This is a genomic window from Mucilaginibacter antarcticus (assembly GCF_042686155.1).
Classification (GTDB): domain Bacteria; phylum Bacteroidota; class Bacteroidia; order Sphingobacteriales; family Sphingobacteriaceae; genus Mucilaginibacter; species Mucilaginibacter antarcticus.
Map to the genome: position 1 here is coordinate 56,474 of NZ_JBHUON010000006.1, position 57,258 is coordinate 113,731.

At 41.7% G+C, this 57,258-nt stretch carries 57 protein-coding genes (2 of these 57 only partly in view); 25 read left to right on the forward strand and 32 right to left on the reverse strand.

Annotated elements, in window-relative coordinates:
- A protein-coding gene (locus ACFSYC_RS06945) for a low affinity iron permease family protein (protein WP_377124935.1) crosses the window boundary here: on the forward strand, nt 1-446 show its 3' portion. The gene continues 64 nt to the left of window position 1, outside the view; the window shows 446 of its 510 coding nt (coding positions 65-510); its start codon lies beyond the left edge, outside the window; the stop codon is at nt 444-446.
- Complete coding sequence (locus ACFSYC_RS06950) at nt 406-837, forward strand: GNAT family N-acetyltransferase (RefSeq protein WP_377124937.1); 432 nt, start codon at nt 406-408, stop codon at nt 835-837. The genes ACFSYC_RS06945 and ACFSYC_RS06950 overlap by 41 nt, the downstream gene beginning before the upstream one ends.
- 157 nt (nt 838-994) lie before the next feature.
- On the opposite strand, the gene ACFSYC_RS06955 is transcribed toward ACFSYC_RS06950, so the two are convergent.
- From ACFSYC_RS06955 to ACFSYC_RS06985, 7 genes are all read right to left on the reverse strand, one after another.
- Entirely contained in the window at nt 995-1,858 is an 864-nt protein-coding gene (locus tag ACFSYC_RS06955) for a hydroxymethylglutaryl-CoA lyase (protein WP_377124939.1), read from the reverse strand.
- 10 nt (nt 1,859-1,868) lie between these two features.
- On the reverse strand, nt 1,869-3,176 hold the full coding sequence (locus tag ACFSYC_RS06960; protein ID WP_377124941.1) for an NAD(P)/FAD-dependent oxidoreductase: 1,308 nt from the start codon (nt 3,174-3,176) through the stop codon (nt 1,869-1,871).
- Between the two features lie 159 nt (nt 3,177-3,335).
- Nucleotides 3,336-6,290, reverse strand: coding sequence for a protein translocase subunit SecDF (gene secDF / locus ACFSYC_RS06965; protein WP_377124943.1), 2,955 nt, complete (start codon nt 6,288-6,290; stop codon nt 3,336-3,338).
- Between the two features lie 113 nt (nt 6,291-6,403).
- Nucleotides 6,404-6,886 carry a dihydrofolate reductase gene (locus tag ACFSYC_RS06970; RefSeq protein WP_377124945.1) on the reverse strand — a complete coding sequence of 161 codons (483 nt, stop codon included), beginning with the start codon at nt 6,884-6,886 and terminating at the stop codon, nt 6,404-6,406.
- Nucleotides 6,883-7,266, reverse strand: coding sequence for a type II toxin-antitoxin system death-on-curing family toxin (locus tag ACFSYC_RS06975; RefSeq protein ID WP_377124947.1), 384 nt, complete (start codon nt 7,264-7,266; stop codon nt 6,883-6,885). Before ACFSYC_RS06975 ends, ACFSYC_RS06970 begins: the two co-directional genes overlap by 4 nt.
- A complete protein-coding gene (locus ACFSYC_RS06980) occupies nt 7,263-7,451 on the reverse strand; it encodes a hypothetical protein (RefSeq protein WP_377124949.1) in 189 nt (62 codons plus the stop codon). The genes ACFSYC_RS06975 and ACFSYC_RS06980 overlap by 4 nt, the downstream gene beginning before the upstream one ends.
- 30 nt (nt 7,452-7,481) lie before the next feature.
- On the reverse strand, nt 7,482-8,303 hold the full coding sequence (locus ACFSYC_RS06985) for a thymidylate synthase (protein WP_377124951.1): 822 nt from the start codon (nt 8,301-8,303) through the stop codon (nt 7,482-7,484).
- Between the two features lie 138 nt (nt 8,304-8,441).
- Here ACFSYC_RS06985 and ispE point away from each other — a divergent pair, with 138 nt between their 5' ends.
- Nucleotides 8,442-9,245 carry a 4-(cytidine 5'-diphospho)-2-C-methyl-D-erythritol kinase gene (gene ispE, locus ACFSYC_RS06990; protein WP_377124953.1) on the forward strand — a complete coding sequence of 268 codons (804 nt, stop codon included), beginning with the start codon at nt 8,442-8,444 and terminating at the stop codon, nt 9,243-9,245.
- Between the two features lie 12 nt (nt 9,246-9,257).
- Here the strand turns inward: ispE and ACFSYC_RS06995 are convergent, their stop codons facing one another.
- The 6 genes from ACFSYC_RS06995 to ACFSYC_RS07020 all read right to left on the reverse strand — a co-directional run bounded on the left by ACFSYC_RS06995 (nt 9,258) and on the right by ACFSYC_RS07020 (nt 16,537).
- Nucleotides 9,258-9,542 (reverse strand): hypothetical protein, encoded by a 285-nt coding sequence (locus ACFSYC_RS06995; RefSeq protein ID WP_377124955.1) that lies wholly within the window; start codon nt 9,540-9,542, stop codon nt 9,258-9,260.
- Nucleotides 9,543-10,390: 848 nt separating this feature from the next.
- Nucleotides 10,391-11,296, reverse strand: a complete 906-nt coding sequence (locus ACFSYC_RS07000; protein ID WP_377124957.1) for a DMT family transporter — start codon at nt 11,294-11,296, stop codon at nt 10,391-10,393.
- Nucleotides 11,297-11,298: 2 nt separating this feature from the next.
- Nucleotides 11,299-12,399 carry an LptF/LptG family permease gene (locus tag ACFSYC_RS07005; protein ID WP_377124959.1) on the reverse strand — a complete coding sequence of 367 codons (1,101 nt, stop codon included), beginning with the start codon at nt 12,397-12,399 and terminating at the stop codon, nt 11,299-11,301.
- A gap of 8 nt (nt 12,400-12,407) precedes the next feature.
- The gene (gene tgt / locus ACFSYC_RS07010) at nt 12,408-13,538 is read right to left on the reverse strand and encodes a tRNA guanosine(34) transglycosylase Tgt (RefSeq protein WP_377124961.1); all 1,131 of its coding nucleotides are present in this window, start codon (nt 13,536-13,538) and stop codon (nt 12,408-12,410) included.
- Nucleotides 13,539-14,740: 1,202 nt separating this feature from the next.
- Nucleotides 14,741-14,986 (reverse strand): hypothetical protein, encoded by a 246-nt coding sequence (locus ACFSYC_RS07015; RefSeq protein ID WP_377124963.1) that lies wholly within the window; start codon nt 14,984-14,986, stop codon nt 14,741-14,743.
- 387 nt (nt 14,987-15,373) lie between these two features.
- Complete coding sequence (locus ACFSYC_RS07020; protein WP_377124965.1) at nt 15,374-16,537, reverse strand: TlpA family protein disulfide reductase; 1,164 nt, start codon at nt 16,535-16,537, stop codon at nt 15,374-15,376.
- A gap of 191 nt (nt 16,538-16,728) precedes the next feature.
- Between ACFSYC_RS07020 and ACFSYC_RS07025 the strand changes: the two genes are divergently transcribed.
- From ACFSYC_RS07025 to rsmG, 3 genes are read left to right on the forward strand one after another with little or no spacing between them, the layout of a single operon-like run.
- Nucleotides 16,729-17,847 (forward strand): glycosyltransferase, encoded by a 1,119-nt coding sequence (locus tag ACFSYC_RS07025; protein ID WP_377124967.1) that lies wholly within the window; start codon nt 16,729-16,731, stop codon nt 17,845-17,847.
- On the forward strand, nt 17,838-18,443 hold the full coding sequence (locus tag ACFSYC_RS07030; protein ID WP_377124969.1) for an RNA polymerase sigma factor: 606 nt from the start codon (nt 17,838-17,840) through the stop codon (nt 18,441-18,443). The genes ACFSYC_RS07025 and ACFSYC_RS07030 overlap by 10 nt, the downstream gene beginning before the upstream one ends.
- The gene (rsmG, locus tag ACFSYC_RS07035) at nt 18,433-19,059 is read left to right on the forward strand and encodes a 16S rRNA (guanine(527)-N(7))-methyltransferase RsmG (RefSeq protein WP_377124971.1); all 627 of its coding nucleotides are present in this window, start codon (nt 18,433-18,435) and stop codon (nt 19,057-19,059) included. Before ACFSYC_RS07030 ends, rsmG begins: the two co-directional genes overlap by 11 nt.
- 74 nt (nt 19,060-19,133) lie before the next feature.
- Here rsmG and ACFSYC_RS07040 read toward each other — a convergent pair whose 3' ends face one another.
- The 6 genes from ACFSYC_RS07040 to ACFSYC_RS07065 form a co-directional block, all read right to left on the reverse strand.
- Nucleotides 19,134-19,466, reverse strand: a complete 333-nt coding sequence (locus ACFSYC_RS07040; RefSeq protein WP_377124973.1) for a hypothetical protein — start codon at nt 19,464-19,466, stop codon at nt 19,134-19,136.
- Between the two features lie 480 nt (nt 19,467-19,946).
- The gene (locus ACFSYC_RS07045) at nt 19,947-20,615 is read right to left on the reverse strand and encodes a hypothetical protein (RefSeq protein ID WP_377124975.1); all 669 of its coding nucleotides are present in this window, start codon (nt 20,613-20,615) and stop codon (nt 19,947-19,949) included.
- Nucleotides 20,616-20,661: 46 nt separating this feature from the next.
- Nucleotides 20,662-21,435: a hypothetical protein gene (locus tag ACFSYC_RS07050; RefSeq protein ID WP_377124977.1), complete on the reverse strand. Its 774-nt coding sequence runs from the start codon at nt 21,433-21,435 to the stop codon at nt 20,662-20,664.
- 115 nt (nt 21,436-21,550) lie between these two features.
- Nucleotides 21,551-23,719: a M56 family metallopeptidase gene (locus tag ACFSYC_RS07055; RefSeq protein ID WP_377124979.1), complete on the reverse strand. Its 2,169-nt coding sequence runs from the start codon at nt 23,717-23,719 to the stop codon at nt 21,551-21,553.
- Nucleotides 23,720-23,770: 51 nt separating this feature from the next.
- Nucleotides 23,771-25,561: a M56 family metallopeptidase gene (locus ACFSYC_RS07060; RefSeq protein WP_377124981.1), complete on the reverse strand. Its 1,791-nt coding sequence runs from the start codon at nt 25,559-25,561 to the stop codon at nt 23,771-23,773.
- Complete coding sequence (locus ACFSYC_RS07065; RefSeq protein ID WP_377125183.1) at nt 25,558-25,896, reverse strand: BlaI/MecI/CopY family transcriptional regulator; 339 nt, start codon at nt 25,894-25,896, stop codon at nt 25,558-25,560. The genes ACFSYC_RS07060 and ACFSYC_RS07065 overlap by 4 nt, the downstream gene beginning before the upstream one ends.
- Nucleotides 25,897-26,118: 222 nt before the next feature.
- Between ACFSYC_RS07065 and dprA the strand changes: the two genes are divergently transcribed.
- Nucleotides 26,119-27,216, forward strand: a complete 1,098-nt coding sequence (dprA, locus tag ACFSYC_RS07070) for a DNA-processing protein DprA (protein ID WP_377124983.1) — start codon at nt 26,119-26,121, stop codon at nt 27,214-27,216.
- An 89-nt stretch (nt 27,217-27,305) separates the two neighbouring features.
- On the opposite strand, the gene ACFSYC_RS07075 is transcribed toward dprA, so the two are convergent.
- The 3 genes from ACFSYC_RS07075 to ACFSYC_RS07085 form a co-directional block, all read right to left on the reverse strand.
- The gene (locus ACFSYC_RS07075; protein WP_377124985.1) at nt 27,306-27,452 is read right to left on the reverse strand and encodes a lmo0937 family membrane protein; all 147 of its coding nucleotides are present in this window, start codon (nt 27,450-27,452) and stop codon (nt 27,306-27,308) included.
- Between the two features lie 125 nt (nt 27,453-27,577).
- Nucleotides 27,578-27,799 (reverse strand): DUF2795 domain-containing protein, encoded by a 222-nt coding sequence (locus tag ACFSYC_RS07080; RefSeq protein WP_002996718.1) that lies wholly within the window; start codon nt 27,797-27,799, stop codon nt 27,578-27,580.
- Nucleotides 27,800-27,882: 83 nt separating this feature from the next.
- Nucleotides 27,883-28,440, reverse strand: coding sequence for a cob(I)yrinic acid a,c-diamide adenosyltransferase (locus ACFSYC_RS07085; protein WP_377124987.1), 558 nt, complete (start codon nt 28,438-28,440; stop codon nt 27,883-27,885).
- Between the two features lie 114 nt (nt 28,441-28,554).
- Here ACFSYC_RS07085 and ACFSYC_RS07090 point away from each other — a divergent pair, with 114 nt between their 5' ends.
- Both ACFSYC_RS07090 and ACFSYC_RS07095 read left to right on the forward strand, forming a co-directional pair.
- Complete coding sequence (locus ACFSYC_RS07090; protein ID WP_377124989.1) at nt 28,555-29,538, forward strand: chitinase; 984 nt, start codon at nt 28,555-28,557, stop codon at nt 29,536-29,538.
- Between the two features lie 203 nt (nt 29,539-29,741).
- Nucleotides 29,742-30,362, forward strand: a complete 621-nt coding sequence (locus ACFSYC_RS07095) for a hypothetical protein (RefSeq protein ID WP_377124991.1) — start codon at nt 29,742-29,744, stop codon at nt 30,360-30,362.
- Nucleotides 30,363-30,493: 131 nt separating this feature from the next.
- Here ACFSYC_RS07095 and ACFSYC_RS07100 read toward each other — a convergent pair whose 3' ends face one another.
- Complete coding sequence (locus tag ACFSYC_RS07100) at nt 30,494-30,877, reverse strand: response regulator (RefSeq protein WP_377124993.1); 384 nt, start codon at nt 30,875-30,877, stop codon at nt 30,494-30,496.
- Nucleotides 30,878-31,254: 377 nt separating this feature from the next.
- Between ACFSYC_RS07100 and ACFSYC_RS07105 the strand changes: the two genes are divergently transcribed.
- Together ACFSYC_RS07105 and ACFSYC_RS07110 are read left to right on the forward strand one after the other, a co-directional pair.
- Nucleotides 31,255-31,617 (forward strand): BlaI/MecI/CopY family transcriptional regulator, encoded by a 363-nt coding sequence (locus ACFSYC_RS07105; RefSeq protein ID WP_377124995.1) that lies wholly within the window; start codon nt 31,255-31,257, stop codon nt 31,615-31,617.
- Entirely contained in the window at nt 31,614-33,647 is a 2,034-nt protein-coding gene (locus tag ACFSYC_RS07110; RefSeq protein WP_377124997.1) for a M56 family metallopeptidase, read from the forward strand. Before ACFSYC_RS07105 ends, ACFSYC_RS07110 begins: the two co-directional genes overlap by 4 nt.
- A gap of 495 nt (nt 33,648-34,142) precedes the next feature.
- Here ACFSYC_RS07110 and ACFSYC_RS07115 read toward each other — a convergent pair whose 3' ends face one another.
- Nucleotides 34,143-34,508 carry a winged helix-turn-helix transcriptional regulator gene (locus tag ACFSYC_RS07115; RefSeq protein WP_377124999.1) on the reverse strand — a complete coding sequence of 122 codons (366 nt, stop codon included), beginning with the start codon at nt 34,506-34,508 and terminating at the stop codon, nt 34,143-34,145.
- Between the two features lie 67 nt (nt 34,509-34,575).
- Here ACFSYC_RS07115 and ACFSYC_RS07120 point away from each other — a divergent pair, with 67 nt between their 5' ends.
- The gene (locus tag ACFSYC_RS07120) at nt 34,576-35,454 is read left to right on the forward strand and encodes an NmrA/HSCARG family protein (protein WP_377125001.1); all 879 of its coding nucleotides are present in this window, start codon (nt 34,576-34,578) and stop codon (nt 35,452-35,454) included.
- A 635-nt stretch (nt 35,455-36,089) separates the two neighbouring features.
- Here the strand turns inward: ACFSYC_RS07120 and ACFSYC_RS07125 are convergent.
- The 3 genes from ACFSYC_RS07125 to ACFSYC_RS07135 are packed head-to-tail and all read right to left on the reverse strand — an operon-like array spanning nt 36,090 to nt 37,918.
- Nucleotides 36,090-36,839 (reverse strand): ABC transporter ATP-binding protein, encoded by a 750-nt coding sequence (locus ACFSYC_RS07125; protein WP_377125003.1) that lies wholly within the window; start codon nt 36,837-36,839, stop codon nt 36,090-36,092.
- Nucleotides 36,840-36,899: 60 nt separating this feature from the next.
- Nucleotides 36,900-37,187 carry an Asp-tRNA(Asn)/Glu-tRNA(Gln) amidotransferase subunit GatC gene (gene gatC, locus ACFSYC_RS07130; RefSeq protein ID WP_377125005.1) on the reverse strand — a complete coding sequence of 96 codons (288 nt, stop codon included), beginning with the start codon at nt 37,185-37,187 and terminating at the stop codon, nt 36,900-36,902.
- Between the two features lie 2 nt (nt 37,188-37,189).
- The gene (locus ACFSYC_RS07135) at nt 37,190-37,918 is read right to left on the reverse strand and encodes a lysophospholipid acyltransferase family protein (RefSeq protein WP_377125007.1); all 729 of its coding nucleotides are present in this window, start codon (nt 37,916-37,918) and stop codon (nt 37,190-37,192) included.
- A gap of 38 nt (nt 37,919-37,956) precedes the next feature.
- Here ACFSYC_RS07135 and trpS point away from each other — a divergent pair, with 38 nt between their 5' ends.
- The 3 genes from trpS (at nt 37,957) to kdsB (ending at nt 40,442) form a co-directional block, all read left to right on the forward strand.
- Nucleotides 37,957-38,952 carry a tryptophan--tRNA ligase gene (gene trpS, locus ACFSYC_RS07140; RefSeq protein ID WP_377125009.1) on the forward strand — a complete coding sequence of 332 codons (996 nt, stop codon included), beginning with the start codon at nt 37,957-37,959 and terminating at the stop codon, nt 38,950-38,952.
- 135 nt (nt 38,953-39,087) lie between these two features.
- Nucleotides 39,088-39,702: a deoxynucleoside kinase gene (locus ACFSYC_RS07145; protein WP_377125011.1), complete on the forward strand. Its 615-nt coding sequence runs from the start codon at nt 39,088-39,090 to the stop codon at nt 39,700-39,702.
- Nucleotides 39,702-40,442, forward strand: a complete 741-nt coding sequence (kdsB, locus tag ACFSYC_RS07150; RefSeq protein WP_377125013.1) for a 3-deoxy-manno-octulosonate cytidylyltransferase — start codon at nt 39,702-39,704, stop codon at nt 40,440-40,442. The genes ACFSYC_RS07145 and kdsB overlap by 1 nt, the downstream gene beginning before the upstream one ends.
- 175 nt (nt 40,443-40,617) lie before the next feature.
- Here kdsB and ACFSYC_RS07155 read toward each other — a convergent pair whose 3' ends face one another.
- Nucleotides 40,618-41,190 carry a hypothetical protein gene (locus ACFSYC_RS07155; protein ID WP_377125015.1) on the reverse strand — a complete coding sequence of 191 codons (573 nt, stop codon included), beginning with the start codon at nt 41,188-41,190 and terminating at the stop codon, nt 40,618-40,620.
- A 200-nt stretch (nt 41,191-41,390) separates the two neighbouring features.
- On the opposite strand from ACFSYC_RS07155, the gene ACFSYC_RS07160 reads away from it, so the two are divergent.
- The 5 genes from ACFSYC_RS07160 to ACFSYC_RS07180 all read left to right on the forward strand — a co-directional run bounded on the left by ACFSYC_RS07160 (nt 41,391) and on the right by ACFSYC_RS07180 (nt 48,521).
- On the forward strand, nt 41,391-43,001 hold the full coding sequence (locus tag ACFSYC_RS07160; RefSeq protein ID WP_377125017.1) for a CTP synthase: 1,611 nt from the start codon (nt 41,391-41,393) through the stop codon (nt 42,999-43,001).
- Nucleotides 43,002-43,023: 22 nt separating this feature from the next.
- Complete coding sequence (gene yidC / locus ACFSYC_RS07165; RefSeq protein WP_377125019.1) at nt 43,024-44,865, forward strand: membrane protein insertase YidC; 1,842 nt, start codon at nt 43,024-43,026, stop codon at nt 44,863-44,865.
- A gap of 69 nt (nt 44,866-44,934) precedes the next feature.
- On the forward strand, nt 44,935-46,464 hold the full coding sequence (locus tag ACFSYC_RS07170; protein ID WP_377125021.1) for a SulP family inorganic anion transporter: 1,530 nt from the start codon (nt 44,935-44,937) through the stop codon (nt 46,462-46,464).
- A gap of 53 nt (nt 46,465-46,517) precedes the next feature.
- Complete coding sequence (locus ACFSYC_RS07175; protein ID WP_377125023.1) at nt 46,518-47,882, forward strand: exonuclease domain-containing protein; 1,365 nt, start codon at nt 46,518-46,520, stop codon at nt 47,880-47,882.
- A 99-nt stretch (nt 47,883-47,981) separates the two neighbouring features.
- A complete protein-coding gene (locus ACFSYC_RS07180; RefSeq protein ID WP_377125025.1) occupies nt 47,982-48,521 on the forward strand; it encodes a pyridoxamine 5'-phosphate oxidase family protein in 540 nt (179 codons plus the stop codon).
- Between the two features lie 31 nt (nt 48,522-48,552).
- Here ACFSYC_RS07180 and ACFSYC_RS07185 read toward each other — a convergent pair whose 3' ends face one another.
- Nucleotides 48,553-49,128 carry a hypothetical protein gene (locus ACFSYC_RS07185; protein ID WP_377125027.1) on the reverse strand — a complete coding sequence of 192 codons (576 nt, stop codon included), beginning with the start codon at nt 49,126-49,128 and terminating at the stop codon, nt 48,553-48,555.
- A gap of 11 nt (nt 49,129-49,139) precedes the next feature.
- Complete coding sequence (gene pyrF, locus ACFSYC_RS07190) at nt 49,140-49,970, reverse strand: orotidine-5'-phosphate decarboxylase (protein WP_377125186.1); 831 nt, start codon at nt 49,968-49,970, stop codon at nt 49,140-49,142.
- Nucleotides 49,971-50,275: 305 nt separating this feature from the next.
- Here pyrF and rho point away from each other — a divergent pair, with 305 nt between their 5' ends.
- From rho to purS, 3 genes are all read left to right on the forward strand, one after another.
- The gene (rho, locus tag ACFSYC_RS07195) at nt 50,276-51,898 is read left to right on the forward strand and encodes a transcription termination factor Rho (protein WP_377125029.1); all 1,623 of its coding nucleotides are present in this window, start codon (nt 50,276-50,278) and stop codon (nt 51,896-51,898) included.
- A gap of 148 nt (nt 51,899-52,046) precedes the next feature.
- Complete coding sequence (gene pssA, locus ACFSYC_RS07200; protein WP_377125031.1) at nt 52,047-52,787, forward strand: CDP-diacylglycerol--serine O-phosphatidyltransferase; 741 nt, start codon at nt 52,047-52,049, stop codon at nt 52,785-52,787.
- A gap of 32 nt (nt 52,788-52,819) precedes the next feature.
- The gene (gene purS, locus ACFSYC_RS07205; protein WP_377125033.1) at nt 52,820-53,074 is read left to right on the forward strand and encodes a phosphoribosylformylglycinamidine synthase subunit PurS; all 255 of its coding nucleotides are present in this window, start codon (nt 52,820-52,822) and stop codon (nt 53,072-53,074) included.
- Here the strand turns inward: purS and ACFSYC_RS07210 are convergent.
- Entirely contained in the window at nt 53,071-53,448 is a 378-nt protein-coding gene (locus ACFSYC_RS07210) for an Hpt domain-containing protein (RefSeq protein WP_377125035.1), read from the reverse strand. The two genes, purS and ACFSYC_RS07210, sit on opposite strands and share 4 nt — an antisense overlap.
- Nucleotides 53,449-53,473: 25 nt before the next feature.
- Nucleotides 53,474-53,953 (reverse strand): 2-amino-4-hydroxy-6-hydroxymethyldihydropteridine diphosphokinase, encoded by a 480-nt coding sequence (gene folK, locus ACFSYC_RS07215; RefSeq protein WP_377125037.1) that lies wholly within the window; start codon nt 53,951-53,953, stop codon nt 53,474-53,476.
- An 87-nt stretch (nt 53,954-54,040) separates the two neighbouring features.
- On the opposite strand from folK, the gene sppA reads away from it, so the two are divergent.
- Complete coding sequence (sppA, locus tag ACFSYC_RS07220; RefSeq protein ID WP_377125039.1) at nt 54,041-55,813, forward strand: signal peptide peptidase SppA; 1,773 nt, start codon at nt 54,041-54,043, stop codon at nt 55,811-55,813.
- Between the two features lie 113 nt (nt 55,814-55,926).
- Nucleotides 55,927-57,258, forward strand: partial view of a helix-hairpin-helix domain-containing protein gene (locus ACFSYC_RS07225; protein WP_377125041.1) — the 5' portion only. The gene runs 342 nt beyond the window's last position; 1,332 of the gene's 1,674 nt are visible here — the first part of the coding sequence; its start codon is at nt 55,927-55,929; its stop codon lies beyond the right edge, outside the window.

Below are 57,258 nucleotides of genomic sequence, written 5' to 3' on the forward strand. Positions count from 1 at the left end.
GCAGTTCCACCGCATTTATCACTGCTATAAGCGTCATCATTATTTGGGGAGTAACCGGTCCCATATTCGATTATTCAGACACCTGGCAGCTCATCATCAACACAGGAACTACAATTATTACCTTTTTAATGGTGTTCCTGATCCAGAAATCGCAAAATAAAGATTCAAAGGCAATTCATTTAAAACTAAACGAACTACTGGCATCGCATCAGGGCGCAAGCAATCGTATGGTTGATATTGAGGATCTTACTGAAACTGAACTTGACCAGCTGCATAAGTTTTACGTGCAATTGTCTGATCTGGCAGAGGAGGAGGACGACCTAACCCGCACACATTCCATTGATGCTGCCGAAGAAAATCATAACTTTAAGCTTTCAAACAACAAAACAAAAAAGCATTACACCGATGCCCGAAACAAAAAAGATAGTGGTAAACCGAATAAGTGATCAGGAAAACCTTGATAAAGTATTTGCCATACGCCGCGAAGTTTTTGTAGGCGAACAAAATTGCCCTCCGGAGTTGGAGTGGGAGCACGAAGAAGAATCTACCCACTTTTTGGCCACGGTTGATGGTCAGCCCGCCGGTGCCGCCCGCTGGCGCAAAACGGATAACGGCTACAAGCTGGAACGTTTTGCTGTATTAAAACAATTTAGAGGGCAGGGTGTGGCGCAGGCAATTGTTGGCGCTGTTTTGGCAGATTTGCCTGCTGATGCTAATTACATTTATCTAAATGCTCAAATACAAGCCATGAGCCTGTATCAAAAGTTTGGGTTCGTTGCCGAGGGGCCACAGTTTGAAGAAGCGGGGATACAGCATTTTAAAATGGTAAAGAGGTAAACTAGTAACCATCATATCATTGCGGAGAACGAAGCAATCTCTACTTAGGACACCCAATATTTTTAGGTACCATTTACAGTTGAAATCCTGTCAAAAATCTTCTTACTGATTAGCGTAGGTAGGTTTTATTTGCGCCTTTCAGTGATGACGAAGAAAATTAAGCAGTAAACACCCGATCAGCAAATGCCAACGCTTCCTTCAATCTATCCAAATTAAGCCCGTGTAAGGCGTTTTGTGGTTTAAGGCAATCTATTAAGTTTTCTGTGGCGATATTGCCTGTAAGGTCATCATTGGCCATCGGGCAGCCACCGTAGCCTTTTAATGCGCTGTCAAAACGGCGACAACCACTTTGGTAGGCGGCTTCTATCTTTACCAAGGCGGTTTCAGGAGTACTGTGCAGGTGTAAGCCAAATTCTGTTTTTGGGAACCGTTTGGTGAGCGGGGGATAGATGGAGCTGATCTGATCCGGCGTGGCTATGCCGATGGTGTCAGACAAGGCAACGATGCCGATGCCTTCATCTACCAGTTTTTCGGTCCACCGCTCAATGATCTCTATACTCCATTCATCGCCGTAAGGATTGCCAAAACCCATAGAAAGATAAACCAACAAATCTTTATTATTTGCGGTACATAAGGCTTTTACTTTTTTAACCGTATCAAACGCATCAGCAATAGTTGTATTTGTATTACGCATTTGGAAGCCCTCTGAGATAGAAAAGGGGTAGCCAAGGTAAGTTATCGCCTCGTGGCGACAAGCCTCCTCTGCGCCCCTTAAATTGGCTACTATGGCCAATAATTTTGATTGCGTGTTGCTCAAGTCAAGTTTACTTAACACTTCGGCAGTATCCCGTAACTGCGGAATGGCTTTGGGGGATACAAAGCTTCCAAAATCTATCGTATCAAAACCTACCTGCAAAAGCAGGTTAATATATTCGGCCTTAATATCCGTTGGCACAAAATGCGAAAGCCCCTGCATGGCATCGCGGGGGCATTCGGTTAGTTTTATTTGTTGATCGGCCATTACATGCAATTTAGTCAGCTTTGGCCACTTGTTCGTCTTTTTTAGGTAATTCTTCCGGTTTAAACCTGCGGATGATAATGCGGGCGCCACCGTTGTTTGCCAGGTAATTGCTTATCCAGTTTATAAACACAATCACCTTATTGCGGAAACCAAGCAACGATATCAGGTGAACAAACATCCAGATCAACCATGCAAAAAAGCCCTGGAACTTGATCTTACCTAAATCGGCAATAGCTTTATTACGGCCTATGGTGGCCAATGATCCTTTATCGTTGTAAACAAACGGTTCGGTTGGTTCGCCGTTTATCAGTTTAATAAGGTTTTGGCCAACCAACTTTCCCTGCTGTATAGCAACCTGCGCAACACCGGGGTGCCCCTTCGGTGTCTCCTCGCTTATCATGGCGGCTACATCGCCTATGGCAAAAACATTTTCAAAGCCTTTAATACGGTTAATGCTATCTACAGATATCCGGTTACCACGCTCAATTACATCTTTACTTAATCCTTCGGGCACTACGCCCATTACGCCGGCGCTCCATATCACATTTTTGGTTTTTATGGTTTTGCCGCCTTCAAACTTTATCTCTTCGCCATCGTAACTCTCTACCTTAACATTCAGCAACACTTCAACACCCATGTCAACCAAAAACCTTTTAGCAGCTGCAGATCCTTCGTCAGAGAATGGCCCCAGTACTTTGGGTAAAAAGTCTACCAGGTAAACTTTCATGTGCTCTTTTTGCAAATCAGGATAATCCCTTGTCAGGATATGGTTACGCAGCTCGGCAAGCGAGCCGGCAAGCTCAACACCGGTAGGCCCGGCACCAACCAATACAAATGACAAGTAGGGTTCGCGTTCTTCCTTTGTTTTTTTTAATGATGCTTGCTCAAAGTTTTGCAGTATCAGGTAACGCAGATTCAATGCTTCGGGTATTGATTTCATCGGCATAGCGTAACGCTCAATTTCTTTATTGCCAAAAAAATTGGTGGTTGAGCCTGTGGCTATTACCAAGTAATCATAGGCTATGTCGCCAATGTCAGACTTCACAATATTCCGCTCTGTGTCAACGCCCGATACTTCGGCAATACGGAACCGGAAATTTTTTTGTCCGGCAAAATTTTTCCGCAAAGAAAACGCAATCGACTCACACTCTAAACTACCCGTAGCAACCTGGTACAACAAAGGTTGAAACGTATGATAGTTATGCTTATCAAGCATTAAAACCTCAACTGGTTTGTCTGCCAACTGCTTGGCAACTTCAAGGCCGGCAAAGCCGCCGCCTATGATAACTACTTGCGGAAATTTTGATTTTTCAGACATGGTGTAAAAATAACACTAAGTATTTATATTCTGCTTTTTTGTTATGCCGAATTGACAGATCAAAGACATAAGAAGCTGCTTTAGCTTGCAGATATAGATTAAACAAAAAAGGCTCCAAATGTTCTTGGGAGCCTTTTAATATTTAATGATTTATTGTTATTATTTCAAATCTTTCTTTCCAAAGTCGATGATTACCGGGGTTGCAACACAAATTGACGAATATGTACCAAAGATGGTACCAATTAGCAACGCGAATGAGAAACCACGTAATACGTCGCCACCGAAGATGAACAAGATCACTAACACGAAGATACAAGTTAACGAAACGATAACGGTACGGCTTAATGTGCTATTGATAGCATTATTGATAACCTCCTCTGGTTTGTCTGAACTAGAGTGGTGTAAGTGTAAGAACTCGCGGATCCGGTCAAACACAACTACCGTATCATTAATTGAGTAGCCTATTACGGTCAACAACGCGGCAATAAACGCCTGGTCTATCTCTAAAAATGGAACAACGTTTTTGAACAATGTATAGAACGACAATACCATCAAAGCATCGTGTGCTGTAGCAACCATTGCCGCAAAACTAAAGTGCCATTTACGGAAACGCACCAAGATGTAAGCTGAGATGACCAAAATTGCAAATACAATTGTCCACACTGCTGATTTTTTTAAACCATCGGCAATAGTAGCCTGCACTTTTTGCGATGCAAGAATATTTGCTTTGGTAGCGTGGGTTACTTCTTTTTTGTTTAATGCTGTTAACAGAACATCCTGAACCTTAGCATCAGCTGTAGTTGATGGGTCTTCGATCAGGTAATTAGTAGTTACGCTGATTTTGTCTTTACCTAAAGTTTTAACCTGGGTACCACGTCCCAAATCGCCTTCAACGGCGCTACGTACGTCCTCAACAGTCGCGTTCGTATTTTCAAAACGCATAGTGTAAGTACGGCCGCCCTCAAAGTCTACACCGTAGTTGAAGCCTTGAGTAAACATTGAAATGATACCGGCAAGAATAAATATGCCCGAGAAAATGTAGAATTTCGAACGGTTTTTAACAAAAGCATAGTTGGCGTTTTTAAAAGTATTAGCGCTCCATGGGTTTGAAAATTTAATGTCCCAGCCATTGTCAATCATCCACTCAAATATTAACCTTGAAATTAATAATGAACAGAACAATGAAGTGATAATACCGATCATCAACGTGGTCGCAAACCCTTGAATAGGGCCGCTGCCGAAGATGAATAGGATTAAACCAGTTAAGAAAGTACTAATGTTAGCATCTAAAATTGACGATAAAGCATGTTTAAAACCATCGGCAACGGCAAGGCGGATAGATTTACCTAAGGCAAGCTCTTCGCGCACACGCTCATAGATCAATACGTTGGCATCAACCGATAAAGCGAATAATAACACGATACCTGCAACGCCAGGCAAGGTTAACACAGCACGCAGGCTGGTTAATATACCCATCAGGAAGAACACGTTTACAATTACTGCAACCACCGCTACAGTACCGGCGCGGTTGTAGTAAGCTATCATAAATACCAATACAACAATGAAACCTAATATACATGACATTAAGCCATCATCAATTGATTGCTGACCTAATGACGGGCCTACAACGTCCTCGCCAACAATACGGGCAGGAGCAGGTAAACGGCCGGCTTTTAATACGTTGGCTAAATCTTTAGTGTCTTCAATTTGGTAGTTACCAGATATTGAAGATACACCGCCGGCAATTTCGTTCTGTACGTTTGGCGCAGAGTAAACATTATCATCCAACACAATGGCGATAGCTTTTTTACCCTGAGCAGCTTCTGCCGTTACCGCGCGCCATTTCTCGGCACCTTGCGAGTTCATTACCATTCTAACCTCTGGGCTGCCTTTTTGGTCAACGTCGCTGCTGGCGTCATTGATCACGTCGCCGGTTAATACCGGTCCGTTTTCGGCACCTGCAAGTTTCAGGGCATATAACTCAAATATTTTGCTTTTGTCCATTGGCTTAACACCCCATGCAAATTTAATGTTGCGTGGTAATGAAGCCTGTACATCAGGGCTGCGTAAGTAGCCGTTAACCTTAGCCGTATCTTTTTGTGCAGACCAGCCTACAATCGGTCCCGGGCGTAATTGCTGTTGGCCGTTTTGGTCCTGGTAAGTTGGCAGTTGTAAAATGTTGAACAAGGGGTGAGCAGCAGTTGATTTTGATTTTGCAGAAAGCGAAGTGTCTTTAGCTGCATTTTTTTCAACCTTGTTTAACAAAGCCAGATCGCCTTTTTTAGCGGCAGTGTCTTGTTTTACGGCCGCGGCAGCAACTTTTGCAGTATCGGCAGTGCCGGTTTTGCTTTTTGCAGCAAGTATGTTGTCAACGTTAGTAAACATTGGATACACGTCTTGCACCTCAAAAGTTTGATAAAACTCAAGCTTTGCAGAACCTGATAGTAGTTTACGCACACGCTCCGGCTCTTTAACGCCTGGTAGCTCAATCAATATACGGTTTGTATTAGCCTCTAACTGGATGTTAGGCTGTGTTACGCCAAATTGATCTATACGGGTGTTTAAAACCGTGAACGACTGCTTAACGGCAACGTTAGCCTGATCTTTCAGGTATTTCTCAACCTCGCTGTTTGTCGCGTTAAATTTCAGGCTAGCCTGATTGTCTTTGGTCGAAAAGATGGCGGCTAATTTGCCATTGGGCGCCAATTTCTCATACTCGTTGACAAACAAAGTAATGTAGTCGCTTTGGCTGGTTTTAGTATCAGCAGTAGCTCTAACCAGGGCTTCGTTAAAAGCAGGGTCAGGGTTATTGTTCGATAATGCCTTTACCAGCTCTGCCAACGAGATTTGCATGGTAACGTTCATGCCACCTTTTAGGTCAAGGCCAAGTGCCAGCTCCCTGTCTAAGCAATACTGATAAGTATGGCCAAAAATAGGATATACCGGTGCCGAGGCAACAGAATCTAAATAAGATTTAAGTTTAGTAGTATCGCCTTTTGCATATGCTGCAGCATCCCGCTCAACTTTGTGTGCTACCCATGTAAACGAAAGCTGGTAGATGCACACTATCGCTAGTACTATGGCGAAAAATTTAATAACCCCTTTACCTTGCATTGTAAATAAAATATGTAATTAGTTAGTTTATAAGCATTTTAAACAAGACGGCAAATCTAACAAAATTTTACAACCTTGAAATTTAAATTCAAACAAAATTTAGATGGCTGTTGTTAAGCGCGTTCCAGTGTGATGAAGGAGTAGGGTAGCGGGTTTTTCTCATCAGGCTCGTGATCCTGGCGCTCGGTTTCTTTCCATATTTCACCTTTAATTTCAGGGAAAAATGTGTCGGCCTCAAAGTCTTGATGTACAATGGTCAGAAATATACGGTTTGTTAAGGGCATAGCTAGTTTGTAGATCTCGGCGCCGCCAACGATAAACACCTCGGTATCGTTTTTGCAAAGCCCGAGCGCAGCATCAAGCGAGTTTACCACCTCGCAGCCCGGTATCTCAATTTGCTGCCGCGTGATGATGATGTTGCGGCGGTTTGGCAAAGGCCTGCCTACAGAATCATAGGTTTTACGACCCATGATGATGGTACCGCCAGTGGTAATCTCTTTGAAATGTCTAAGATCTTTAGGCAGGTGCCAAAGCAATTTATTGTCTTTACCTATGGCGTTGTTGTGGGCTATAGCTACTACGATGGATATGGTCATGGATTAATTTGTACTATATGTTCTTCGATCCAGGCTTTAATTTCGTCGAATCGAATTTCGCCGGTACTTGCAGAGATGGTCATTTTATATTTCTCATCTTCAAATGCCATAACGTCAACATAATAATTCATGAGCGTTAACCTCATCAATACATAAGCAATTCGCTTATTTCCATCAACAAAAGCGTGGTTTATAATCAGGCTTTCAAATATAGCGGCGGCTTTGTCAACAGGCGTTGGGTACAAGTCTTGCTCATCAAATGTAGCATATGGTCGTGCAAGGGCGGCAAGTAATGAGCCTTCATCCCTTATTCCCCTCGACCCACCGAAATTATCTATAACTTGATTATGATAAACTTCCGCAGTATATAAATCTATCATTGAGCGAGTCTTTTAAGAAGCACTTTGTCTTCAGAAAGGATCTTTTTGAAATTGGCGTCTCGTCTTATTTGCTCCGGTGATTTCTGCTGAATTTGTTTTAAATAGTCAAGTACATCTTTCAATACACTTTCAGGGATCTTTTTAAGTTCCTGTTGTATCTGAGTTTTTATTTCCAAAGTCGTCATACACAAAAATACAAAATACTTTCAAAATAATTACACCGCTACCGCCCCCTTAATATGCGGCCATGGGTCGTAATTTTCCAATTCAAAATCCTCAAACTTAAAATTAAAAATGTCCTTCACATCCGGGTTGATCTTCATGGTTGGTAGCGGCCGTGGGTCGCGGCTTAGTTGCAGTTGCGTTTGCTCCAGGTGATTGTTGTACAGGTGGGCATCGCCAAAGGTGTGTACAAAATCACCTACCTCAAGGTCGCACGCTTGGGCCACCATCATGGTTAATAACGCGTACGACGCGATGTTGAAGGGTACACCCAAAAATATATCCGCACTGCGCTGATATAGTTGACAAGACAGTCTGCCTCTTTGTTCTCCCTTTAGGGGGTTAGGGGGCGCTACATAAAATTGAAACATCATGTGGCATGGCGGCAGGGCCATCTGGTTAACATCGGCTACGTTCCAGGCCGACACAATGATGCGGCGCGAATCAGGGTTGTTTTTTATTTGGTGGATAACCTGTTTGATCTGGTCAATGTGCCCACCGTCCGGCGTAGGCCATGACCGCCATTGATAACCGTATACCGGGCCAAGGTTGCCCTGCTCGTCGGCCCACTCGTCCCAAATACGTACGCCGTTATCTTTTAAATATTTGATATTGGTATCGCCCTGCAAAAACCAGATCAGCTCGTGGATGATAGATTTCAAATGCAGCTTTTTGGTAGTTACCAAAGGAAAGCCCTCCTGCAAGTTAAAACGCATCTGGTAACCAAATACACTGATGGTGCCGGTGCCGGTACGGTCATGTTTTTGAGTGCCGGTGTCCATTACGTGGCGCATTAGGTCTAGATACTGTTTCATGTTTTGATGAGTGATAGAGTGAATGGTGGAATGAGTGGATTTTTTGATATATCAATTCAATTCTGACTGCAAATTAAATTAATCTATTTTTGCTATCCTACGGATGTGCATAAAATGACGCCGTTGTTAACTTTTTATATGATCAATTTTCCAAACGCCAAAATCAACATCGGTCTAAATATAACGGAGCGCCGCTCTGACGGGTATCATAACCTCGAAACTATTTTCTACCCGGTGCAAATTAAAGATGCCTTAGAGGTGATAGAAGTGCCGGAACTAAGCTTCGAATCGTCGGGGCTTGACATACCAGGCAGGGTAGAAGATAATCTTTGTGTTAAAGGCTATCATTTGCTTAAAAAGGATTTTGATTTGCCGCCGGTAAAAATCCATCTTCACAAAAATATTCCGATAGGCGCGGGGCTTGGTGGAGGCTCGGCCGACGCCGCCTTTTTCATCAGGCTGATGAACGATAAATTTGAGATGGGGCTCACCATCGATCAGCAACTAGGCTACGCCCGAAAGCTGGGCGCCGATTGCGCTTTCTTCATCGAGAATAAACCGGTGTTTGCTTTTGAAAAAGGTGACGAGTTTGAACCGGTAAAATTAGACCTCTCAGCTTACTCCATCGTACTGGTAATGCCCGACATTCACATCTCAACCTCCGAAGCCTATGGTGGCGTAAAACCAACCCCCGTAAGCCAGTCGTTGTACGACCTGATTTACGAGCCCATAGGAGCATGGAAAAAGTCAATCAAAAACGACTTTGAAAACAACATCTTCAAAAACCATCCCGAGATAAGAGGGGCGAAGGCAGCGCTGTATGATGCCGGTGCGTTATACGCAAGCATGAGCGGTAGCGGTGCGTCCGTGTTCGGAATTTTCAGTAAGGCGCCGGACCTTGGTTATCTTGAGCAGACTAACCAGGTTTTTTATAACATCTGATTATAAACCCTGTTAAGGGTGGCTGATATAGTCGCGATCTTCGTCGCTTAGTGTATTTGGCTTGTCGTTGGTGTAATCGTCGCCCTCATCGTCGGTGGCTATGCTGCGCGCCTTTTTAGGGCGGCCAACCAGGATGCCCAAAATAAATGCAACCGTTCCAAAGGTTCCCAGGGCCGCCAGTTTTGAAATGTAAAACGTGCCAAACAAAATATCAAATTTTACCGGCTCGGTATTTTGCATCAATACTATCGTCAACAAAACGGTGATGACAATAATTAATATGGTGGTAATGCGCATAAGTTTTTGGGCGATTTTTCTTTTTGTCCAATATCCGATTTTTAAAGGGTTAATAAAAATTTGAATTTCAGGCGCCGGGGTGCGGTGTTTAAATCTTGCTTTTTGGATTTTGGACAGGAGGGCCTCTTCGATTGTTCCAAATTCCTTTAGCCTCTTTTTAATCCCTAATTTCTGATCCCACTTTTGGCACGGTTATGGAATTGTATTTGGTACGCAACACCCAAACCTCAGCGTCAAAAATAAGAGACTAAAAACCGCTTATTTTTGAACTTTCTTATACCTCTTCATAATGCCTTGTTTTTCGACACAATTTAACAATTGTGCTTCCAGTACACTAACTACCTCGTTTTAAGCAATAAAATCCACTATTCAAATTTCTGTGTAGGTAACATTCATAACATCGCTCATTATTAAACAGTTATAATCTTAAAAGAGGTCATTTTATTGGTAATACTAATATATTTAGTTTTGGCAGCTTTTAGTTAGCCTTATTTAGATAATTCATAACTTTATATAAACATTGTAACAAGCTGATTATTAGGTTATAAAACTATTCGTACGTTTTTTAGTATTTATTTATTTATTCGAAATAACCCGCTTATTTCGGTCGTTTTTATAGTAGTCGAGAGCTCAGTAGTAAAATCAATTTCAGTACACAAATTGCCTCTGTAAATTTGCTCTAAAATCAATGCAAATAATATTAATGCATGCCAGGATGGTTGATTTATAAAATGGCGTAGGGAGCCTTAAAATGCGCGTGCTGGAGAATTTAAATCCGCCCCTACTATTGGATAAGTGTGGTAATTGCTAAAAAGAATGGATACTTGATAATGTTTCGAATAGAATTACTATCCGTTTTTCCGACGCTGCAGACGCGTCTGAGCAATAGGAAACAGGAAGATGGTAGATAGTATAATAGCGGCCCCTATCCAGAAACCGGCCGTCATTTTATCCATATCACCAAAGAAAATAAAAGACATCAGGATGCCATAAACCGGCTCAAGGTTGGTAATAAGCGCTACGCGGAAAGCAGAAAGCTCGCGCATTACCGACACCCCGGCAACATAAGCCAACGATGTGCAGACGGTGCCGAGCAGCAATAAGTAGCCAATGTCGGCGGGCTTTAACATCATGTCCTGGTTAAATCCACCGGTAACTAACAGGTAAATACTGCTGAAGAAAAACGCGCCGATAAGCTCGTAAAATGATATCACGGCAGGCTCGGTATGCTGAACCTGTTTAGAGTTGATGATAGAAAACAGGCTTGCTAAAAGCGCGCTTAACAGGCCTGTAATGATACCCTTAGTGTATTGGGTTTCAAATTTAAAGATCAAAAATATGCCCAGGATGATCAATAACCCGGCTATAATTTCCAACTTTGAAATGCGTTTTTGCCCCATTAATGGCTCTAAAACCGCAGTAAAAAGCGTCATCGAGGACAAGCAAACCAGCGTTACCGGCACAGTAGAAAGCTTAATAGAGGCGAAGAAAAGTATCCAGTGGCCGCCCACCAGTGCCCCGGTCAGGAATAAATTAAGGAAGTTTTGACGACTAATTTTGTAAGCAGTACGGTTAAATTTGAAATACAAAAACAGCGAAATGAGCGCAATAAATACTCTAAAAAACACTAATTGTACGGCAGAAACGCTGATTAAGGCCCCTAAAATGCTGGTAAATCCCCAGATAAATACGGTAAAATGCAGTATCAGTAGGTTCTTATTGAGCTCGGAGGATTTTTTTTTGCTGTAGGCCATTCTTATTTAGGCGCTTTGTACAGCAAATATATGCCCAATACACCAAATAATGTGTTAGGCAAGCCAGCAGCTATTAATGGGGGTAAGCCGCTTTTTATGGCAAAAACTAAGGCAAATTTGTCTACTACAATGTAAGCGAAACATAGAAATAGGCCTATCCCAAGAGGCAAGCCAATGCCTCCGCGCACCTTTCTGGAAGAGATAGAAACGCCTATTAAGGTAAGCACAAACGCGGCAAATGGATAGCAATAACGACGCCATTTTTCGTACTCCATCTCGCGTAAATTACCTGCTCCGCGGATTTTTTCTTTCTTGATATTGGTGTTTAAATCGCGTAATGACATGGCCGAATATACGTTGTCGCGCACCTCAAAATCGGCCGGGTAGAGGTCCAGCATGGTGTCTTTTAGAGGTAGGTTAAATACCATTTTTTCGCGTAGTCCGTTAACGTAACGTACGGTATAATCCTTCATTTGCCATGACTTTTTTACCGAATCATAACTGATAGAATTGGCTGTTAATTTCTGTCTTAGCTTATCGCCGTCAAACTTTTCAAGGGTAAACTGGTAGCCCGTTTTTGAGTCATGCTCATACGATTCTACCGATACATACGTCTGTTCATCAAGCTTTAAATGCGTCATGCTTTTTACTTGTTCGCCGTTAAAGCCATGCGAATTTTCAAAGTCGACCTTAAGTTTATTGGTATAAGGTATAATGTATAATTTGCCTACCAACGCTACTATAAATATCAGCGTAGCGCATACAAAGTAAGGCCTTAAAAAGCGTTTGAAGCTTGCTTTGCCACTCAAAATAGGCACAATCTCTGTTTGATTTGCCATCTTAGCTGTAAAGTAAATTACGGCTAAAAAGACAATTAGAGGGGTTAACAGATCAATATAAAAAGGAATAAAACCGGCGTAATATTTAAACGCTATCTCCTCAACCGTTGCATGGTGAGTCAGGAAATTGTCCAGGTGCTCAGACACATCAAAAACCACCGAAATGACGATGAAAATACCCAGGGTGAACACAAATGTACCCAGGTACTTTTTAATGATATACCAGTCAATTATCTTTAAATATCGGCCTACAAAATCCTTCATTTATATATTTATAGTCTTTGCCCCAAACGGTCAACCATTGTTTTTTTCCAGGCATAAAACTCGCCCGAAATGATTTTTTTACGTGCTTCTTTAACCAGCCACAGGTAAAAATGCAGGTTATGCAGGGTAGCAATTTGCGCGCCCAGCATTTCGCCGCTATGTATCAGGTGGCGCAAATACGCCTTTGTATAAACCTTATCGGCATACAGGTCGCTATCCGCGTCAATTGGCGTAAAATCCGCCTTCCACTTCTCGTTTTTGATATTAATAATACCGTTTTTAGTAAACAACATACCATTACGGGCGTTGCGGGTTGGCATTACACAGTCAAACATATCAATACCCAAAGCAATGTTTTCTAGTATATTAATAGGTGTGCCTACGCCCATTAGATAACGTGGTTTTTGCTCTGGTAATATGTCGCACACAATTTCTGTCATGGCGTACATTTCTTCGGCCGGTTCGCCAACAGAAAGACCGCCAATAGCGTTGCCCTCGCGCTCAAAAGAAGCAATGACTTCAGCCGAACGTACCCTCAGATCTTTGTATACAGAACCCTGAACGATAGGAAAAAATGTTTGGCTGTAGCCATATTTAGGCTCGGTAGTATCAAACCTGTCGCAGCAGCGCTTAAGCCAGCGGTGCGTCATTTCGATAGACCGCTTGGCGTAATTATAGTCGCAGGGATAGGGTGTGCACTCATCAAAAGCCATAATAATATCGGCCCCGATAGTGCGCTGAATATCCATCACATTCTCCGGTGTAAACAAGTGTTTCGACCCATCGACATGCGAGCGGAAGGTTACACCTTCCTCCTTTATCTTCCGTACTTCGCTTAAACTATATACCTGGTAACCGCCGCTATCAGTTAAAATAGGACCGTTCCAACCATTAAATTTGTGCAGGCCGCCGGCGCCTTCTATCACGTCAAGGCCGGGGCGTAAGTATAAATGGTAGGTGTTTCCCAGTATAATTTTCGCCTTGATATCGTCCTTTAACTCGCGCTGATGAACGGCTTTTACCGTGCCTGCCGTACCGACAGGCATAAAAATTGGGGTTTCTATAACGCCGTGATCTGTAGTAAGCTGGCCCGCGCGGGCCTTTGATAACGGGTCTTGTGCTGTTAATTTAAATTCCATTTTTGCAGGGCAAAAATAGTGATTGTAGTTGAGAGATTTATAGGTAAAGATTTGTGATGTCTGAATCACGGCTTAACGGAGTTATTGATTAGGTGTTATATAAAAGCGTTACCTAATGAGAACGGCCAGTAGATATACGGGTACCCCCATGTTGTATAAGGTATACAATTAAGGCTAGGTACACTAACTTAGATCAAACAAGGAGGGTGCTTTAACCAATTGTAATATTGGGAATAAAATATTCGAGGTCATTTTAGACTGAAGTTTCTATGTTTCATATCTACTGCAATTATTTCCATATGATTATTGGTTAAATATTTCGCTGGAATATTTATAAACATAAGGTATAAAAAAGCAATAACTACTTATACCTATGTAGTGGGGCAAAAAGTGATTTAAATCGAACCCGACAAGGGGATATGTTAATAAAAACAGTAGGACTATATCGCTAACGCTACAAATAAGCCCTAATATAAATAGGTTACTAAACCTACTCTTTATAAATAAATAAAGTACAGTAGTTACGCTTAAAAACAAGAAGGACCTTAAAAAGTCACTAAATTTGGATTGCCAATATATTTGTTCGATAAAAACCATTTGAGCGTAAATTGATGTAAGACCGCTCAATAAACTTAAAAATGCGATTGTCAATAAAACAGCAATGACTTTTTTGGTTGAAACTAACATCCTATCTTTCTTTTTAATTGCGATAACGTGATGGATCCATTTAGATAGTCTCTTAACAAGTTATAATTAGGTCGCGGTGCTAGGAGAAACACGTATGTAATTGAGGCATAGTATACTATCTTAGGCCAAACCGCGTGTGATATTGTTAAGCGAACCGTAAATGTGGGAAATACAGAAACAGTAGGTGCTCACACACAGCGAACTCATTGCAAATCTATTTATTTCAAAAAAAGGGCCCATCGAAAGTAGCACGAGGATAGTATTTATAAACAAACAAGCTAATCCTAAGAAATACAAATTGTTAGTTCGGTTTCTTAAGTAGTTGTGAAATAAAAAAATATAAATAACAGTTGTTGCCGTTATATAAAACAGTGCAATGAAAAAAAGCGATATGGGTGGCTCTTTATATAATCGATCGATAAAAGCCGGTTGCACATAAAACAATGTAACGGCGCTTAATAGGCTTAACACGATAGTTGATAATAGGAACCCTACAATTTTGTAAGTTATTTTTCTTAACATCCTATTTTTGTTTTTAATTGTGGTAAAGTAATAGATCCATTTAAGTAGTCCCTCACCAAATCATAATCGGGGGGCGCTATGTAGCTCTTATTATAATATTCAGCGTGCCCGCCATGGGTATTAATGTAATTGATCATATTAGCTTGCATAGCGGTCCAAAGTTGATCTGCACCATTAAAAATCTTATTGTAATTATTCATTAAGGCAAACATCCAATCAGATATACGGTCCACGCCCATGGTATAAAGGTATATGAGCCAGTGTTATTAGGATCTGGGTATATCCCGAATTCTGTTGCCAGACACAAGCGAAAATATTACAGGCAGAACGCTTTCCTGCTGTTAATTTAAATTCATTATTAAGCAGCAAAGATAGTGATTAGTGATTAGTGATGGTTGTTAAAGATGGGTGATTGAAGATTAGTAGATGGGGGGTGGGTCAAATGACCCCAAGTAACTCACCCCACGGCGCTACGTTGCGTGACCTTCTCTTTGGCTTGGCCAAAGAGGGTGGGCTAGGATAGGAAAATTATTTTGACATTTTTATAGCCCTCTGTGCCGCGGGCCGAATAGATGATGACCAATCGAAACAATGGTCGAGTGAGTCACAGGCCGTAATTATAAACGCTAATTCATCCCCGCCAAAATGCCTGGCAGTACATCAATATCAGCCTTTTTATAATCAGACTTGTATACCATATTACCAGCTTTATCAATTAAAATTAAACAGGGTATGGTGTTTATACCATAAATGCGCGCAAGGCTTTTATCCTTATCATGGTAATGGGTCCAATTCATGTCGTTCTTTTTAGCGGTGGCTTTAAGTATATCGACGCTTGTATCCCAGCTCACACCTATAATTACAAACTTTTCTGGCGGGTATTTTTTTCTTACTTCTCTTATAAACGGCATTTCGGCCATGCAAGGCGAGCACCAGGTTGCCCAAAAATCAAGTAAGACATATTTGCCTCTCAGGCTGGCCAGACTAAGTTTTTTTCCATCTACGGTAGTTATATCAAATGGTGTTGCAGCATGGTTTACTTTTATAGGATTAATTGCCAAATTGTAATTCTCAATGAGGTGCTTACCCTCTTCGCTTCGTGTAAACTTAGCCGGAAAAACGTTTTTTACATAAGCTAATTGTTCTTTCAAATACGCAATGTCGCTGCCTAAAAGCCTATTTACCTGGCATACCTGGTTAATAAAATACCAAAAAGAAAAGTAATCATTAGGGTGTTGTTTTAAAAAAGCCATGGTACGGTTAAGAAACATTTTTTGATATTGTTTAAAGATGTTACGCAACGAATCGTTACCTGTAATGTTTGGTTTTTGTTCAAAAAATGCGTCGAAAGTACGGTTCTCTTCCTGGTAAACCGGAGAGCTTATAAATGTGCATTGCTGCGCCCATAGTTTATTTACTGTTGTATCATATATAGGTGTAGCATTTTGCAGCGAAGTGATAACCAACTTATTATTATTGTTTTGTTTGAAATTCAGGGTAATGCTGGCCGGCTCATCGCTCACAAAAAAATCGCAATCGTAAGAGTCGCCATTGTAATAGCTTATATTGACAGACGCAAGGGGGGAGTAGTATTTGTCTTTGATAATGATGGTATTACCAATGATGCTATCTGTGCCGAAGGTTAAGGTTTTACCATTATAATATTGGTATTGCACCTTTTTTACGGCAATACTGGTATCTAACTTAATAGTAACATTGAATGTTTTTTGGGCTAACACGACGTTAGCGGAAACCAGCAGTATAATGGTAGTAAGAATCCTGTTGATCATGGTAAGGGATTGATTATACAATAATAATGTAAGCAGGCTATATCTTGCAGAGGTTTAACATCATTTAACGTTTTATCAACGCAGTCGGATCGTTGATAATAGATTGCGCTTACAAGCCCATACTTATCTCTTATTTAACTAACCACAACTCACTTTTTTTCACCAACTTTGCGGCTTATTTATCCCGTGTTTTGGAGACTTATATTCGTCTGACATTTTTTGTTCTTATCCTGCTGGTATTTATTGTGCAGCTGTATTACCTCATCAGTAATCATGTAACACTATCAAAGTATCGGGTAGCAGACGAATTACCAGAAGCCAATGTCCCAATATCAGTTATCATTAGCGCCCGCAACGAGTCTAAAAACCTCGAAGAGTATTTACCTTATATATTAGAACAAAATTATCCCGACTTTGAAGTAGTGGTGGTAAATGATTGCTCTTCTGACGATTCGTACGAAGTTTTAGAGCAAATGCAGGTAGCTTACCCCAATCTTAAGATAGTTACAATTACAGAACACCCCCGTTTTAAGACCGGTAAAAAATTCGCCCTGACTTTAGGTATTAAAGCAGCCAAAAATGAGCATTTGTTATTTACTGATGCCGACTGCAAGCCCGATTCTACCAATTGGATAACCCGTATGGCGGCGCACTTTAAAGGCGATGTCCAGCTGGTTTTAGGATATTCGCCTTACTTTAAAACCGGTGGTTTTTTAAACTCACTTATCAGGTTCGAAACGGTTAAGACAGCTGTTAATTACCTGTCCGCAGCTTTAAACGGCGACCCTTATATGGGCATTGGCCGCAACATGGCTTACACTAAAACGCTGTTTTTTTCTAACAAAGGTTTCGCTTCGCACATGCACGTTTTGTCTGGCGACGATGACCTGTTTGTTAATCAAAACGGCACTGCCAGCAATACTGCCGTAGAAATTCACCCTGAAACGTTTGTATATACCGAAGCTAAGGGCAGCTTTGGTGCATTGTATCGCCAAAAGAAAAGGCACATGGGCGTAGGTAAGCTGTATAAAAGCAGCCATCGCCGCTTGTTAAGTTTTGATGCTTTGAGCGGGTTCTTTTTATACATTTTGTTCATTGTTAGTGTGGCTGCCAATATTGAGCCTTTGTTGGCACTTGGTTTGTTCATTTTCAGATGGGTACTGCAAATCATAATTTATCGCAAAGGCTTCGCTAAGCTTAACGCTACGTCGCAATTATGGTATTTACCATTATTAGATTTTGTTTACTACATTTATATTAACGTATTTGGTACCATAGGCACCTTTGTAAAAACAACGCAATGGAAGTAAACTCTAACTTTACCGAGAACGCTAAGAACGACTATCAACTAGTGCTTAAGGCCCGGGGAGGAAGCCAAAAGGCTTATGCCGACCTGATGCATCGTTACAAGGATTCTATTTATTTTATGATCCTTAAAATGGTTAATAACAAAGAGGACGCCATGGACCTTACTGTTGAAACCTTTGCCAAAGCCTTTGAAAAACTAGACAAGTACCAGCCTGATTATGCCTTTAGCACCTGGCTATTCCGCGTGGCTACCAATAATAGTATTGATTTTATCCGCAAAAAGAAACTGCACACCACATCCATCCACGGTATGACCGATGAGGATGGAGAGGAGCAAACCCTGCAGATAAAAGCTGATGTTTTAAATCCTGAAGAAACATCTATAAAAAAACAACAAACAGAGGAGCTTAAGCTGCTGATACAGAGCTTGCCGCCGCGCTACCGCAACTTAATTACCCTGCGATATTTTGACGAGTTATCTTACGAGGAGATAGCCCAACAGCTTGACCTGCCTTTGGGTACCGTTAAAGCGCAATTATTTAGGGCCAGGTACCTGCTTGGCAACATCATAAACCGTTTAGACAGGGATGACATCTGATCAACTTTTTACTTATTTCCCCAACCTTACCGATACACAAAAGCAGCAGTTTGAACAATTGCCTGCCTTGTACGAGTTTTGGAATAACCAGATCAACGTAATATCCCGTAAGGATATTGACCAGTTGTTTGAGCGCCACGTACTGCACTCTTTAGGTATAGCCAAAGTAATGGCTTTTTTACCCGGCGAAAGTGTACTTGATGTAGGCACCGGTGGTGGTTTCCCGGGGATACCACTAGCGATTATGTTCCCTGAAACACAGTTTTACCTGGTCGACTCTATTGGCAAAAAAATAAAGGTGGTGCAGGAAGTTGCTAACGCCCTGGGACTGAAAAATTTGCGTGCCGAACATTTGCGTGCCGAGCAAGTTGATGAGAAGTTTGATTTTATCGTGTCGCGTGCGGTAACCCGTTTGGGCGAGTTTTATCCGTGGATAAGGGGCAAGTTTAAAAAGGAACAAAAAAACAAGTTGCCTAATGGCATATTATACCTAAAAGGCGGCGACCTTACAGACGAGATCAAAGAATCTGGCCTAAAAGTGCACCAATACTATCTTAAAGATTATTACAACGAAGAGTTTTTTGAAACTAAGCAGGTGATATACGTGGTGGGATAGGTTGGCGGTTGAGCTTTCTTCATTACGTCATTGCTTACAGCAGTGACGTAATGGGGTCTTTAGCATCCTAAAACTTACGCACCCGGATGTGGGGGTAGCTTTGGTAGCTTTATCTTTTTAAGTGCTTCTATAGGGTTTGGCGGCGTTGGGGGCGTACCAGGACCTTTTCCAGCTGCCGGGGGTGCAGGTAGATTTAAGGCTTTACCCGAACTTGATTTGCTTTTATTCTTTTTAAACGGATTGATCTTTCTCAGCAATTCGCCCGGAGGGGGTGGGCCTCCCGGAGGGGTTGGTGGTACCTGCGCGAACGTGGCTGATGTAAAACCCATTAGCCCGAAGCTTAATACACCGGCAAACAGCAGCTTAGCGGCAGTTTTTTTAATAGATTTCCTTTTTAGTGATTTCATGCTGTTAAGGATTGGTTTGTTCTCCAATAACGGTTTTTGATCTGTTTTAGTATATGGTTTAATGGATCCGTCCGGACTGTTAAGAATATGGATGTACTTTATATTTTACGGTTATTGCCCACCATAAACAGAGTAGTTAATTTACCATGACATTGATTGCTACTCCCGATAAAATATCCAGTCTAACAATTCACTTCGAAACTCGTCCATCGTCACTTTATCTTTTTTGGGTTTATTAGGTTTGGATGTCCAGTTGACTTGCGCATTTTATTTCAAGCAACAGACAAGCAATATCATAGCTGCAATAACTTTCATGGTTAGGTTAATGGTTTATTAAAGATACACATCAAAGCCTATACAAATCTATTTTTTAGCTAGCGTGTACTGCGCCCAAAAATCTGTTGTTGCCATTTGGTCCATCGAAAAGGGTGGCGGAACGGAAATCTCCCCGGTGCTTGGGCCACGCTGACTATCCTGTGGTTATCCGTTTACTTTAAGCTGATAACTGAAACTGTTGTTACTACTTTCAGCCAATTCAAGGTATTTTATTGGTATAGCTAACTCATAATTATAAAACTTATTAACATCCAGGTGCGCTATAGCTTTTATACCCTCGGTATTATAAACAGACAAGGTATCACTATCAAGCGCCTTTATGCCGGTTGCTACAATAGTTTTCGAATTTTCGTCGATCACTTTGTTGACAGCCACTACAGTTGGTTCAACATAGTTTGTGTCGGGCTGTTTGTAAAATTTGCGTGCCACCATGTTTGCTACTTTTGACATATAAATGCCCCTTAACATAGGGTAGGTGACCGTAACCGGCGCGGGGTCTTTTTTATTAAGCGAATGGTTGACAACCAGCGTTATACCCCCTCTGATGATTTTACTAATAATTTCCTCATGCTTTGCCTGTACAATTAGATAAAGGTTTTTATCATCGTTGCTAATCGCATAAAATATCTGCGTACTGTGGTTATAAGCCTGTAATCTATCGCCCCATTCGTTGACAATGCCATCGATTTTTAGTTTTGCCGGCGACCTAAAGGTTGCCTGTTGTTTATTGGGTAGTTTTTGGGCTGTTGCAATGTGTGCAGAAAAAAGCAGCATGAGCAAAGCTAGTTTTATAAGGTTTGTGGTTGGTTTCATGGCCAGGTTAATTGGTTTAATAAATATAAATATTAACTGATAAAAACTATCTTTTTGCCAACGTATACTCACCCCAAAAATCGGTAGACACCATATCTGTTGCCATCATAGGTGGCGGCACGTCGATAGACCCTCCTCCTCCTGTGCGTTTAACCGTTGGTTGTTCATTCACTTTAATATGATAACTAAACGGACTGCTGTCAGGCAGTTTTAAATGTTTTAATGGTATAGCAAGCTCAAATGTATAGTTAAGCTTATCATCAAAAAAAGCGCCTGTTTTTATACCTTCTGTATTATAGATAGGCATTTCTTCGTCCGTAATTCCATCAATGCCCTTAACGATTATTACTTTCTGTCTAGCCGCATAAAGCTCGTTCAAGCTGGCAGTATTTACAGGCGCTCCTTTGCTTTCCTCCTGTTCGTTATGTTTGCGCGCGTAGGCATTTGTTAACACGCCAACTTCCGGGTACAGCACGGGGTAGGTTACAGACACACTTTTAGGATCTTTTTTATCTGTAGTGGGCGACACGGATAGGGTGACACTGCCCCGCAATATTTTGTCTATAATGTTTCTGTACTTTGCCCTTACTACCAGGTACAGGTTCTTATCGTCGTTTGCCAGGGTATAGTAAGTATCTGTAGCGTTATTGTAGGCTTTAAAAGTGTCGTTCCATTCTGTGGTCTTACCATCTATTTTGATGTTTGATGGTGCAAATACACTAACATCTTGTTTATTAGGTAGTTTTTGCGCTGTGGCTGTATGTACAGAAAGCACCAGTACCGGCAACGTTAGCTTAATTAAGTTGATGATGGATTTCATGCTTAGGTTAATTGGTTAAGTTAAAGATAAGCATTAAATACCATTATACACAGTAATGGAATTCATCAATTAAAAAGCCGCCCCCGATGTTATAAGGACGGCTTTTTTATCAGTGTTATACCGGTTTTACAACTATCGGATATACACCCGCGAGTGTGCCTTGGTTGGTTTTGGTCATCATAAAACCAACTACCTCAAATAAATCTTTTCCTTTTTTATAAAGAAACGCTACAGGCAATTGGTATTTACCGGGCGCTATGTTATCAATTGGAGCGGTGCGGATTGCCTTTAATACCTCTGCTCTGAAGGTGTTTAAGATTTCGTCGCTAATTTTAACATTTGGTCGTTTTACATAGGCTAGTTTATCTTCGGCCCTTGTCAGGTCAATAGCTGTAATGTTATTGTTAACTACCGTAAAGTTGACATCAAGCGTTACTACGAAGTTATTGTCTAATGGATATTTCGGAAATTTGATATTTTCCTGTAAATACTGTACAAACTCGCGGGTTAGCAATTTTGACTGATCAATTGGTTTAGGTTCAACAGGTTGTATAGCAGGGGTTGACTTTTTATCTTCGCCAAAAGGAAACTCTTCGATTCTGATAGACGCATTGCCGGTGAGTACTGCCACTTTTCCATACTTGCCCCACGTCTTCTCTGCATAAGCGTTGCCTTGTTCGTAAACTTTCATCTCATCGCACGATAAATATATTAAGGATTTGGCGTTGTATCTAGCCAAACTTTCGGGCGTAAACTCATGCTTTTTACCATCAACGATAAGCAGCACCTTTGTGTTTTTTGGCCCTAGAGTTTGAATAGGTACGGCACCATTATGCAACCTGCCTTTAGCAACATAGCCGCCATCTTTATCATCAACATGTACCGCCGAACGTTTGGTCTTTTCAACTACCGGTGGCGGAAACTTAACTTTCACCTCGCCTGGTTTAGGGCGCACGATAACCAGCTTGACATCATAGGCGGTATTGTTTAATACGTTTCGGTCAACCGGCCCTTTGTCAGAAAAATAATTCACCATAAAGGTGTGTTTGCCCGCCGGTGCGGTTACTATGCCGTCAAAGCTCTCAAAGGCCGCTTTGGCCACGGCATCAAAGCCGTTGCCAGCAGGTCTATCTACTTGTATGTTAGATATTTTTTTATCTGCACCCACATTAAATGATACGCCGACGTATGAGTTTTTCTCGTTTTTTAATTCTTTTGTCCAGGTAATTTTCTGCTGCAAATGTCCCATTAATCGGCCATAACCTTTTTTATAAACGCTTGGTGGTGGAAATTTTGTAGGTTGTTGCGTGTATGAAGGCAAATTGGTGATTTCTTCAGTTTTTGCAGCTGTAGGGTTTTCTGTAATTGGTTTAGCCGGCGCAATATCTATCCAGCCATAAGTTTTACTAAAAGCAAGTGTAGACGCGCATAGCGATGCCATACAAACCGGTATAGCCACCAGGTAACGCAGCCTTGCCAGGTTGCCTGATCGTTTTTGATTTAACATAATGATTCTTCGTTTAAGTAGGTTGTAATTAAAAAACGAATGGGTGACCGAGGGCCCGCCGGTGCCATAAGCGTTGTTAAGTAGAAAAGTAGCGTAGGATAGCGGGTTGGTTTCGTGCGCTGCGGTTTGCTCGTCAGCAATATATTCGTGCACGGTTTTTAGGCTGTTTTGAATAAGATAAATGAATGGATTGAACCAGTTGATAATTTTTAAAAACTCAAGAAACATAATATCAACCGAATGTTTTTGCCTGATATGCACCAGCTCATGCCTCATGATGGTATGTGCGCCGTGCGCATTGTTACCGATAAATAAGTAATTAAAAAATGAAAATGCCGTATCTGATTGTGGTAGTTGCACCAATTTGTAGCCTGTTTGTTGTGTGCTTTTGGCGTTACGCATAAGCTTATTCAAAGCATTAAGCTTGATCATAAGTGCAATACTCAAAACCGCTACGCCAACCAGATATATATACCATAAATAATCGTCGGCAGTCATGGTAGGCTCCATAACTACCGGAGCTGAAATTACTACAGGTAATTGCGGCAAGTCTGCCATAATTTGTAGTGGTTGCGCTACAGTAGCAGGTTGCACTATCTCGACGGGTTTTAACACACCCAACTGCAATACCGGTAACGCAAACGCTACCACACAACTGCCAATAAGGTAAACCCTGCTTAGCTGGTAATAGGTTTCGTTACGTAAAAACAGGTAGTAGGCCAGGTAAAATACCCCGACGTATAAATTGGCTTCTGCTAAGTAATATAACCAGTTCATGATTTATGGTTTATTAGTATTGGTTTATGGTAGATAAGGTTTAAGTAGGTATTATTTGCTGTCCGGCTTTACAATTGGCGGCGGAAACTTTATCGTTTTCTTGGTTTTAGCCGGTTTGTCAGGCCTAACTATCGGTGGCGGAAATTTAATTTTTGTTACATCCGGCGTCGGTGGAGGTGGTGGCCTTCTAGTTATCTTTTTTTGTACTGGTGGCATTGGCGGTGCTGGTGGCGGCCTTTTATTTATCTGTTTTTGTACCGGTGGTTCTGGCGGCGGTGGCGGTGATAATTTTTTTGGCGATTGCTGTTTTGGTTGGTCCAACCTTATATCGGTAACAGTTACCGCCGGCCGGCCATTTCTTGCCGGTATGCGGGTTGTTTTTTCTACTTTACCCCTAACGGCTACAGGCTCGTCAATGCGAATTTCTGATTGTTGTTGTGGCTCGTCTATACGCAGCTCTGTCTGTGGTTCGTCAATTCGTATTTCAGTCCCGCTTACCGGTTTATCTGCCTTTAATTGTTGTATGATCTTTGTAACGTCGGCCGTTGTAACTCCTTTTTGTATGTTATAGCCCTTTACTTTACCCTGGTTTCTGTTTAGGGCATCGGTAACAGGTTGGCGGTCTTTAACAATTACATAACCCTTAACTTTCGCTTCCAACAATTGTTCAACATTAGCAACCGGCACATTTGGGTCGGTAGTGCTTTTATCGGTTTGGACTCCCTTTGTGCGTATTTGGTAACCTTTAACTTTTTCTTTGGCTAAATTTTCAGCATGTATAGCCTTGCCTTTTTTTGTGCGTATATCTATCAATTCGCCATTTTTGTCGGCTACTACAACTTGCTCAACTACCGCTATAGGTTTTGAGTTTTGAATATTCAACCCGTTAACTTTTCCTTTTAGAGAAGATTCAACGTTAACGGCCTCTAGCGGCTTAGCAGGGAGGGTATCTGCAGGCGCCCTTTGCACAATAACCGGTGCTTTAGGCGCAATATTGATAATGCCATAAGTTTTGTCGAACCCAAAGGTTGACTGGTATAACAAGCCCATACAAAGCGGGGCCGCTATCAGGTATTTTAGCCTGGCTAAATTACCCGAACGTTTTTGGTGTAACATAGTAATACGTTTTTTAAGTAGATTATAATTGAAAAATGAGTGTGTCATTGCTGGCCCGCTAATGCCGTAAGCATTGTTTAGCAGGTAGGTAGCGTAGGCAATAGTATCGGTCTCTGATTGTGTGGTATGCTCGTCGGCCACATACTCGTGTACGGTTTTCAGGCTGTTTTGCAGCAAATAAATGGCAGGGTTAAACCAACTGATAATTTGCAAAAGCTCAACAAATACAATATCAACCGAATGCTTTTGGCGGATATGCACCAGCTCGTGCCGGGTTATCAGCGCTGTTTCATTAGTATGTGTGCCTACAAACAGGTAGTTGAAAAAGGAGAACGCGGTATTGGCGCCTTGTAGGCTTACTATTTTGTAGTTATCAGCCGGCACAACGATATTATCAATGATCAGTTTTTTAAGCTGATAAAGCTTTAACACAAATCGCGCAGCAAAAAACATAACGCCTGCTAGATATAGATATAAAACCGCCTGCAGCCACGTAAAGGCGGCAGGGGCAACAGTGACCGCGCCAGCATTGTCCATATTCACGTATTGCACAGGCATTAAAAAGCCCAGCTGCACAACCGGTATGGTAAATGCTACCATACATATAATTAGCAGGTATGCCCGGTTTAACTGGTAATGGGTTTCTTTTGATAGAAAAGCACAGTAGGCCAGGTATAGAACGCCCAGGTAAAGGTTGGCTTCTGCTATGTAATACAGCCAGTTCATTGTTGTTTCGATTTAAGTTCGTCAATCAATCTGGTTAACTCGTCAAGTTCTTTAACGCCTAGTTTTTTCTCGTCGGCGATAAAGGATACCAGGCTTTTGTACGAGTTGCTAAAGTACCCGGTCATCATTTTGTCGAACGTAAACTTGCGGTAGTCGGCCTCTGTAATCAGGGGGAAGTATACGTGCGAATTGCCGTAAGCCTTATGATCTATAAAGCCCTTGCCCTCTAACACCCGCACAACGGTGGATACGGTGTTATAGGCCGGCTTTGGCTCGTTCATTTTCTCGATAATGTCTTTCACAATGGCTTCGTTTAGTTGCCATAGTATTTGCATTACCTGTTCTTCTGCTTTTGTAAGTTCCTTTATTTCCATTGCAAACTATTTTTATAGTTGGGTTAAATAAAGGTAGAAACTATTTTTATAGTTTGCAAACTATTTTTATAGTTTTTTTTAAGTAAGCTGATTTACAGTTGTTTAAAGCCGAAGGATTCCGGTTTGTAATTAATTGCTAAAAATTGTAGTAATATTTATATTTTAGCGCTACATATACTATCCATGTCACTACTGCACCAAATTGCTTTAACACACTTAAATAAAATAGGCGCCGGTTTGGGCAAAGTGTTGGTTAGCCATGTGGGTGGGGCCGAGGCAGTGTTTAATGCTTCAAGAGGCAAGTTGCTAAGCATACCCGGCATTGGCGAGAAAACCGTGCGCGAACTTAATTTTGAGCAAGCCTTACAAAAGGCGACTGCCGAGCTCAAATTTGTCGAGAAAAACAACATAGACGTATTGTTTTATACAGACGCACGTTATCCCAAGCGCTTAAAAAACTGTGTAGATTCTCCCTTATTATTATATAGTAAAGGTAATGCTGATTATAATAACCGTAAGGTAATCAGTATTGTAGGCACCCGCAACGCCACCGATTACGGCCGCCAGCTGTGCGAGGAACTGATAGCCGAAATTAAACAGTACGATATTTTAGTAGTGAGCGGCCTGGCCCATGGCATAGATGTTATTGCACATAAAGAGTGCCTTAAAAATAATGTAGCTACTGTAGGCGTTTTCGGGCATGGACTGGACAGGATCTATCCCGCGGCTAACCGCGGCACTGCCGAAAAGATGCTGCAAAACGGTGGCTGGTTAACAGAATATCCGTCGGACACTATCCCCGGCAGGGAAAACTTTCCGCAGCGTAACCGGGTGGTAGCCGGCATGGCCGACGCTACCATAGTGGTAGAAGCCAGCATAAAAGGCGGCGCTTTGATCACTGCCGAAATTGCTAATTCATACAACAGGGATGTGTTTGCTTTCCCGGGCCGGATAGGGGATACCTATTCTGAAGGCTGCAACTTTTTGATCCGAAATAATAAAGCCGCTTTGTTGACGTGTGTGGCAGATCTGGCTTACAGCTTGGGCTGGGAGAAACCTACAGACGCTAAACCCGTAGCGCAGTTTTTACTACCGCTTGATTTGGCTGATGATGAGCGTACCATATTTTATATTCTGCAGCAACAATCAACGCCCATGGCTATTGATGATTTGACCATACAGACCAACATGCCTATGAGCCAGCTGGCAATGCATTTGTTAAATATGGAAATGCATGGTTTTATCCGCAGCCTGCCGGGTAAAACGTATCGGGTGAGTTAACCCCCTCCAAACCTCCCCCGGAAGGGGAGGCTTAAAAAGTTTTTTAATAAATTATAGTCCTACCTACCGGGGAGGATTTAGGTGGGGCTTTACGCTCTGCGGATAACTCCTAAAAGCAATGCTACAATAGCGATAACCAACAATATGTGGATAATTCCACCTGCTGAATAAAAGAAAAATCCGAAGGCCCACCCTAATACAAGGATAATGGCGATGATGTATAATAAACCTCTCATGATAAAAATTTTTAGTTGTGAGTAATGATAAAGGCTATAACCAAAACTATTCCAAAAAGGTTTAAAAACAGAAACCCTGTGCAAATTTATATTTGCACAGGGTTTTTAAGTATAGTCAGACGAGCTTAGTATTCGTCTTCGTTAAAAAAGAAGTCATCTTTTGTAGGGTAATCAGGCCATATTTCTTCGATATTCTCGTACGGCTCGCCATCGTCTTCTAAAGCTTGCAGGTTTTCTATCACTTCAACAGGTGCGCCAGAGCGTATAGCGTAATCAATTAATTCGTCTTTAGTTGCAGGCCACGGAGCATCTTCAAGGTGCGAGGCTAGTTCAAGGGTCCAGTACATATCTTATCTGTAATTAAGTTAATTTTTAAGTTTTCAATTTTGGCAAAAGTATAATATTTTTATATTGATTATCAAGATATTTTTTAAATTTTTTTCATGCGGGGAGTCCATTCGTTTTCAGGGATATTATGGTCGTTCGCTATTTTACGTGCCAGCATAAAAAGGTAGTCGCTCAATCGGTTAAGATATGCCACAACTTTTTCATCTACAGTACTTTCATCGGCCAGGTGCACAACCAAGCGCTCTGCCTTGCGGCACACACAACGGGCCACGTGGCAGTAGGAGATAGACGTGCTTCCGCCCGGCAAAATAAAGTGTTTAAGTACGGGTAACTGTTCGTTTATACGGTCCATTTCATGCTCCAACAGTTCTATATCCGTAAGCTCCAGGTCAGGGAGTATCATTTTTGATTCCTCCGGATCAGCCGCCAGCGATGAACCTATGGTAAACAACCTGTCCTGTATCTCTTTTAAAAACGTCTTATCGTATTCAGTAATCTCCTGGTCCCGTATCAGGCCTATGTAGCTGTTCAATTCATCAACGGTACCGTAGCTTTCAATGCGCAAATGGTATTTGGGCACCCGTGTGCCGCCAATTAGTGAGGTAAAACCTTTATCGCCGGTTTTGGTATATATCTTCATAGCCTACGGGCAATTTAAAAATAAGCAGTCAAACATTTATGATAATAAGTCAACATTTGTACCATTAAAAGCAAATGCCTTTTATCTTTACAATAAATCAATAAACCGCACACCGTGAGCTACGTTCAATTTTCAAGCAGGTCCATTTTTTCGTTGGTGATGATCTTATTATTATCCGGCTTCAAATGCGGCAATACATCTACCACCGTATCGCTGGCCCCACCACCCGCCGAATTTAACCTGATCACCGAGAAGCAGTTTAACGAGCTGTTCCCCGAGCGTAACCCGTTTTATACTTACGCTGCGTTTATAAAATCTGTTAAAGAGTTAAGCGCCATAAAGGTAAAGGTCACCCGCCGGTCTACCTATATTTATCAGTTTATGCGCACCGACAAGCGCACCAATAAAACTACCATGGTGCGCCAGGACCCCGATTGGAACGAAACCTGGGCAACAGAAAAACCAGATACCACTTACACTATTGATTATGGCGCATTTTGCACCGAAGCCGATGCAGAGACCAATAAAAGAGAACTGGCCGCTTTCTTTGCCAACATAGCGCACGAAACCCGCCATGGCAGAAATGGCACATATACTGATGGCCTGATGCTGACGAAGGAAGGCGACACCACCCAAAACTATTATAACGCCAGCGACGAATATCCGCCTGTGAAAAGCAAAAAATACTACGGCCGTGGCCCCATGCAGCTAAGTTATAACGGTAACTATGGTTACGCGTCTGATTTGATATTTGGCGATGATAAGGTGCTGTTAAACGATCCGGACCTGGTGGAGCGAGATGCGGTTGTAGCTTTTAAAGCCGCGATATATTTTTGGATGACGCCGCAAAAGCCCAAACCATCTGCTCATGATGTAATGATAGGCAAGTGGAGGCCCCAGGCGCATGATACAGCCGGCAAGCGCGCTGCAGGTTTTGGTATGACGATAAACATTGTTAATGGCGCCCTTGAATGTGGCAAAGGCGACGGCCTGCCTAACATGCAGGACCGTATTGGTTTTTACCAGCACTTTTTAAAGCAGCTGGGGGTGAGCGACCCAAATTGCGCCTGTAGTTGCGGCGGGATGAAAGCGTATTAAATCAGAAAAGCAACGGGCTTGTGCGATTCCCTCCCAACGGGAGGGTGTAGGGAGGGGTTTGCCGGGTAGCTTGGCGTACAAACCCCTCCCTGCCTTTACGCTCATATCAGCCGCACCCCTCCCGTGGGGAGGGAATTAAATAGCGTTGATCAAAAAAATCCTATAATTTTTTAATCCTACCAATCTTAGTTCTAACTTTAACTATGCAAAATCACCCTTTTAACACCACCAACCTTAACGATGCCACCGTTAAGCGCTTTGCGGATACTTACCAGGCATTAAAAGATGAATTTGATATTCAGCCCACCGGCCATATCGATTTCGACTTACAGCAGTTTGAGGTTTTTAAAAACTGTGCGGGTGTTAATGTGCTTGGCTCGTTCGTGATTAAACGGGATTGTGGCGATTCGTATATCTTGTTTGTCGAGGTTAAATATAAAATTGGCAGCACGCCGCAGGCCAATCACCAGGAGCACCAGGTTTGGGGACTTACCTATGTAAAGCACAGTTTTGGGCGTGTGCTCATTCGCCGTGAAACGCTTACGGATAAACTGCTGGAACTGGTGCATCCGCTCGAACTTAATTTTGACGAGGATAAACCCTTTTGCAATACCTTTTTTGTAGTAGTTAATGATTACGTTAAAGCCACCGGGGGTATGCACCGCAATTTCCGCAACGCAGTGATGGATATCCGCGATAATGATTTTATGATAGAGATTGTTGATCATACGCTCGTCATCGGTAACTACGACCCGATTATCCCTGAAAAATCATTGCATATTGCTGAATTTGTAGAGCGGGTTGCTGAGGCTTGTAATGAGTAGGCTTTGCAGAATTTTAACCCTTCATATTCTCTGAGGACTAATAAACTTTACATATTTCGACCGGGAAATAATCTTTAAGTATTTACGCCTGGTCTGTTATTGCAATAATCGAGTAACACCAAAATGATAAATCAGCTAACGTAGTCGTACTGACAGTCATGCACCTTGCGTACAGCGGCCAGCAGTTCGGCGTAATTGCCATCTTTTGATAGGCATTCTTTAGCACCGGCCTCCAATGCCATTTCGCAGCTCATTCTTTTTGGTAAAGATGTAAGCACAATTACCTTGGGGCCCTGCTTTAACGCAACAATTTTGCGCGTTAAGTCATAGCCATTCATCCCCGGCAGGTTTACGCCTGTAATAATAATGTTAGCCTGCAAACCATTGCTTAGCAATTGCAGTGCAGCCTGTCCACTATCCGCTCCTGTTACCGTTTCAATATCCAATTCGTTAGCCAATAACTGGCAAAGAATAGTTCTGACAACGGTATGCCCATCAACTACTATAACATTCATATCCTATTGACGCATTTACAATCTGGTGGTTTAGTCGACAACAGGACTAATAATATCGTCAACCATAATAAATTTTGCCTTAGCACTATAACACTGCCGCAATTAAATCGTAATACGTATTCAACGCCATACGGGTTGTCTAAAAAATACTTTTCCTGCTTCACGCAAAAAGCAGCAGCCAACAGGAGGCGATTGAGCCGGGCAAGCTAAAGCCTGGCTTGTAGACGATAAATTGCCGGAAAACGGGTTGAACTCTTAAATCCATTAGGGGAGATATAAAATTTAAAACCGTGATTATCAATACATTTATTTGTAGTCCTAATGAATTAGTTGCAATACTAATTAATTAGTAGTTACTTAGATTGAAATTATCACAAATGCAAAAACTGGCGAAAAGAGAAGAACAAATAATGCAGGTGTTTTGGACCTTGCAAAAAGCGTTTATAAAAGAGGTGATCCCGGAAATGCCTGATCCGAAGCCGCATTACAACTCGGTAGCTACCATGGTGAAGATCCTGGAAGAAAAAGGTTTTTTGGCGCATGACGCGGTGGGTAACATTTACCAGTATTACCCCGCCATATCAAAAGAAGAATATCAGCGCCACAGCATGAAAGACATTGTGAGCCAATATTTTGATAATTCGTACTCAAACATGCTTGCCTTTTTTGCCAAAGAGCAAAATATGAGCGACGACGAGATAAATGATATTGTAAACCTTATCAAAAATAAAAAGAAATGATGCCTTATAGTTTACACGTAGCCCTGCTGCTTACAGCCTGCTGGTTGTTTTATAAGGTGCTTTTGCAAAACGAGACCTATTATCATTTAAACAGGGTTTTGTTGCTTGCCTGTATCGCACTGTCTTTTACACTGCCGCTGGTGCCCGTACCACAGCATTATTCTATGCGTAACGCAGTGATCGAAACAACTATCCAACCGGTAAATAGCAAAGCGCCTGTCATCGCGCTGCAAAAAACAAATGCCACGCCGGCAACTAAGCAAACAACTGCCAGCACAACTGCTGCTACCCTAAACATGCGCACTATTGTACAATGGGCCTTTTGGTTGTACTGGTGCGGGGTGATAGCTTTTGGCGCTAATTTTTTGCTGCAGATAGGCGTACTTATTTACAAAGCCTACCGCAAGCCGGGGATAAGGGACGGCCAGTTTAGGATAGTGGAACTGGATGGGGATGAAGCACCCTGCTCTTTTGGCAATACCATATTTATTAACCCGGCCAAGTACGATTGGGAGACCTATAACCAGATATTAATGCACGAAAAGGTGCATGCGCAGCAGGGGCATAGCCTTGATTTGATGATTGCCGAATTGATGCTGGTACTGCAGTGGTTTAACCCCTTCGCCTGGTTGTACCGTAAAGAGATGGAGAGCAATATGGAGTTTTTGACAGATGACGCTGTGCTAAAAAACCACAAAGTAGCTGCCGAAGATTATCAGATGAGTTTGCTTAAAGTGTCGGTACCAAATTACGCTATGCGTATTACAACCAACTATAACCAGTCACTCTTAAAACGTAGAATTATGATGATGAATACCAAAAGATCAAACATACATAGCGTATGGAAATATGTAATGCTGGCGCCGTTTATGATCATAATGCTGTGCGGCTTTAATGAACCCGTTGATACCAGCATAACACCACTATTAACTGCAGCCCGTAAAGTGGGCAGCAAAATTAGCGCTACACTGATGGCCGATACTGCGAAAGGCATCAAACAAAAAAGTAAGCTTGCAGCGCCGGCACAACAGACCGCGACGCAAACCCGGCTAATTGCTGCAGCGCCATCTATAGCAAACACCTTGTCGCCCGAAGCTGTACAGGCGCTTGATAACGCCGGTATTACTGCAGAATATGTTAAAAGCTTTAAGGATATTGGCTATAAAGACCTATCGGTAACTACCCTTATGGGGTTTGACAATGCGGGCATAACTGCCGATTATGTAAAAAGTTTTATGAAGATAGGGTACAATACGGAGCCTGCTACCATACATGCGTTTGATAATGCGGGCATTGCCGCACAGTATGTAAAAGGTTTTATGGATATTAAATATCCGGATGTATCGCTTGCTACTATTATGGCATTTGATAATTCGGGTATCCGGGCATCATACGTTAAAAGCTTTAAAGACATTGGTTTTAAAGACTTATCTGTAGCAACCATATTGGCTTTTGATAATGCAGGGTTAGGCGCTGATTATGTTAAGGGACTGATGAAAGCTGGCTTAAAAGATCTATCGGTTGCCGGGATCTTGTCATTCGACAATGCAGGCATAAGTGCCGATTATGCTAAGGGACTGTTAGCTTCTGGCTTAAATGGCTTAACACCGTCGATGTTATTGGCGTTTGATAATGCAGGAATAAGCCCTGATTATGTTAAAGGCATGATGGCATCGGGGCTAAGCGGTTTAACGCCGGCAATCGTATCGGCATTTGATAACTCGGGTGTAAGTGTTGATTATGTTAAAGGTTTGATAAGCACCGGTATGAAAGATCTGACCCCGAAAAATGTACTGCTGTTTGATAATGCAGGGATAGGTATTGACTATGTGAAAGGTATTTTAGGTGCCGGACTAAAAAACGTTACCGCGGCCAATATTATTCAATTTGATAACGCCGGCATAAGCCCGGATTACATTAAAAGTTTTGTGAAGTTGGGCCTGAAGGATATAACGCCGGCGGCCATATTAATAAACAACCAAAAAGGCGCCAGCGCCGCCGACGTAAAATCGGGCACTAAAAAACCGTAAATACCTTATCACGTTTCACTATAAATATAAAGGCCGGGATCACACATCCCGGCAAGAATATGGAGTTTAAAATTAGCTTCGAACAGTTACAAGAAACAAATTACAAAAGGGTTGTTGAAGCAGTAAAAAAGCTACAAACAAGGGTATTAACCTTAGTTGATGATGATAAGGCTGAGGAGTGAGGCCATCATTCCTTTCCCAAAGGTAAAAGCAAAGGGTGGAGTGATCTCATTATCAAAAAGGGAAAAAACGCTTTGATTAATGGAATGAGTTTATGAGAATCGGCAAAAAAAGAAAAGATCGGTGAGGTTTAATAGGAAAAGATTTGATATGCTCAATTTCACTATCCCAGAGCTAACAATCTATTATCAAAAAAGGAGGGAATAGTGATAAACATTGAGATCTTGGTGGTACAATACATTATAACTAAATATCCGCTGTATAGTTTTCCAACTATTCACTAGAAATCCTTCCCTCGGTTCAGCTTCAAGCTTTTCATTTATCCGAAATCACTTTACGATGTTTAAACCCAAAATCAATTAAAGCACTTAACACTGGCCACGTTTCTTTGGCATGTTCTGTCATAGAATAAGAAACTGTCACAGGTTTAGTTGTATTAACTGTTCTTGTTATTAATCTGTTTTCCTCCAGTTGATGCAATTCGCTTGAAAGAACTTTGGGCGTAATTCCCTTGCAAGCTTCTTTCAAAAGGGAAAACCGCAAAGATTCATATTGATTTAAATTTAATAAAATGCAAAATTTCCATTTACCGGCTAGTATCTCCATTGCATCTTTCAACGCTAACATGCGTTTCTCATATTCTTCAAGTGTCTTGGCACAGGGCTGATTTAAAACTTCCATAGTAAGTATCCTAGAGGTAACAGATAGCAAAAGTATATTAAGTTTTATATAGTTTTGCATAAAAAAGATGATAAAGCGTATATTAGTTACAGGTGCTACAGGTCAACAAGGTGGTGCTACTGCACTTGAATTATTGTCACATGGATTCCATGTAAGTGCCCTAACAAGAAACTTGTATTCACCAGCAGCACAAGAACTTGCTAATAAAGGAGCAGAGTTAGTCGAAGGCGACTGGTCAAATTTAGATTCCATTGCTCTTTCATTGGAGAAGGTAGATGCTGTATATATGGTTCTACCTTCAACTTGGAACATGAGTGAAGAAGAAGATAATAAAGAGGCTGATTTAGGAATTGCTTTCATTGATTTACTGAAGCTTAAAAAGATCAAGTACGTTATTTACAGTTCGGTTATGATGGCGGATAAACATACATCATTCCGTCCCAGATTTAAACACACCATTGAAGAATATCTTTGGAAAAGTGGACTAAAGGCGACTGTTTTGCATCCAGCAACATTCATGGAAAATTTCTTAATGCCAAGTTCAGGAGTTTCAGAAGGAATACTTTACAACTTCATGCCTAAGGGCAGAAAAGTTCCATATATCACCACCGAGGATATTGGCGTGTTTGCCAGAATTGTTTTTGAAGATCCGGAGACATACGTAGGCAGAACGTTAGACTTGGCAGGGGATGAAGTCGATGAACAGGAAATATTGAAAGCTCTAAACACAAGTTTAGGTAAGGGCTTAAAACTGATTCAGCTACCTAAAGAAGCTTTGGAAGCCCAAAATATCTTATTCGGAAAACTGATAGACATGTTCACAAATACACCATTTCCTACTCTTGATTTTGCAACCCTAAGAAAATTAAATCCGCAATTACGTACCTTTCCAGCGTGGTTAGAACAGTTTGGAAAAGAAAAATTTAACAGCAAAATACAAGATTAGGAGACGTGCTTAATTATCATGAAAGTATTATAAGCTCTAAATATTAATGTAAGGGAGGTAATTATTAAACTAATTCCTCCTTATCCAACTTTTCTTCACTTGAAATAGCCAAGATTTAAAAGACAATGTCAGAGTTGATACTTTTAAACACTATAATGGTTATCTACAATTAGCAATTTGCTTACTTAAATAATTATCAAAAATCGGTCGTTTTTTGGAGTTAATAATTAGCATTTCTTCCATAATATGCCCTAATTTCAGGGATAAAAAGACATATAAACCTGCAGGTTTTACCAGCAAAACCTGCAGAAATACCATTAAAAAGCTAGGGTTTTTTGAAAGCTTTGTGTCATTTATTCAAAATAATTCGTTTTTTTTAAGTGCTTGATCTTCAATCAATTGATTAAAAAAACTTGTTTCATTTTGTTTCACTCGTTTTTTGCAAATTACTTATTGTCAGATATTTAAGTCAAAATCTTGTTTCACTTGTTTCATCTGTGTCACACACACGCGTGAAACAAACAACCAGGCGTCAGATAAAACGGATTGATAGTCAGTTAGTTACGCCAAACAGTCTTGAATACAACCAATAAACAGCCATGTAACTAATGGGTGGGACAAGAAGAGTGGTATTGTTAGACTATCTCGCTGCGGTCGACGATCTGGATGTTAGTATTCAGGTAGTCGCGCTCAATTAACCCGTCGCGCATGCGGACGATGCGGTGGGCGTGCATGGCGATGTCTTCTTCGTGGGTTACCAGTATAATGGTGTTGCCTTTAGCGTGGATATCTTCCATCAGGCTCATAATCTCTATGGATGTCTTGGTATCCAGGTTACCTGTTGGCTCATCAGCAAGGATGATAGACGGATTATTGATCAGGGCCCGGGCCACAGCCACACGCTGGCGCTGCCCGCCGGATAGCTCGTTAGGACGGTGGTCAACGCGGTTACCAAGGCCTACATTCTCTAAAGCTTTCTGGGCACGTGCCTTTCGGTCGTCTTTGTTCACACCGGCGTATACCAGTGGTAGGGCCACGTTGTCCAGCGCCGTGTTGCGGGGCAACAGGTTAAAGGTTTGAAAAACGAAGCCGATTTCAGAGTTGCGCACCTCGGCCAACTCATCGTCTGTCATGTGGCTTACGTTGATACCGTTCAGGATGTACTCGCCCTTGGTAGGGGTATCCAAACAACCCAAGATATTCATCAACGTCGATTTACCCGAACCTGACGGCCCCATCAGCGCCACAAACTCGCCTTTGTTAATGGTCAACGACACATCCTTAAGCGCGTGGATAACCTCTGCACCGATAACGTACTTACGGCCAATGCTTTGTATAATGATGAGTGGCTTCTCGGCTAATGGTTTGCTTTTTGACAGGTCCATACTTGGGTTTTGTTGTTTGACTGAGATGATGAGGTATTGTTACAAGTGTATAACCAGCGTCTATCCAATAACCTTAGCTACCAAAAAGTACTTATCGTCGTGCTTCGGCGAGTTCTGCAACGCTTCTTCAACAGTAACGTCTTGCTTAACCACATCTTCACGGAACACGTTAACTTCGTTGCTCAGGTATACCAGCGGTTCAACTGCGGAGGTATCAATCTCGTTCAGCTTCTCCATAAAGCTCAGTATCTTGTTCATGTCGCCAATCATTTCCTGCTTCTCGTTGTCGGCAACTTCAAGGCGGGCAAGGTGAGCTATCTTATCTACAGTTTGGCTATCAATTTTCATGGTTATACTAATTTATGGTTGATAATAGCGTGTACTTGGTCTCGTAGGGCATCAGCATCATCAATGGTTAAATGAGCCGTTTCAATAGGCTTGTGTACAAATATATGGCAAATTCCCGGTTTGCTGCCATGCTCAAGGCCGGTATCCCACATAATCTCCCATGTGTCTGCAGATGATACCGGGATGATGGGCACTTTCAGATCAATAGCCATGCGGAAAGGGCCATTTTTGAACTCATGCAAAAAGGGTGGGTAATCTTGATATATACGCCCTTCGGGAAATATGATTACAGAGGTACCGGCGGCCAATGCTTCTGACGCTCGCTTAAAGGCCTTGTAGGCGGATACTTTGCTTTCGCGGTTAACCGGTATGTCAACCGTTTTAAAGAACAAACGAGTCAGGAAATTCTTCAGTAACGACTCTTTACCCATAAAGCAATGCTTGTTATTTTCAACCATGATAGTCATAGCGGTAATGTCAAGGTTTGACGTATGGTTAGGACAGATAATGTATGTTTTGCTCCAGTCGACCGGGGTTTCATACCTGAAATTATAGAGTATGCCAACCAGCCCAGAGCTTATAATACCCCAAACGCGCCGTATGGCATTCATGCTCGGATAGTTAGCAGTATTGCGCGACAACAGGTATAAAACGGGGAAAGCAATGGCATAAGTAACCGCTACAGAAGCTATATATAAATAGCAGTGTACTTTCCTCAATATTATTTTCATCGCCCTCAAAAATATAAAAAATCCTTACTTTCGCCGCTATGGAAACTGTTGTTAGTGGTATCAGATCAACCGGTAATTTACATTTAGGCAATTACTACGGTGCTATACAAAACTTTGTGAAAATGCAGCATGAGTATAACTGCTATTTTTTTATTGCCGATCTGCACTCGCTTACCACACATCCCACTCCGGCTAACCTGCATGCTAACGTTAAAAGCGTATTGATAGAGTACCTGGCCGCAGGTATTGATCCTGAAAAGGCCACCATCTACGTACAATCGGACGTGCCCGAGGTGGCCGAACTTTACCTTTATTTAAACATGAACGCCTACTTGGGCGAATTGGAACGCGCTACGTCTTTCAAAGATAAGGTACGCGCTAACCCTGATAACGTAAATGCCGGTTTGCTAACCTATCCGGTGCTAATGGCAGCTGATATCCTGATCCATAAAGCCACGAAAGTACCTGTAGGCAAAGACCAGGAGCAACACCTGGAGATGGCCCGCACCTTTGGTAACCGCTTCAATCGATTGTACGATAGCGAGTATTTCCCGGAGCCTTATGCCTTTAACTTCAGCAGCAATCTGGTTAAAATCCCCGGACTTGACGGTAAGGGTAAAATGGGAAAATCAGAAGGGGAGGGCAATGCTATCTTTTTATCAGATTCGCCTGAGGTGATCATGAAGAAGGTAAAACGTGCCGTTACGGATGCCGGCCCGACCGTTGAAAATCAAACCAAGCCCGATGAGATCCAAAACCTGTTTGATTTGATGAAGGTCGTTTCAGCACCCGATACCATTACTCATTTCGACAACCTGTACAACACCATGCAAATCCGTTACGGCGATCTTAAAAAGCAACTGGCCGACGATATGATCATCGCGACAGCACCCATTCGCGAACGCATTGCCGACATAGCTGCCGATGCCGATTACCTTCGTAAGGTAGCCAACCTTGGTGCCGACAAAGCCCGCGAGAGCGCTCAAAAAACCATTAAAGAGGTTAGAGAAATCATCGGGTTTAAGAGATTTTAATTAGCGATAGCCTATGGTCCATACGCGGGGCCAATAGCCTTTATTATTAATTTATATCTACCCATTGTCTCTGGACTATCGATCCTAGACTAAATTCATTTTGACATTCAACATCCAAATTATATCTTAGCAAATATGCATATAGCCGTTGTAGGAAACATAGGAGCCGGTAAAACCACCCTCACAGAATTATTAGCTAAGAACTATGGCTGGGAGCCGTTGTACGAGGCGGTTGATAATAACCCCTATCTAGAAGATTTTTACAGCGACATGAAACGCTGGAGCTTTAACCTGCAGATATACTTCTTAAACAGCCGCTATCGACAGATCATAGATATTCAAAAGAGTGGCCGCAACATTATTCAGGATCGTACCATATATGAGGATGCCTACATATTTGCAGAGAACCTGCACGATATGGGGTTGATGACCAGCCGCGATTACGAGAATTACGAGGCGATTTTTGATAACATTACCGAGTACATTAAACCACCGGATCTGCTCATCTATTTAAAAGCATCAGTACCAATGCTGGTAAACAACATCCAACGTCGCGGCCGCGAATATGAGATAGGTATCCGTATTGATTACCTTTCAAAACTAAACGAGAAATACGATAAGTGGATCAATAACTATAAGTTAGGTAAGCTGCTTGTTTTGGATAAGGATAACTTGGATTTCGCTAACAATACCGAAGATCTTTCAAAGATCATCCAATCTATTGAGCGGGAGATAAACGGGTTGTTTTAATGAGAATTCTTGGCATCATCCCGGCACGTTACGCCTCTAGCCGCTTCCCCGGCAAACCATTGGTTGACATTGGTGGTAAGAGCATGATACAACGTGTATATGAGCAGGCAAAAAAATGTTATGACCTGACAGATGTGGTTGTAGCTACCGATGATGACCGGATATTTGAGCATGTAAAGGCATTTGGCGGCATGGCCGTTATGACCAGTGGGCAACACCAAAGCGGTACTGACCGTTGTGCCGAAGTTGCTTTAGCGCATTTTCAATATGATGTTGTGATCAACATACAGGGCGATGAGCCTTATATCAATCCGCTACAGATCAGTACATTAGCTGGTTGCTTTAGTTCGCCGGAGGTGCAGCTGGCAACGCTGGTAAAACGCGTTAAAACCGAGCAGGAATTGCATAATCCCAATACGCCAAAAGTGATAGTAAATACATTAAGCGAGGCTGCATATTTTTCGCGGTCGGCTATTCCGCATATCCGTGGCGAGGAACCTGAAAACTGGCTGGAGTTTTACCATTTTTTTAAACATATTGGTATTTACGGTTATCGTGCGGATGTGTTACAACAGATTACCAAACTACCGGTATCACCATTAGAAAAAGCCGAAAGCCTGGAACAACTGCGTTGGATAGAGAACGGTTACCGGATTAAGGTGGCAGAAACGGAGTTGGAAACTTATGCGGTAGATACGCCGGAGGATCTGGACAGGCTAGCGCCCTTACTAAATTTATAGCATTTAATTAAAGTCACCCATAATGCATGGTGAAACTATCTTGGGACAATCAATAATAAAAAGCGCTGCTCTCTTAATTATCGCCCGCCCAATTTACACTAGTCGCCTGCATTATAGCATTTTACAAGCGCTGGCCCGACGAGGTTGTTGTTTGACTGCAGACCAGAATAGGCCGCTATTTGATATTACTGTACAAACCGGCAACTTTACTGTAACACTCATTCAGTAAAACAACAGACTGGGTAAGGTTATCAACCACCTTGCGTTTAAAGGCCTTGTTGCGGGCATTTTTCTGTGCCAGGCGTATCATTTCATCGTTTTGATATTGACTAATATTTAGGTTGTCATACACATCTGTAGCCGTAAAATTTGGTAATTGTAGATTGTCTACCAATTGTCGGTTATTAGTTAATATCTTTTTCAGGTCACCTACATTGGTTTGTACCACACGCAGGGCATTGGGGTAGCGTTTGTCTTTAAAGCCGCTTTTACTTACTATAGCTATCAGGTTGTTTTGATTGATGATAAGCACCTTTACTTTTTTGTTAAACCCGATGGCCAGGTTTTGAAAACTAGTGCGCTCGGGCCGGCGAGTAATGAGGTCAGAATTCTCTGTTAACCGCGAAAATAGTTTCGACATCATGTTTAAGGCGTACAGGTAATTGCCAAAACCATCGCGGGGTTTGGCATCGGCAAAATTTATGACGGATATTAGAAGCAGCAATAATAACAGCAGCGTTTTCTTCATTCCCTTATAACGTATATTGTTATGTACAAAGAAATAATTTCTTCTTTTGTTTAAATAAAATAGCGGTACAGGTTAGTAGTCAGCGGCTTTTCAACAATTCTATTTTCTTCAGCCAAACACCAAAAAAAATCTTACTTTTGTATCCCGTACACAAACAATTATCGGCGGCTTAATTCTGCTGTTAATTTTCAAAAAAAAGCATGACTAAATACATCTTTGTTACGGGCGGTGTTACCTCTTCGTTAGGAAAAGGCATTATATCGGCATCCTTAGCTAAATTACTTCAATCTCGTGGTTACAGCGTAACCATCCAAAAATTTGATCCTTATATTAACATCGATCCGGGAACGCTAAATCCTTACGAGCACGGCGAATGTTACGTTACCGAGGACGGAGCCGAAACAGATTTAGACCTTGGTCACTACGAACGCTTTTTGAATACCCCAACGTCGCAAGCCAATAACATTACTACAGGCAGGATTTACCAAAATGTAATTAACAAAGAGCGCGAAGGTGCCTTTTTGGGTAAGACGGTGCAGGTAGTGCCGCATATTACTGATGAGATTAAACGTAATTTCCGCATACTGGGCGAAGATGGTAAATATGATATCGTAATAACCGAATTAGGTGGTACCGTAGGTGATATTGAATCGTTGCCTTACATTGAGGCGGTACGCCAGTTTAGATGGGAGATAGGTTCTGGTAACTCATTGGTTATTCACTTAACACTTATTCCTTTCTTAGCTGCAGCCGGCGAGTTAAAAACTAAACCTACTCAACACTCGGTTAAAATGTTGTTAGAGTATGGTATACAGCCTGACATTCTGGTTTGCCGTACTGAGCATCATTTAAACATGGATATCCGTAAAAAGATAGCTTTGTTTTGTAACGTAAACATTAACGCGGTTATCGAGTCTATAGATGCATCGACCATATATGACGTGCCATTGCTAATGTTAAAAGAGCAACTGGATAAAACCGTATTAACAAAACTGAAATTACCACACAAAGTAGAGCCCGAATTAACAAACTGGAAAGACTTTTTGGGTCGTTTAAAAAACCCTACCTCCGAAGTTAAAATTGGGTTAGTGGGTAAATATGTTGAGTTACCGGATGCTTACAAGTCAATTGTCGAGTCGTTTATCCATGCCGGTGCTAAAAACGAGTGCAAAGTTCGAATTACTTATATCCCCTCAGAATCATTAACGCCCGAGAATGCTATTGATAAGCTGCAGGGTCTGCATGGCGTACTGGTGGCACCAGGTTTTGGCGAGCGTGGTTTTGAAGGAAAAATAGAAGCTATCCGTTATGTGCGCGAAAACAATATACCTTTCTTTGGTATCTGTTTAGGCATGCAATGTTCTGTAGTAGAGTTTGGCCGTAACGTACTTGGCTTTAAAGATGCCAGCAGTACAGAAATGAACCCTGAAACGGCGCACCCGGTTATTGCTATGATGGAAGGCCAGAAAAACGTGGTTAACAAAGGTGGTACTATGCGTTTAGGCTCTTATCCATGCCATATCAAAAAAGGCACTAAGGCATATACCATATACGGCCAGCAGGATATTACCGAGCGCCACCGCCACCGTTATGAGTTTAATAACGAGTTTTTAAAGCAGTACGAGGCCGCAGGTTTAGTACCATCAGGCATTAACCCCGAAAATGGCTTGGTGGAGATTGTTGAGCTTAAAAACCACCCGTTTTTTGTAGGCGCGCAGTTCCACCCCGAATTAAAATCAACGGTTGCTAATCCGCACCCACTTTTTATTAACTTTGTCGCCGCTTCAATGGCTTATGCCCGCAAGAAGTAATTTTTAGTACGATTAGATAGAAATGGATAGAAATACTTTTACAGGGTTATTCCTGATTATGATCATCATAGCCGGTTCTGTTTGGCTGATGAAGCCAAGCGATGCCGAGATCGCGAAAGAAAAAGCCCTGCAGCACCAGGATTCGCTTAAAAAAGCAGGTATAAAACCAAATCCGGCTACGGCAAAGCTTGACACAACAGTTAAGACAGCCGCCCCCGCTTTTGATTCGGCTGCTTTGAAAACGCCTTTTGGCTCAACATTAGCCGGTACACAAAAACTGGTTACTTTAGAGAATAAAAACCTGCGTGTTAAACTAAGCAACCGCGGTGGCCGCATTTACTCGGTAGAGTTAAAAAACTTTAAAACCCATGACAATAAGCCATTAGTTTTATTTGAGGGTGATAAAAATAAGTTTGGATTTACGTTTGCAGCAGGTGTTGCCAGCGTAAACACCAACGACAGATACTTTACCCCAAGTGCCGAAAACTTAACCGTTACCGGTAAAGATTCGTCGACCATTAGCATGCGTTTAAGCTATAGCGCAACCCAGTATATTGACTACATATACAGCCTAAAGGGCGAGGGTTATAAAGTTGGTTTTACAATCAAATCTACCGGTTTAGAAAGTGTGGTTGCCAACCAGGGCAGCATAACCCTTAACTGGGAAACAAGCCCTAAGAAATTGGAAAAAAGCATCACGCTTGACCGTGAGTATACCATGATTCAGTATTATGATACGAATGAAGATTTCGACTATATAGGCGATACCAAGGATAATACGAAAGAGATTGCTGATAAAAAAATGCAATGGGTATCTTTCAAACAGCATTTCTTTTCAAGCTTGTTGCTAAGCAAAGATGGTTTCAGTAAATCAAGTTTGTCTGTTTCAACTGATACCAGTAACCATACTGACATTAAGCAATTAAAGGCCAACTTAACACTGGCCCGTAGTGCCGACGGCACTTACCCGCTTGATTTTTACTTTAGCCCTAACCGCTATAAAATATTAGCCGCCGAAGGCCACGGTTTTGAGAAACAAATTAACCTGGGCTGGGGCCCGCTAAAATATATAAACCGTTTTGCGGTTTTGCCCGTGTTTGATTTCTTAACCAAATTTAACTGGAACTACGGATTGATCATCCTGGCTCTAACGGTTATTCTTAAGCTGGTACTGTCGCCACTTACTTATAAATCATACTTGTCAATGGCTAAAATGCGTGTACTAAAGCCCGAGATGGATGAAATCAAAGCTAAAGTAGGCGAGGATAACCCAACATTATTACAACAAGAATATCTCAAACTCTATAAAAAGGCCGGCGTAAATCCGTTGGGTGGTTGTTTGCCTTTGGTATTACAAATGCCTATCGTTATTGCTTTCTTCCGCTTCTTCCCCGGCTTGTTTGAGCTGCGTGGTCAAAGCTTCTTATGGATGAATGACCTCTCAACTTATGATTCGTTTATCAACTTTGGTTTTACCATTCCGTTCCTGGGCGATCACCTGAGTTTGATGTGTTTGTTGATGACAATATCAACCTTGATATACACTTACTTTAACAACCAAATTTCGGGTGTTACTGGGCAAATGAAATACATTGGTTACATCACACCAATTATTTTCTTAGGCGCGTTAAATGGTTACCCGTCAGGTTTGAACTATTACTACTTCCTGGCTAACATGTTTACCTTTTTACAGCAATACATTATTAAGCTAATGGTTGATGATAAAAAGATCCATGCACAAATCCAGGAGAACAAAAAGAAACCGGAAGACAAAAAGAAAAAATCAGGTTTTGGTGCTAAAATGGAAGAAATGATGCGTGTGCAACAGCAGGCTAAAGTTGCTGCACCAAAAAAAGGAAAGTAGAAAACTTGTTAATTAGATATTATATTTTTAGAGACGCGATACTTCGCGTCTCTTTTTATTTATCAAAAGATGTATTTAAACCTATTTGACTTCACCCAAAAGGTAAATTATAAAAACGAAATTTTGGCCGGGTTAACAGTAGCAATGACGATGATGCCCGAGTCGCTTTCGTTTGCTATACTGGCAGGTTTCCCACCTTTAACGGGGTTATATGCCGCCTTTATTATGGGGTTGGTGACCGCTGTTTTTGGTGGCAGGCCGGGCCTTATTTCGGGCGGGGCAGGGGCAACGGTTATCGTACTTATCGCTTTAATGAAATCAAATGGATTAGAGTACGTATTCGCGGCCGTCGCACTAGCGGGTGTAATACAAATAGCTGTGGGCCTTTTTAAGCTGGGCAAATTTATAAAACTGGTACCGCAGCCGGTGATGTACGGCTTTGTTAATGGCTTGGCTATAGTTATTTTTATGGCACAACTAGAACAGTTTAAAACTGTGATTGGCGGTCACCAGGTTTGGCTGAGCGGCCAGCCTTTGCTAATTATGGGTGGTCTAGTTGCTTTGACCATAGCCATTGTGATGCTGTTTCCAAAAGTCTCCAAAGCTGTTCCCCCGTCCTTAGTAGCCATTATAGTTGTGTTTTTATTGGTGTTAGGCTTCGGCATACACACTAAAACTGTAAGCGACATCGCCGAGGTAAGCGGCGGCTTCCCGCCGTTCCATATTCCATCGGTGCCATTTACTATCGATACGCTGAAGATCATCTTCCCCTACGCTTTGATTATGGCTGGTGTTGGGTTAACCGAGGGTTTATTGACGCTTAACCTGGTCGACGAAATGACCGCCACCCGGGGCAATAGCAACCGCGAATGCATTGCACAGGGCAGCGCTAATATTTTAAACGGTTTCTTTTTTGGGATGGGCGGATGCCCGATGATAGCACAAACGCTTGTTAACCTGTCTGCAGGGTCAAGGGCACGGTTGTCCGGCATTATTGCTGCAATAACCATACTAGTTATTATCTTATTCGGCGCGCCTATAATAGGTCGCCTACCCATGGCGGCTTTAACCGGCGTAATGATTATGGTAGCAATTAGCACTTTTGAGTGGGCAAGCTTTAAAGTTATTAACAAGATGCCCCGGCAAGACATATTTGTTGGCATGTTAGTGGCTGTTATAACTGTTTGGCTGCATAATTTAGCATTGGCTGTTTTAATAGGCGTCATTATATCTGCCCTGGTTTTTGCCTGGGAGAGCGCAAAACGTATCCGTGCCCGTAAGTATATTGACGATTATGGCGTGAAACACTATGAAATGTATGGTCCGCTGTTTTTTGGCTCTGTTACCGCGTTTACAGAAAAGTTTGATGTTCAGAATGACCCGACCGAGGTAGTTATTGACTTTATGGAAAGCCGAGTGGCTGACATGTCGGCTATTGATGCGTTGAACAAACTAACGGAGCGCTATCACAAAGCAGGTAAAAAGCTTCTGCTTAAACATTTAAGCTCCGACTGCCTGACCTTACTTAAAAATGCTGATGAGGTGATTGATGTAAATATTGTGGAAGAACCTACGAATAGACCGGCTACCGGGAAGTAGTATTTTTTTTGCCTATAAACTAAAATTGTTAGCAAAATATCTATATTTACAATATGTATGCAATTGTAGATATTGAGACCACGGGAGGGCATGCCAGTGCTAACGGAATAACTGAAATAGCCATTTGTTTACACGATGGTAAAAAGGTAACCAAGCGTTACAGCACTTTGGTCAATCCCCGCAGGGACATTCCTATCTACATACGTGCCTTAACAGGTATTACCAACGAAATGGTTGCAGATGCGCCGCCTTTTGAAGACGTTGCCGCCGATATATACCATCTGCTGCATGGAAAGATCTTTATTGCTCACAACGTAAATTTCGATTACTCTTTTGTGCGGTATCATTTGGCATCTGCCGGGTATGACCTGCAATGTAATAAGTTGTGTACTGTACGCTTGAGCCGCAAAATATTGCTGGGTTTGCCATCGTACAGCCTGGGGAAATTATGCAGGCATTTAGGTATTGACAATGAAAGCCGCCACCGTGCGATGGGCGATGCCGATGCTACTGCCGAGTTGTTTAACATGCTATTGCGTAATGATAAAGACGACCATATTAAACAAGCGTTAAAAGCAAATTCAAAAGAGCAGGTACTGCCGCCCAATTTGCCTAAAAAAGCTTTGCTCGAGTTACCAAGCACACCCGGGGTATATTATTTTCACGATGAGAAGGGTAAAGTGATTTATGTGGGTAAGGCCAAAAATTTAAAGAAGCGTGTGAGTAGCCACTTTACCGGTAATAACCCCGGTCAGCAGCGACAGGAATTTTTAAAAAATATACACCAAATAACCCACCAGGTTTGTGGGACCGAGCTAATTGCTTTTGTATTGGAAGCGGTGGAGATAAAGCGCCTATGGCCCAAATACAATCGTGCCATGAAACGTTTTGAGCACGCCTATGGTTTATATGCTTACGAAGATCAGCGTGGCTACATGCGCCTTGCTGTGGATAAGCACCGTAAACATACCGGCACTATTTATACCTGTAATACCTTGTTTGAGGGTAGGAGTATTGTAAATCAGCTGATAGAGCGGTTTGCGCTGTGCCCTAAATTTTGTTTTATACAAACCAATACTGCTACTTGTACGGGTGTGGCAACTGATCAGTGTGCCTGTACCGGTATTGAACCCGCTGACACATATAACCAAAAGGTAGCACTCGCCATAGCCGAACTGAACCAGGCGCTGCCCACCTTTGCTATCCGTGATGAAGGGCGTACAGACGATGAACATAGCTGCATACTGGTAGAAAAAGGCAAGTTTTATGGCATGGGTTATATATCGCATTACTTTCAGGTAGAAGATGTGCAGCAGCTTAAAAACCACATCACCCCATATCCGGGTAACGACTACATCCGCAACCTCATCGCCGGTTATGCCGATAAGTTTCCACAGCGTAAAGTTTTATTTTCTTAGTACGTTATCACTTCGTTGGCCTATTTATAATCTTAGTTATACATCGCCACTGGCATCATAATTGGTAAGTTTTAATCACATCAAAAATTAAACACTACCATGAACAGCATCAATCAAGAACAACCTGAAGATAATTTCAAAGATTTAGACGGCTCGGAAGCGATAACCAAGCTTAAAGAGTTGGCAGAGGACGCCAAAACCTGTTTTTTTACCAGTAACATCAAAACTGGACTTCCTTCGTCTGCGCGACCAATGACGGTGCAGGAGGTTGACGACCAAGGCAACTTGTGGTTTTTAATAGCTAATGATAGCGAAACTTACAAAGAGCTGCAGTCGGAGCCTTTGGCGCAGCTTTTTTTCCAGGGTTCAAAGTATTCTGACTATCTGAATGTATATGGCATTACGACCCTTAGTGCCGATAAAGAAAAAATTAAACAATTTTGGAAGCCCATCCTGAAAGCCTGGTTTACCGAAGGCGAAGACGATCCGCGGATAGCAGTTGTAAAGGTAGACCCAACAGAAGCCTATTATTGGGACAACAAGCATGGTAATGCTGTAGCTTTTATTAAACAACTGGCCGGAGCGGCAATTGGTAAGACCCTCGATGATTCAATTGAAGGGAAAATTGAGATAGAATAAGTGAAATAGCCTTACAAGGAAATTTGTAAGGCTATTTTTTTTCTATAGCTTTTTTATAGAGCTCGCCAATCGTAATCTGGCCATCTTTTGCTACACGTCCACTTTTTATCAAAACATACTTTTCAGATGTGCCTTCAATCGGCCCGTTAATATCACATTTGCAGGTTGTTATAGAATCTACCGACACAAAGCTCAAGTCTTTATTTATCCTGGTAAATTCGTTACACAAAAAACCACAGCCAGATCCGCACTGGCCAACCGGTAAAAATACCTTTTCAATAAATTTGCCGCTTTTAGTGAATGTACCCAGGTAAGGCATTTGTGTCTCTGAAGGTTCGAGCCAGATTAATTTGTAAGAGTCTGTAGTATCGGGCAGTATACCATAAGAATAAGTCTCATTTGGGTATGCAGATTTTACAAACTGATTGTCAGACTTTGTAAATCTGACACACTTCTTCAGATCAATCGTAATAGTCAGTGGAAGCTGTAATGTTTTAAACTTTGTCAAAAATGATCTGAAATCCGTTGCGACGGAAGGTGCTGCAACTTTGTAAGATGTATTGACAAATAAGATTATAAATAAAGTAAGCCTGGCAATTAATCTCATAAGGCGCTTTGTTATATAATTCCCGATTTTTCTAATTCCACCTGCATTTCTTTTTGAAGTTTAAGAGCTTCGGCACGCGCAGCATCGGCAAAATCTTCGCCACTACCGGCGTAAATAATCCCTCGGGATGAGTTTACCAGCAAGCCGCAATCTTTGGTTATACCATATTGGCAAACATCTTGCAGGCTACCGCCCTGGGCGCCTACGCCGGGCACTAACAAAAAGTTGTCGGGGGCGTACTTCCTTATTTCTGTAAACTCTGTGCTTTTTGTGGCACCCACTACATACATTAGGCGGTCGGCACCAGCCCAGGTGTTGGCTTTTTTAATTACGGTTTCATAAAGATGTCCATCCTCTGTAGGCAGGTATTGAAAATCTTTGCTACCTATTGATGATGTCAGCGCAAGAATGATTACCCATTTACCATCGTACTTTAAATAAGGGGTAACACTATCATTACCCATGTAAGGCGTTACGGTAATGGCATCAAAGTTCATTCCTGAAGTACTTTCGTCAAAAAAAGCACAGGCATATTTGTCAGATGTATTGCCAATATCGCCGCGTTTGGCGTCGATAATACTTAAGCAGTCTTTAGGAATGTATTTGCCGGTGGCTATAAGGCTTTGCAGGCCTTTAACCCCATACGCCTCATAAAAGGCCGAATTAGGTTTATAAGCCACACAGAGATCTTTGGTAGCATCAATAATGCGCTTATTAAACTCAAAAATAGGGTCCGGGTATTGCTTTAAAAATTCGGGTATCTTGTCTATATCAGGATCCAAACCAACGCATAGAAACGATTTTTTTTGTTTGATCTGGTCTACTAATTGCTGGCGTGTAATCATTGTAATGAGAAGCGATAATATTTAAACACCAAAAAAACTAAAAATTAGCTGAAGTGTTATTTTAATGTAGATATTTTTTTTAAAAGTTTGATTTTATAATATTATTGATTAGACTTGCACTGTTTTCCTTTGAGTTTTTCTTGCACTAAAGAATAATTTTAAATCCCCGCGATATTTTCAAATTTCACCAGGTTTAAACAGTGCAAGAGTAAGCTGCAAACTAAAAATTTCTTATTTCAAATAGCTGAGTATACATACATAACTCACGAGTAACAACCCCTTTTTGACACCATAATTCATATATGTCTGATACAACCGAATTGAACGACAAGCTCGTTTCTGAGTTGCGCGAAATTGCCAAAAGTTTAGGTATCCCTGAAGCTGACTCTCTAAGAAAGCCGGACCTGATTACAAATATTCAACAAATGCAGCAGTTAATTGATGCTGCCCGTACGCAACAACAAGTAGTAGAAGATAACTACGCCCCGGTAGATGGCCCTAAAGATGAGGCCGCCGAAAAGAAACCCCGCGCCCGTTTACGTACTGCTAAAGGTGCAAGCTCTACTAAGCCGCGTGTTGAAGTGCATTTAGACGATACCAACCTATTTGATGCTCAGGATGATGAGCCTCAAAATGAAAATGAGCCTGAAGAAAATCAACAAGTGGAAGCCGTCGCTGAAACACCTCAACAAGAGGGAGAAATAGCTGCAGGTTCAACTGCTGAGCCTGTCGCTGACAATCGCCCTCAAAAATTTGAGCGCCGTGTGCAACAACAAAAAGCGCCGCAAGAGCCTGCTATAAATTTAGATTTTGATAATGTTATTGTTAACGAGGGTGTGTTAGAGATTATGCCAGATGGCTACGGTTTCCTCCGTTCGTCTGACTATAACTATCTTACATCTCCGGATGATATTTATGTATCGCAATCGCAAATAAAACTATTTGGTCTTAAAACGGGTGATACAGTACGTGGCAGCATCCGCCCACCAAAAGAGGGCGAGAAATACTTCCCGTTAGTACGTGTTGAGGCTATTAACGGCCGTGTACCAGCAGAGGTGCGCGATCGTGTACCGTTTGATCACTTGACGCCACTTTTCCCGTCAGAAAAATTGCATCTATTTACAGATCCGAGTAACTATTCTACACGCATCATGGACCTTTTCTCGCCAATAGGTAAGGGTCAGCGTGGTTTAATAGTGGCGCAGCCTAAAACTGGTAAAACCATGTTATTAAAGGATGTAGCCAACGCTATAGCTAAGAACCACCCAGAGGTATACCTGATTATTTTATTGATTGACGAACGCCCGGAAGAGGTTACAGACATGGCCCGTAGTGTACGCGCTGAAGTTGTTTCTTCGACGTTTGATGAGCCTGCTGAGCGTCACGTTAAAATTGCCAACATCGTCCTCGAAAAGGCAAAACGTATGGTTGAGTGCGGTCATGATGTTGTAATTTTGTTAGATTCTATTACCCGTTTGGCCCGTGCTTACAATACAGTAGCACCTGCATCCGGTAAAATACTATCCGGTGGTGTTGATGCTAACGCGCTGCACAAACCTAAACGTTTCTTTGGTGCGGCCCGTAATATCGAAGATGGTGGTTCATTAACCATTATAGCTACAGCATTGACGGAGACCGGATCTAAAATGGATGAGGTTATCTTTGAAGAGTTTAAGGGTACCGGTAACATGGAGTTACAATTGGATAGAAAACTATCTAACAAGCGCGTGTTCCCTGCTATTGATATTACAGCATCAAGTACCCGTAGAGACGATTTGTTAATGGACAAAGAAACCCTGCAACGTATCTGGATTTTACGTAACCACCTGGCTGATATGAACTCGATAGAGGCTATGGAGTTTTTACAAAGCCAGGTTAGAGGCACAAAAACCAACGAAGAATTCCTGATTTCGATGAATTCATAATTAGTTAAGAGCTTTAATAAGTTTATTGGGTTGATTAGGTGAGCAGTTTAACTGTGGGCTTAACCAACCCAATTTGTTATGCACCAACACTAACTTAATCATCGCTTATTGATTTATTAAGTTAATTCTGATACCTTCACCCCCTGAAATGAAGAAACGGGTAAAAAAACACGTACCTAACGCTATCACTTGCGCCAATTTGTTTAGCGGCTGCGTAGGTATTGTATTTGCTGTTCAGGGCGACTTGATAAGTGCTGCTTATGCTGTGTTTTTGGCCGCTATTTTTGATTTCTTTGACGGATTTGCAGCACGCGTTTTACAGTCATTTTCTGGCATTGGGAAGGATTTAGACTCACTAGCCGATGTGGTAAGCTTTGGGGTTTTGCCATCGGCGATATTGTATCAGCTTTTTTTACAGGCGCCCCAGTTAGGCAGTATAAGTCAGTTTTTAAACTTTTCTGGATTTTTAATAGCCGTATTTTCAATGTTAAGGCTGGCTAAGTTTAACAACGATACCCGTCAGTCCGACATATTTATAGGTTTGCCTACGCCAGCTAACGCTATCTTAATAGCATCATTCCCTATGGTGATAGATCAGCGACCCGCGCTGGCGCAGTATGTATTAAACCCCTATGGTTTAGCCATTTTTGTAATAGTAATGTGCGCATTACTAGTTGCCGAGCTGCCACTTATGTCGCTTAAATTTAAAAATAAAGATTTCAACAAAAATATTTATCGCTATTTACTGCTGTTGTTTTCAGCAATATTGATACTATTTTTTAAATTTGCGGCAATACCGGTGATTATATTTATCTATATCGCCTTATCAATAGTTCAATTTAAAATAGCTAATAATAATTTGATAAGTAGCCCCAAAAAAGTGGGGTAATATTTTATCATAATTAACATATAAACCACTCCATGATGATTTTTCAAGCAGAAATTGATGTAATGCCAAAAAAAGAAATACTTGATCCGCAGGGCAAAGCCGTAACCGGAAGTATGAAAAATTTGGGTCTTGCCGAAATTCAGAATATCCGTATCGGTAAACACATTTCTCTGCAAATTGAGGCCGAAAGCGCAGATATTGCTGAGCAAAAAGTTGATCAGGCTTGTAAAAGTTTGTTGGCTAACTTAATTATGGAAAGTTATACCTTTAAGATAGCGCAGCTTTAAATAGCTGCTTCTTTCTCTGCTTTAATTTGTTGTAAGGCTACGGTACTGGCTGTTATAAATGCCTGTAACTGTTCAAACTTTCCTATTAGATCCATTCCATCAGGATTGCCGTTTTTGCAGTCGTGCTCTATTTGCTGCACAAGGGCCTGGCTGTTAAGCATGCCAAAAAATCCCAGGGTAGCCTTTAGCTTGTGTGCCGCGGCACCTGCTGTGGTCCAATCCATTTCGTCAAAAGCGTTGCCAACGTCATGTAATGATACCGGTGTTTGCTGCAAAAACATGTCAATTGATTCAACGATAAATTCGTCGCTGCCGTCAGCTATTTCTTCTAAAAGGGTTAAATCAAGATCGAGGTTGCTTAGATCAACTGGCATATTTTCTTAAAAGTTATAATCAAATTTATAATTTTTTTACTATTAAGCTATCTCTTAGCTCATTTTTTAGTTGCAGATTGGTTTTATTAAATTGAGGGTGGATAAAATTTGGCGCTATCTCTGCAAGCGGCTCCAAAGTAAACCTGCGCTTGTGCAGGTGTGGATGGGGTATCTGCAACGTGGGCTCATCAATAATATCGTGGTTATAGTATAAAATATCTATATCAATAATTCTTGATCCCCATTTCTCATCACGCTCTCTGCCCATAATTTGCTCTATAGACAATATTTTATCTAATATAATTCGGGCGGATAGATCTGTTGTTAGTTCTACAACCATGTTCAGGTAGTCCGGCTCATCCGTTTTACCCCATGACTGTGTTTCGTATACAGACGACGTTACCACGGTTGGTGCAATATCATAAGCTATATGCATAATAGCTTGTTGCAGAAACATTTTGCGGTCGCCAAGGTTACTGCCTAGTAGTAAAAAAACGCTATTCATTTGTTGTAACAAATATTATGGACAATGCTCTTAGTATTATACCCATAGATTATTAAGTTTGCATAGATATAATATTTATAATAGTAAATGAAGCAATTTTTCAAATTTGTATTGGCCACCATTGTTGGCATAATTGTGTCTACAGTAATTATCGTGATAATTTTTGTAGCAATTATTGGCGGAATCGTAGCTTCGGCGGGTAGTGATAATGCGGTGAACGTTGAATCTAATTCAATTTTGCATATTGACTTAAAATACGCCATACCAGAACGTACAGCTAAAAATCCGTTAGCAGATCTGGGAATATTGGGTTTCGGCAGCGAAAAATCGATCGGTCTTAAAGAAATACTGACCAATATTAAAAAAGCTAAAACAGACGATAATATTAAAGGCATTTTCCTTGATGAAAGCTATATGGCTGCCGGCCAAGCCACTACGGAAGAAATTCGAAACGCGCTGTTGGACTTTAAAAAATCGAAAAAATTTATTGTAGCCTACGGCGAAGTTTTTACTCAACGCTTTTACTACCTGGCATCTGTTGCTGATAAAGTTTACATTAATCCAAAGGGATACTTTGAGTTTAACGGCTTTGAATCAAAAGTGACTTTTTTTAAAGGTGCTTTAGACAAACTGGGGATTGAGGCACAGGTAATAAAGGTTGGAACGTATAAAAGCGCTGTGGAACCAATGATACTTACCAAGATGAGCGATGCTAACCGTCTACAGGTAACATCCTATTTAGGTTCGATGTACGATCATTTCCTGACATCAATATCCAAAAGCCGGGGAATTAATAAGGATACGTTGTTTAACTACGCCAACCAGATGGTTATTCAGCAGCCTGAAGACGCTTTAAAATATAAACTGGTTGACGGGCTTAAGTATAAAGACGAGTTGTTAGCTGAGCTTAAAACACACTTAGGTGTTGATCAAAAGAAAAACATTAACAGCATTGATTTAATAGACTACGGCAAAGCTGATGAAACCGCAGCCGATGCTTCAGGCAATCGCATAGCGGTGATTTACGCTTCAGGAGAGATTGCCAGTGGCGAGGGTGATGACAATAGCATAGGCTCTGAAACAATATCGAAAGCTTTGCGCAAAGTACGTACGGATAGTAAAGTTAAGGCGGTCGTACTGCGGGTAAATTCGCCGGGCGGCAGTTCGCTAGCCAGTGATGTGATCTGGCGCGAGGTGGCCCTTACTAAAAAGGTCAAGCCAATTATTGTTTCTATGGGTGATGTTGCCGCGTCCGGCGGTTATTACATCGCGTGTGCTGCAGATTCGATTATTGCGCAGCCAAATACCATTACTGGTTCTATAGGTATATTTGCCATTCTACCGAATCTTCAAAAATTATTGACCGACAAGTTAGGTATTACATTTGATGGTGTTAAAACGGGTCAATTTGCCGATCTGGGTGACAGCAGCCGCCCGCTTACCCCGGCAGAGCGCGCTATATTACAAAATATGATCAACCATGGTTACGACGACTTTACAAAGGCTGTTGCGACCGGCAGGCATAAAAGCCAGCAATATATTGATAGTATAGGGCAGGGCCGTGTATGGACAGGTGCGCAAGCGCTTAAAATAGGTTTGGTTGACCGTCTGGGTAATATTAACGACGCTGTTAAATCTGCGGCTAAAATGGCTAAGTTGAAAGACTATAAATTGGTTACTTACCCCGAGCAAAAAAGCGTGTTAAGCAAACTGGGCGAGAGCCTGAGCGCGGAAATTAAAACCCGCATACTACAGTCAGAACTTGGCGAAGATTATAAGGTTTACGAGCAGATAAAAAATATCAAATCGAAAATGCGCCTCCCAATGGCCCGTATGGAGTATGATGTAGTGGTAGAGTAGGTTATGCTGCAATATAATTGATGGCCGATAGTTCATAAACTATCGGCCCTTGTCTTTTGATAGAAACTATGAACTAAAGTGAACCTTTTGTACTTTTATCGCTTTATCTATACATGGAAAATAAACCTATAGCCCGTAAACTCCGCCTGCTATCGCAACTCATGGAGCTTCATGAGGTTAATCCTTTCAAAATAAAATCCATAGCTAACGCTGCTTTTGCAATAGACAAGTTGCCTTATTTGGTGTCAGCAAAGTCTTTCGAAGAATTGTCTACCATTTATGGTATTGGCAAAAGTGTAGCCACAAAAATTATTGAAGTAGTACAAACCGGTACTATACAAGAGCTTGAAGAGATTTTGGCCGCTACACCTGCTGGCGTTGTCGAAATGATGGCGATAAAAGGCATAGGTGCAAAAAAGGTGGCCGTAATTTGGCGGGATATGGGTATTGAAACCGTGGGTGAGCTTTACTATGCCTGTAATGAAAACCGCCTGATAGAACTAAAAGGCTTCGGTTTAAAAACCCAGGAAGAGATACGCAAGGCTATAGAGTTTAGAATGGCCAGCAGCGGTAAATTTTTATATCATCAGGTTGAGCCGGAAGCCGATATTATTATAGGTAAAATAAAAGATACATTTGATAACGCTTTAATGGAATTCGCCGGCGAGTACCGCCGCCTTTGCGAAGTAATTAATGTACTCGAGCTTGTTGTAGGTAGCCGCGATTGTGGAATGGCCCTGCACACCATACTCCACTCAGAAATTTTGGTTAATGCCGTTAATGAGGATGGACATGTAAAAGGCGAGACCGCCAATGGGTTAAACGTCATTATCTGGGTAGTTGAAAAACGTCACTATTTTACTAAGCTGTTTTTGCAAACAGGTAACGATGAGCACGTAAAAGCGGTGCTTGACCGTGGCGCAGAAGATGCAGACCAGCCGGAGAACGAGGAAATGATTTACCATAAAGCGGGATTAACCTTTATGAAACCCGAACTGCGTGAGGGTGTCACTTTTATTGATCGCGCCGCCAAAGACCAGCTACCACAGTTAATATCTTATAATGACCTGAAGGGCGCGTTACACAATCACAGTACCTGGAGCGATGGTGTAAATACGCTGGAGCAAATGGCGGTGTATTGCCGCGATGAATTAAAGTTAGAGTACCTGGGCATTTCAGATCACAGTAAAACCGCGGTTTACGCCAAGGGTTTGAGTATTGAGAGGGTATTGCAGCAACATGTGGAGATCGATCATCTTAACAAAAAGATAAATGATTTTCATGTGTTTAAAGGCATTGAGTCGGATATTTTAAATGATGGCTCGCTGGATTACCCCGAAGAAATATTAAAGAAGTTTGATTTTGTGGTGGCATCTATACATGCTAATTTAAAAATGAGCGAAGAAAAAGCCACTGAACGCTTGTTGAAAGCGATAGAAAATCCT

Bases quoted from the DNA above. Each gene is read 5' to 3' on its own strand.
- folK (WP_377125037.1), bottom strand. From the start codon at position 53,953: ATGAATAGCGTTTTTTTACTACTAGGCAGTAACCTTGGCGACCGCAAA.
- dprA (WP_377124983.1), top strand. From the start codon at position 26,119: ATGTCACTACTGCACCAAATTGCTTTAACACACTTAAATAAAATAGGC.
- ACFSYC_RS07105 (WP_377124995.1), top strand. From the start codon at position 31,255: ATGCAAAAACTGGCGAAAAGAGAAGAACAAATAATGCAGGTGTTTTGG.
- ACFSYC_RS07145 (WP_377125011.1), top strand. From the start codon at position 39,088: ATGCATATAGCCGTTGTAGGAAACATAGGAGCCGGTAAAACCACCCTC.
- ACFSYC_RS07100 (WP_377124993.1), bottom strand. From the start codon at position 30,877: ATGAATGTTATAGTAGTTGATGGGCATACCGTTGTCAGAACTATTCTT.
- ispE (WP_377124953.1), top strand. From the start codon at position 8,442: ATGATCAATTTTCCAAACGCCAAAATCAACATCGGTCTAAATATAACG.
- ACFSYC_RS06980 (WP_377124949.1), bottom strand. From the start codon at position 7,451: ATGACGACTTTGGAAATAAAAACTCAGATACAACAGGAACTTAAAAAG.
- kdsB (WP_377125013.1), top strand. From the start codon at position 39,702: ATGAGAATTCTTGGCATCATCCCGGCACGTTACGCCTCTAGCCGCTTC.
- purS (WP_377125033.1), top strand. From the start codon at position 52,820: ATGATGATTTTTCAAGCAGAAATTGATGTAATGCCAAAAAAAGAAATA.
- ACFSYC_RS07050 (WP_377124977.1), bottom strand. From the start codon at position 21,435: ATGAAATCCATCATCAACTTAATTAAGCTAACGTTGCCGGTACTGGTG.
- ACFSYC_RS07120 (WP_377125001.1), top strand. From the start codon at position 34,576: ATGATAAAGCGTATATTAGTTACAGGTGCTACAGGTCAACAAGGTGGT.
- ACFSYC_RS07020 (WP_377124965.1), bottom strand. From the start codon at position 16,537: ATGATCAACAGGATTCTTACTACCATTATACTGCTGGTTTCCGCTAAC.
- ACFSYC_RS07055 (WP_377124979.1), bottom strand. From the start codon at position 23,719: ATGAACTGGTTATATTACTTAGCAGAAGCCAATTTATACGTCGGGGTA.
- sppA (WP_377125039.1), top strand. From the start codon at position 54,041: ATGAAGCAATTTTTCAAATTTGTATTGGCCACCATTGTTGGCATAATT.
- tgt (WP_377124961.1), bottom strand. From the start codon at position 13,538: ATGGAATTTAAATTAACAGCACAAGACCCGTTATCAAAGGCCCGCGCG.
- ACFSYC_RS06950 (WP_377124937.1), top strand. From the start codon at position 406: ATGCCCGAAACAAAAAAGATAGTGGTAAACCGAATAAGTGATCAGGAA.
- ACFSYC_RS07160 (WP_377125017.1), top strand. From the start codon at position 41,391: ATGACTAAATACATCTTTGTTACGGGCGGTGTTACCTCTTCGTTAGGA.
- ACFSYC_RS07065 (WP_377125183.1), bottom strand. From the start codon at position 25,896: ATGCAAATACTATGGCAACTAAACGAAGCCATTGTGAAAGACATTATC.
- ACFSYC_RS07060 (WP_377124981.1), bottom strand. From the start codon at position 25,561: ATGAACTGGCTGTATTACATAGCAGAAGCCAACCTTTACCTGGGCGTT.
- ACFSYC_RS06970 (WP_377124945.1), bottom strand. From the start codon at position 6,886: ATGACCATATCCATCGTAGTAGCTATAGCCCACAACAACGCCATAGGT.
- yidC (WP_377125019.1), top strand. From the start codon at position 43,024: ATGGATAGAAATACTTTTACAGGGTTATTCCTGATTATGATCATCATA.
- rsmG (WP_377124971.1), top strand. From the start codon at position 18,433: ATGACATCTGATCAACTTTTTACTTATTTCCCCAACCTTACCGATACA.
- secDF (WP_377124943.1), bottom strand. From the start codon at position 6,290: ATGCAAGGTAAAGGGGTTATTAAATTTTTCGCCATAGTACTAGCGATA.
- ACFSYC_RS07175 (WP_377125023.1), top strand. From the start codon at position 46,518: ATGTATGCAATTGTAGATATTGAGACCACGGGAGGGCATGCCAGTGCT.
- ACFSYC_RS07125 (WP_377125003.1), bottom strand. From the start codon at position 36,839: ATGGACCTGTCAAAAAGCAAACCATTAGCCGAGAAGCCACTCATCATT.
- ACFSYC_RS07110 (WP_377124997.1), top strand. From the start codon at position 31,614: ATGATGCCTTATAGTTTACACGTAGCCCTGCTGCTTACAGCCTGCTGG.
- ACFSYC_RS06995 (WP_377124955.1), bottom strand. From the start codon at position 9,542: ATGCGCATTACCACCATATTAATTATTGTCATCACCGTTTTGTTGACG.
- ACFSYC_RS07155 (WP_377125015.1), bottom strand. From the start codon at position 41,190: ATGAAGAAAACGCTGCTGTTATTATTGCTGCTTCTAATATCCGTCATA.
- ACFSYC_RS07170 (WP_377125021.1), top strand. From the start codon at position 44,935: ATGTATTTAAACCTATTTGACTTCACCCAAAAGGTAAATTATAAAAAC.
- ACFSYC_RS07185 (WP_377125027.1), bottom strand. From the start codon at position 49,128: ATGAGATTAATTGCCAGGCTTACTTTATTTATAATCTTATTTGTCAAT.
- ACFSYC_RS07000 (WP_377124957.1), bottom strand. From the start codon at position 11,296: ATGGCCTACAGCAAAAAAAAATCCTCCGAGCTCAATAAGAACCTACTG.
- ACFSYC_RS07080 (WP_002996718.1), bottom strand. From the start codon at position 27,799: ATGTACTGGACCCTTGAACTAGCCTCGCACCTTGAAGATGCTCCGTGG.
- ACFSYC_RS06955 (WP_377124939.1), bottom strand. From the start codon at position 1,858: ATGGCCGATCAACAAATAAAACTAACCGAATGCCCCCGCGATGCCATG.
- ACFSYC_RS06975 (WP_377124947.1), bottom strand. From the start codon at position 7,266: ATGATAGATTTATATACTGCGGAAGTTTATCATAATCAAGTTATAGAT.
- ACFSYC_RS07045 (WP_377124975.1), bottom strand. From the start codon at position 20,615: ATGAAACCAACCACAAACCTTATAAAACTAGCTTTGCTCATGCTGCTT.
- ACFSYC_RS07180 (WP_377125025.1), top strand. From the start codon at position 47,982: ATGAACAGCATCAATCAAGAACAACCTGAAGATAATTTCAAAGATTTA.
- pssA (WP_377125031.1), top strand. From the start codon at position 52,047: ATGAAGAAACGGGTAAAAAAACACGTACCTAACGCTATCACTTGCGCC.
- rho (WP_377125029.1), top strand. From the start codon at position 50,276: ATGTCTGATACAACCGAATTGAACGACAAGCTCGTTTCTGAGTTGCGC.
- ACFSYC_RS06985 (WP_377124951.1), bottom strand. From the start codon at position 8,303: ATGAAACAGTATCTAGACCTAATGCGCCACGTAATGGACACCGGCACT.
- ACFSYC_RS07005 (WP_377124959.1), bottom strand. From the start codon at position 12,399: ATGAAGGATTTTGTAGGCCGATATTTAAAGATAATTGACTGGTATATC.
- trpS (WP_377125009.1), top strand. From the start codon at position 37,957: ATGGAAACTGTTGTTAGTGGTATCAGATCAACCGGTAATTTACATTTA.
- ACFSYC_RS07095 (WP_377124991.1), top strand. From the start codon at position 29,742: ATGCAAAATCACCCTTTTAACACCACCAACCTTAACGATGCCACCGTT.
- ACFSYC_RS07085 (WP_377124987.1), bottom strand. From the start codon at position 28,440: ATGAAGATATATACCAAAACCGGCGATAAAGGTTTTACCTCACTAATT.
- ACFSYC_RS07015 (WP_377124963.1), bottom strand. From the start codon at position 14,986: ATGGGCGTGGACCGTATATCTGATTGGATGTTTGCCTTAATGAATAAT.
- ACFSYC_RS06960 (WP_377124941.1), bottom strand. From the start codon at position 3,176: ATGTCTGAAAAATCAAAATTTCCGCAAGTAGTTATCATAGGCGGCGGC.
- ACFSYC_RS07135 (WP_377125007.1), bottom strand. From the start codon at position 37,918: ATGAAAATAATATTGAGGAAAGTACACTGCTATTTATATATAGCTTCT.
- ACFSYC_RS07040 (WP_377124973.1), bottom strand. From the start codon at position 19,466: ATGAAATCACTAAAAAGGAAATCTATTAAAAAAACTGCCGCTAAGCTG.
- ACFSYC_RS07075 (WP_377124985.1), bottom strand. From the start codon at position 27,452: ATGAGAGGTTTATTATACATCATCGCCATTATCCTTGTATTAGGGTGG.
- ACFSYC_RS07115 (WP_377124999.1), bottom strand. From the start codon at position 34,508: ATGGAAGTTTTAAATCAGCCCTGTGCCAAGACACTTGAAGAATATGAG.
- gatC (WP_377125005.1), bottom strand. From the start codon at position 37,187: ATGAAAATTGATAGCCAAACTGTAGATAAGATAGCTCACCTTGCCCGC.
- ACFSYC_RS07030 (WP_377124969.1), top strand. From the start codon at position 17,838: ATGGAAGTAAACTCTAACTTTACCGAGAACGCTAAGAACGACTATCAA.
- ACFSYC_RS07210 (WP_377125035.1), bottom strand. From the start codon at position 53,448: ATGCCAGTTGATCTAAGCAACCTCGATCTTGATTTAACCCTTTTAGAA.